Raw genomic sequence first — 57,671 nt, forward strand, 5'->3', positions numbered from 1 at the left:
GCCGGCGGGCGGCCCGCCGATGGGGGCGGGCCGGGGGCCGCGGGGGCCGGTGCCCGATCCGGCGCCGCGGCCCGGCATACGCCCCGGATGTGGGCGCAGACATCGGCAGTCGATCGGGCGACTTGAGGAGTTCGGCCGCATATCCGTGCCCGCCCGGGGTAGATCAGCGGCATGACCGATACACGGATGCGGCTGGACGGGTCCGCCGAGGCGTCGACCGCGGACCTGGTCAGCCGGATGAGCGAGCAGGTCTCCACCCTCGTGCGCGAGGAGCTGGCGCTGGCTCGTACCGAAATGGTGGAGAAGGGCAAACGGGCCGGGACCGGCGCCGGCCTGCTGGGCGGAGCGGGCGCCCTCGCCCTGTACGGGGTCTCCGCGCTCCTGCTGACCATCGGCGCGCTGCTGGCGCTGGTCTGGCCGGCGTGGGTGGCCGCGCTTGTGGTCACGGTGGCCGTCCTCGCGGTGGCGGGTGTCGCCGCGCTGATGGGCAAGAAACAGGTCGAGCAGGCGGTTCCGCCGGCGCCGACCGCGGCCGTCGACAGCACCGAACGGGACGTGAACACCGTCAAGGCGGCAGTGCGGGAGGGCCGGAATTGACCTACGTCGCCGCGATGGACCGCTACAGCGGTGGAATGCAGTACCGCCGCACCGGGCGCTCGGGCCTCGATCTGCCCGTGCTGTCGCTCGGTTTCTGGCACAACTTCGGCGACGACAAGCCGTTCGAGCAGCAGCGGGCCATCGCCTGCCGGGCCTTCGACCTCGGCGTCACGCATTTCGACCTGGCGAACAACTACGGGCCGCCGTACGGGGCTGCCGAGATCACCTTCGGGCGGCTGGTGCGTGAGGATCTGCGGGCGTACCGCGATGAGATCGTGGTGTCGACCAAGGCCGGGTGGGACATGTGGCCCGGGCCGTACGGGCAGGGCGGCGGCGGGCGCAAGTACGTGCTCGCCAGCCTGGACCAGTCGCTGAGCCGGATGGGCCTCGACTACGTCGACATCTTCTATTCGCACCGCTACGACCCGGCCACGCCGCTGGAGGAGACCGCCGCCGCGCTGGACGCCGCCGTGCGTGCGGGCAAGGCGCTCTACGTCGGCATCTCGTCCTACGACGCCGAGCACACCCGCGCGATGGCGGGGCTGCTGCGCGACCTCGGTACGCCGCTGCTGATCCACCAGCCGTCGTACTCGATGCTGAACCGCTGGATCGAGACCGAGGGCCTGCTGGACGCCGCCGAGGAGGTCGGCGCCGGGGTCATCGGCTTCACCGCGCTGGCTCAGGGCCTGCTCACGGGCAAGTACCTCGACGGCATCCCGGAGGGCTCGCGGGCCACCCAGGGCAAGTCGCTCGACCCGGAGTCGATCAACGAGTCCATGGTCTCGCGGCTCAACGCCCTCAACGACGTCGCGCAGGCCCGCGGGCAGAGCCTCGCCCAGCTGGCGCTGGCCTGGGCGCTGCGGGACCCGCGGGTGACGTCGCTGGTGATCGGGGCCAGCAGCGTGCATCAGCTCGAGCAGAACGTGGCCGCGCTGGACAACCTCGCGTTCTCCGCGGAGCAGCTCACCACCATCGACAAGATCCTCGAGGCCGGTACGGCGTCGGTGGATCTGTGGAAGGACGCCCGCCAGGGCACGCTCTGACGGGCTCCCTCGTTCAGTTCTCCGGCTCGATCCAGATGCTGCGATACTGGACCTTGTTCCCGTGGTCCTGGAGGCGGATCGATCCGGTGGCCGGGCCCTCGGCGATGCTGCCGCCCGTCGGCCCGGTGATGTCGACGTCGTCGTGGACCGTCACGCCGTTCCACACCACCGTGATCCGGGCGTCGGCGGTCTTCGTCCCGGCGGCGTCGTAGCGGGCCGCCCGGAAGTCGATGTCGTAGGTCTGCCACGTCTCCGGTGCCGTCGCGGCGTTCACGTCCGGGGCCTTCTGCAGATAGATGGCGCCGGCCTCGTTGGTGTCGAGCGTGCTGTCGCCGTACGAGTCGAGGATCTGGACCTCGTAGCGTTCCTGCTGGTAGACGCCGCTGTTGCCCCGGTTCTGGCCGGTCACGTCCGGGGGCAGCAGCGGCACCTTGAACTCGACGTGCAGGTGATAGTCGCCGAACGCCTGCCGGGTGCGCAGGTCGCCGCAGCACACCTCCATCGCGCCGCCGGGTACGCGGGGCCAGCTCGCCGTGCGCCCGTCGGTGTGCTGCCACTCGGTCAGGTTCGTGCCGTCGAAGAGGGTGATGCGCTCCCCCGGCCGGCGGACGGTGATCAGGTCGAGGTTGACGTTCCCGGTGTCGGCCACGTCGACCCTGTACTCGATCGTGTTGTCACCCCGGCGCAGGGTCACCCGCTCCGTCTTGGTGGCCCAGTCGTCCCACGTGACCGTGGTGGGCAGCACCGTCTGGCGGATCTTGCGGCCGTTGACGTACACGCTGATGGTCTTGTCGCCCTGGAAGGGGTCGGGGCCGTTCGAGTAGCGCAGCCCGACCTCGTACTCCCCCGCCCGGCTGACGTCGGCGTGCAGGGTGGTGGAGGCGTTGAGGGTGCCGAACTTGTCGACGAAGCCGATGCCCGAGTAGCCCCGGTGGTCGGTGTTCAGCCCCGCTCCGCCCTGGCGGCGGCCCTCCTCGGCCTCGTAGAACACCTGGTCGGGCTGCGGGCCGGGAACGGCGTTGAGCGTGTACCACGCCTCGGTGCTCCACAGCTGTTCGCCGTTCGCCGCGCTGAACGGCCGCGGTGAGCGCAGGTGGACGACCCGGTCCCGCTGGAGGCCGTCGATCGTCAGGGTGACCTTGCGCCGGTCGGCGGAGACCTTTGCGGCGGTCACCGTCAGTTTCTGCTCGTCCACCTTGGGACCGCCGTACGCCGGAGTCGGCGCGTACCGCCACTGCTCGACCTGGTAGGCGGCGGCGAGGTTCCCGATCGTCTCGTCGGACAGCGGCTTCGTGTACTCGACCACGAAGCCCGTGCGGGTGGCGCTCACCGACTGCATGTCGAACGCGGTGGTGCCGTTGGGGGTGAGCTTCTGCAGCCCGTACCGGAGCTTGCCGGGTTGTCCCCAGTTTCCTTCGGCGCCGATGCCGCCGACGTAGATCGCCCCGTCCGGCCCGATGGTCGTGCGGTTGACGCCGGACTCCAGGCCCTGGGTGTGCCGGAACACCGCGCCCTGGTACTCGCCGTGAACCTTCTCCAGGTAGGCCCGCTGGAGGCCGCCGTAGGTGACGTCGCCGAAGAGCATCTGACCCTTGAAGGGCCCCTGCTTCAGCAGGACGGGGGTGCTGGGCGAGTTCGCGATCTCGTTCTGCGGCAGCCACAGCACCGGCTTGGTGACCGGGTTCGCGTCGAACGGGCCGGCCGGGTTGGTGTAGTGGTTGAAGAACCGGTCCTGCTTGATCTGCACCAGCTTGGACGCCGGCAGCCAGCCGCCCTGGTTGTCCGCGACGAACAGGCCGCCGTCCGGGCCCCGGCCGAGGCCGTTCGGGGTCCGCAGGCCTCCGGCGACGTAACTGACCTTGCCGGTGCGGCGGTTGACCCGGATGCTCGTGCCCCGGTTCGCGGCCGGCTGCGGGTTCGTGGTCGCCCCGCCGTAGTCGATGGCGACGGACAGGTTCAGGTAGAAGTCGCCGCCCTGGTAGAGCAGGCCGAACGCGAACTCGTGGAAGTTGCCGCCGAACGGCCACGTCGCCACCGTCCGCCGCTGGTCGGCGACGTCGTCGCCGTCGACGTCCCGCAGCTCGGTGAGCTCGTGCTTCTGCGAGACGTAGATCAGGCCGTCGACGACGGCGACGCCCATCGGCTCCTTGAGACCACCGGCGATCTTCGTGTACGTGACCCGGCTCGGATCGGTCTGCCCGGTCACGTGGTCCACGAAGTAGGCCGCGCCGTCGGTGGTGTCGCTGCCTCCCCACGTGGTGATGACCAGTCGCCCGTCGGCGGTCCAGGCCATCGCCGACACCTGGGGCTGGAACCCCTCGGGTCGCAGGTTCGTGAGGGTGTAGCCGGGGTTGACCGCGTCGAGCGGGAGCCCGTCGCCCGGGGTGTCGGTCTCGCCCTCGCACTGTTTCTGCCCGGGAGCGGTGACCCGGACGACCCCGGCATCGGTGCTGAGCACGGACGACGGCACGACCGCGAAGTCGCCGGCGCCGGGCGGCCGCCAGGAGAACGTCAGCTCCTGCCCGCCGCCGGCCTCGAAGTACTCGATGAACACGGAGTGGTGCCCGGCGGTCAGCGCGACCGTTCCGTCCTTCGACTCGACGCCGTGCAGCCCGTCGTTGTCGACCACCGCCGTGCCGTCGACCGTCAGCCGGGAACCGTCGTCGCTGGTGAGCCGGAAGGTGTACGACCCGTCGGCGGGAACGGTGAGGTTGCCGAGCACGTGGGCGACGAAGTTGTCCTCGAGGCCGAAGTCGGCGGCGGTCCGCAGGTCGACGGCCGGCAGCAGCTTGTCGACGTTGGGCGTCTGGCCCGGCTTCAGCGTGCAGATCTCGCTGAGCGGGACGCGGGTGTCGTACGTGCGCAGGGTGACGCCGGGCTCCTGCGGCGGCAGGTCGTCGGCGTGCGCGGCGGCCGGGTGGGCGGCGGCGGCCGCGCACGCGGCGAGCAGGGAGAGGGCGAGCAATCGGACCATGTTGCTCCTTCGAGGGTGGACCAGTCCTATTCACGGATGTGAATATCTTGGTCCACCGTCGACGGCCGCACCAGAACTTTCTCTATCCCATGTCGAACTTTTGTTCCTCAGGGGAAAAGTCGAGAAGGGGCAGCACCACCTTGGAGACGCCCAGGCGGACGCCGACCTCGGTGCCGGCCGGGTAGCGCAGCGTGTGGTCGCGGTCGGTCGAGATCAGCACCAGCCCGATCCGGTGCCCGGCGGCGAACACGTGGTCCTCGGTCTGCAGGTTCCAGCGGAACGTGTACGTCCTGCCGGCCTCGATCGGCGTGGTCCGCGAGGGCGAGATCCGGTTGCGGGCGTCGAGCCAGCCCCGGCTGACGATCTCCAGCGGCGTGGACTGCGTCGTGTGCTCGCGCCGGCTGAAACAGCCCGGGTCCTCGGGGATGCCGGGGCCGATGCAGTCCTGGCCCGGCACCGTGCGCATCCCCGAGTACCGGTCGGCGGTGCCGTAGTCGACCAGCAGAGCGGTCAGGTACGGCGACTTGCCGTCGAGGCCGGCGCGGACGGCGATCTCCGGCGTGCCGGACAGCCGGGCCTCCTTCCCGAGCGGCGCGGACAGGTAGGCCAGCCGGTTCGGGTCGGCGCCCAGCTCGCCGGCGACGAGGTCCTCGGCCGTGCGCGACGGGTCGTCCACGAAGCTCTGCCGCGCGCCGGGCCGGGCCGGCCACGGCTTCAGGGTGCCGGGGCGGCCGTCGGCGGCGGGTCCGCCGAGGGCCAGCGCGGTGCGCCGGGCGCCGGGCACGGGCCAGGTCGCGGCGGTACGCCACTGGCCGGGCGCCACCTCGACGTCGGCCATCGGCTCCCGCATGATCCCGGTGTCGATGCGGTAGAGCCACTGGTCGAACCAGCGGTGCAGGGTGTCCAGCCAGGCGTCGCGCCGGACGTTGAAGGGGTCGGTGTGCCCGGCCTGATGCAGCCAGATCTTGCGCGGCACGCCGCGGCGGGCCAGCGCGTCCCACCACTGCCCCGCCTGCCGGGTCCGTACGTTGTCGTCGTGCAGGCCGTGCACCAGCAGCACGCTCGCGCGGACCTTGCCGGCGTCGCGTACATAGTCCCGCTCGGCCCAGTAGGCGCTGTAGTCGCCGGTCTCCCGGTCCTGATCGCGCTCGAGCCGGGCCATCACGTCCGCGCAGACCTCGGGGTTCTCGCGGGTGAGCACCGCCTTGGCCAGGACGTCCGTGTCCTCGCCCTGGAAGCCGCCGGGCGCGACCACCCCGCCGTTGGCTCGGTAGTAGTCGTACCAGCTGGAGATGCCGGCGATCGGCACGATGGTCTCGAGGCCGCGCACGCCGGTAGCGGCCACGGCGTTGGGCAGGGTGGCGTTGTACGAGACGCCGATCATGCCGGTGCGGCCGGTGGACCACGAGGCGCGGACGGGGGCGCCGGCCGCGTCGACGGCCCGGGCGCGGCCGTTGAGCCAGTCGACGACCGCCTTCATGCCGAGCGTCTCGTTGCGCCCGCCCGACGTGGGGCAGCCGGTCGACCCGCCGGTGCCGAGGCTGTCGGCGAAGACGACCGCGTATCCGCGGGGCACGAAGTAGTTGTCGAGGTAGCCCGAGAAGACGATGGTCTCGGCGGCACGGTCGGTGCGGGGAGACGCGCTGCGCCGGGCGGCGGCGCCGTCGCGGTCGATGTCGTCATGATTCGGTACGTCGTTGAGCCCCGCGTAGTACGGACTGGGCTGGAAGATCACCGGCACCTTGCGGCCGTCCGGGGTCCGGGGCCGGATGATGCGTACCGCCACCCGGTCGGGCCGGCCGTCCGCGTCGCTGTCGACCGGCGCCTGCACCCAGACCTGTTCGCGGACGGCCTGGGTGTAGTCGTACACGGGCTCGGTGCCGCGGGCTCCCGCGACCGGTGTGGCAGGTCCGGCGGTCGCAGCCGCCGGAGTGAACAGGGTGAGGGCGGCACAGGCGGCGGCCAGCAGCCGCACCCCGCCCCGGACGGATGGCATCGTCGACAGACCTCCGGCGCTCGGATCTCGGGCCACACCCTATCGCCCGCCGTCGATGCATGGGCGCCCGATCCCTGCCTGCCGTCCCCCGGACGAGATCGACAGGGCTGATCCGAATCGGTCACGAGTCCTGAACTCGGTGTCGTGAACAATCTTCCGGCAGGTGGCGCCCCGGCGACGGCGTACCGGGCACTCGATCGCTTGCCGGGCCCTTACCTGCGGGAACTACGGTTCCCCCGCCGGGACGAGCAGGGAAAATTGTCATTTCAGGACACGTTGACCTTGGCATAAATCACGCCTTGTAATCTGCCAAACACGCTCCGTACGCTGAGGTCGGAAAAGCCCATCGATCGGCTTGAGTGCCAGAACATCGGGTGGCCTCGACCATCAGCACCTCGGGGAGGATCGCATGGTCATCAAGGTTGTCGAGCAGATCAACGACGACGAGCTCATCGAAACCGCGTGGAAGATGTACGAGGAGTCCTTCCGCGACCTGAACGCGCTCGCGGTGCAACGTCATCTCATGTTCCGCCACGAGTTCGAGGACGTGATGCGGGACGGCCGGGTGCAGAAGTACCTGAGCCTCGACGACACGGGCACGTTGTGCGGCCTGTCCACGTACACCAATGATCTGGACGCCATGCCTTTGATCTCACCGCAGTATTTCGAGCGGCGCTGGCCGGAGCTCTACGCCCAGCACAAGATCTGGTATTGCGGATTCGTCGCCGTGTTGCCGTCCGGGCGCGCCATCTCGTCGTTCTCCGACCTGGTCGAGGCGATGTACCTGTTCGCGGCGGCGCAGAACGGCATCATCGGGCTCGACTTCTGCCAGCACAACGACGATCGGCGCAAGATGGGCCGGGTCATCAGGCTGATGCTCCAGCGTTTCTCCGGCAACTGCGAGGCCGAGATGATGGACGCCCAACAGTTCTGGATCTACCAGTTCCCGCAGGCCGCCTGAAGGCGCCGCCACCGCCCGCCGTCCGGTGCGGATCCGCGCTCTTGGGGGGCTGACGGATCGCGGTCGGTACGGGTCCTCCTTCCTCGGTCTCGGCGGGCGGTCCGGCGCGTTACCCGGTGCGGCTGTGTCAGGGCCATCGGGTCGGCTCGGGTGGCGGGCTCTCCCAGGACGGTGGTCCGGGCGGAGGTTCCCGCAGGTCTCGCAGGGTCGGCGGGTCGGCCGCCGAGGACATGTCGTTGCCGCCCGGGGTCTCGCGCGCGGCCGCGAGAATCGCCCGGGCGCTGATCGGCTCGGTGTGGGAGCCCTTGAGCCGCGGGGCGTCCGCGACGAAGCCCCCGTCCGCGCCGCGGCCGATCGCCGCGTACACCTCGGGCCGCGCCGCGCGCATGACGACCGCCCAGATGAAGCCGACGACGGCGAAGACCGCGTAACCGGTCGGGAAGAGCCAGTGGAACATCGAGCCCGGCTCCACCTGCAGCAGGTCGCCGAGGCCGTAGACCGTCGCCGCGAGGATGATGCTGAGCAGCACGAAGGCGATGATCGGCGCGACCTTCGCGCGCCAGACGTTCTCCTGGTGCGGATGACGGACGAAGAACGCGATCACGGCGGCGGAGGCGCTCCACATGAGAATCAGCACGCCCAGGCCGCCGACCACGGTCAGCCACGCGAACAGGTAGACCAGCGGGTCGGCACCGGTGATCCGGTAGACGACCAGCACGCCGATCGCGAGCAGGCTCTGGGTCAGCGAGCCCACCATCGGCGCGCCCGTGCGGGGATGGGTGTAACCCCAGGCCCGCGGGAGCACACCCTCGCGTCCCAGCGCGAACTGGTACCGCGCCACCGCGGCGTGGAACGCCAGCAGCGCCGCGAAGATGCTGGTCATGAACAGCACGTAGCCGAGGTTGATGAGCGCTTCCGGCACGTGCGGGCCGACCAGGGTGAAGACCAGGTCGGTCTGCTCGGCCTTCGCCGCCGCCACGATGTTGCCGGGGCCGGCGCCCACCGACATCGCCCACGCCGACAGCCCGCACAGCAGACCGGCGAGGATGACGGCCCAGTGGGTGGCCCGCGCGATCGTCTTCTTCGGGTCCTTCGCCTCCTCGGAGAGCACCACGGTCGCCTCGAAGCCGACGAAGCCGGCGATCGCGAGCACCATCATGGCCGCGACCTCGGGCGTGAAGACCCGGGCCGGCGACAACGTGGCGAACGAGACCGAGCCGTCCGCGGGGTTGGCGACCATCACGAGGTCGTACACGAGCACGATGACGATCTCGGCAACCAGCAGCACGGCGAGCACCTTGCCGCTGAGGTCGACCCAGAGCATCCCGAGCACGGCGACGAAGGCCCAGGCGGTGAGCGCGCACTCGAACCAGCCGACCTGGAAACCGAGCCCGTCCAGCACCCCCGAGGCGACCACGCCGAAGAGGCCGAAGAGCCCGGTCTGCATCATCGCGTACGCCGGCAGCGCCACGAACGCCGCGCCGACGCCGGGGATCCGCCCGAGCCCGTGACTGATGTACGAGTAGAACGCCCCGCTGTTGACGATGTGCCGGCTCATGGCGACGAAGCCGACGGTGAAGATCGACAGGATGCCCGCCACGACCAGGTAGACGACAGGCACCGCGGTGTTGCCGACCACCGCGTAGATCGTCGTGATGGCGCCGATGACGACGGTGAGCGGGGCCGCGCCGGCGACGCCGAAGAAGACCACCGACGGGACGCCGAGCCGATTCCGCGCCAGTGCGGTGGACACGATATCGGGTTCGGACACGTCCTTGCTCGCCATCAAGAGCCTCCCAGCCCATTGATCGATGTTGTCCCGCCGGCGGTGGTGTCGGCCGACGGCACTCACCGCCGGCCGACGGCGAGCACCGAGCCCACGGACGCCTCGGTGTGCTCGATCAACTGCCGGAAGTCCTCGGGCAGCGTCCCGATGGCGGTGGGAAGCTGCGTCAGGGCGTGCCGGTGCACCTCGAAGTCCCACAGGACGTGCCGGGTCAGACCGGTCGCCACGACCAGCCCGGCGAGCAGCCGGTCGCTGGTGGACATCTCGAGGCCGCGGACCATGATGTTCGCGAGCCGCATGGGTGCCCAGGCGGCCGCGTTGCGCTGCGCCTCGTTGTTGGGCATGTAGAAGGTCTGGGTGCTCAGCATCCGGCGGCGGGTCACCGACTCCACCGCGCCCAGGCGCAGCAGCCGCTCCCCCACACGGTCGGCGGCGTCCTGCGACAGATACGCGAGCCACGTGCGTACCTCGCGATGCTGCGGCTGGGCGATGAGCAATTCCAGCACGGAATGCGAGAGCGAGTCCCGCGGCGGCTGACGGCTCTCGATGTAGAGGTCACCGTCGAATATCCGGAGCCGCCCCTCGAGCATGAGCTCGCCCAGGAGGGCGGCGGCCAGGCCCAGGCCGGTGGCCCGGGGGTGCAGACGTGACCGCCCCGTCCGGTCCTCGTGCGCGATCAGGAAGAACTGGTCAGCCAGCACGACGCGACTCCTTAGACATCGACCCGGAAAGCCCGCGGGCAACTACCCGTATACGAGGCAATAACTCGCTGTCCGTCGCATCATGTACCTCGCTCCGAGGTCAATGCAAGAAGTACTAGACTCGGGACTTCTGTGATGCTGTCTACGATGGATCGGGCCGGCATCGACCGGCGGTTCCGACACCGCAAGATCGAGGGAGTCAGGGTGTCCACAGACGAAGGTCCCACGCTGCGCCGCCGCCGTCTGGGCACCGAACTCAAACGCTGCCGCGAGCGCGCCGGATTGACCCAGGAGAATGTCTCGCGGCATTTCGAATGGCATGCCGCCAAGGTCACCCGGATCGAGACGGCCCGGGTCGCGGTCACTCCGCGCGACGTCCGCGATCTGCTCAGCCTCTACGGCGTCGAGGACGAGCAGTACCGCGAGGCCCTGATGGAGCTGGCCCGCTCGTCGCGCCAGAAGACCTGGTGGACCGACTACCGGGACATCATGCGGCCGGGCAACTTCGTGGGCCTCGAGGCGGAGGCGGCGTCCCTGCGCGCGTGGGAGCCGATCATCGTGCCGGGCCTGCTGCAGACCGAGGCCTACATCCGCGCGCTCATGCGCACCGGCCGGGCCACCGACTCGCCGCAGCACATCGACCGGCGGGTCGCCCTGCGGCTCAAGCGGCAGGACCGGCTCACCGGAACGAACCCGCTGGAGCTCCTCGCGATCATCGACGAGTCGGTCGTCCGACGCTCCGTAGGCGGCCCCGACGTCATGGACGAACAGCTCCGTCATCTCATCGACATCGCTAAATTACCGAACGTGACGCTGCAGATCTTGCCGTTCGATGCCGGCGAACATCCGTTCCTCGGGGGTTCAGCAGCGCTTTTGGAGTTCCGCGAGACCACTCATTTGGATGTAGTTTACCTAGAGGGTCTTGCGGGCGACCTCTACGAAGAGCAACATTCAGAGGTCGCGCGCTACCGTGCGGAGTTCGAGCGGTTGAGCGCAAGGGCATTGGTCCCCCGCCTGAGCCTCAAGATGATCGAGAGTCTCCCGCGCGCGTAGGGGACGTGCACGCACAATCGCATATCGAAGGGGGGTGCATGGGCATGCCAGCGCACCATCTCAACGCTGCCGTTTGGAAAAAGAGCAGTCGCAGCAACGGAAACGGCGGCAACAACTGTGTCGAGGTCGCAGTCCTCGACACAGCCGTTGCCGTACGCGACAGCAAGAACCCTTCCGGTCCCGCTCTCGTCTTCGACCCGGCGAACTGGACCGAGTTTCTGAACTCGGTGCAGGACGGCGAGTTCGATATCAACCGCTGAGAGAGATTACCGATCTGTACTCACAGATGGGAAGTGGATACTCAAAGTCAACTTCCCGGAGGCGCAAGATCTAATTCAAGATGGTGAAAGAGCCCACGTCAGGGGCTCCTCACGCAGCATTCGGGGCGCCCCGCGGGGCGCCCCGAATTGCATCACCGCAGCTCATACGGCCTTTGTGGACGCATTGATCTCCATCGCCGCCGGTCGTCGACCTTTCCGCAGTACCGGTGCATACTGAGTAGTGCACCCTCCGCATTGATGAGACTACTTAGCGTAAGGGGCTTCCCGTTGCGCCAGTCATCCCCTCGCCTCGTCACAGTCGCACCGATCACCCGCACCCGTCACGGGCCGGTGCTCGAGATGCGGGCGGACCGCATCGTCGCCGCCCTCGCCGCGTTCCGGGCCGCGTTCCCCGGCGTACGGCCGTTCTACGCCACCAAGTGCAACACCCACCCCGGCGTCCTGCGCACGCTGCACGAGGCGGGCTGCGACTTCGAGATCGCGTCCGTGCAGGAGATGGAGACGCTGGCCGCCACCGGCGTACGAGCCGGCGACCTGATCTTCAGCAACCCGGTCCGGGCCCGGGAGCAGACCGCGCGGGCGGCGGCCGCCGGCGTCCACCGGTTCAGCGTGGACTCCGCCGAGGAGCTGCACCGGGTCGCCGAGGAGGCCCCGGGCAGCCGCGTGTACGCGCGCCTGGCCACCTTCGGCGACGACAGCGTCGTACCCAGCGAGGGCAAGTTCGGCGTGGACGTCACCGGTGCCGTACGACTGCTGCTGGAGGCGCGCGAGCTCGGGCTCGTCCCGTACGGGATCACCTTTCACATGGGGTCGCAGTCGCTGCGGCCCGCCGCCCTGCTGCAACCGCTGCGCGACGTGGCGCACGCGATGGACCGGCTGTCGCGCGCGGGCGTCCGGCTCGAGATGGTCGACATCGGCGGCGGCTTCCCCGCCGCCTACGACGAGCCCGTGCCCGCGCTGGCCGACTTCGGGCAGGCGGCCGCCGCGGGCCTCGCCCGGCTCCCGTACCCGGTGGAGGTGTTCGCCGAGCCCGGCCGGTGCCTGGTCGCCGAGGCCGGGACGTTCCGCTGCCGGGTGATCGGCGTCGCGGAACGCCCCTCCGGCTGGTGGGCGCACACCGACCTCGGGGTCTTCCACGGGCTGATGGAGGTCCTCGAGTCCGGCGGCCAGCTGCACTACCCGATCCACGACGCCCGGGGCACCCGGCTGCGCCGCTGCTACCACCTGACCGGGCCCACCTGTGACAGCCAGGACACGTTCGCGCGCGACGTCCTGCTCTCGGCGGACCTGCGCGAGGGCGACGAGCTGCTGATCGGCTCGGCGGGCGCGTACACCAGCGTCTACGCGTCCCGGTTCAACGGCTTCACGCCGCCCCGCGTGGTGCTGATCTGACCCGATCGCGCCGGGAAAGCAACGGCGGAAGTCCTCAGGTGCCCCCGGACCCGGCCGATCACCAGGTCCATGACGGCCCAACGAGCACGAGCGCGACGGTACGTGGCGGCGGTAGCGGTTACCGCCGCGGCCACGGTCGCGACCACCCTGACGGGGACGGCGCCGGCGCAGGCCGCGTCCGCCGACTACAGCTTCAACGCCGCGGGGGCCAGCCTCACCGACGTCCGCCGCATCACCCGCGCGGACGTCGCGGCGGAGCGTGGCTACACCGGCAAGGGCATCGGCATCGCCCTGATCGACACCGGCGTGGCGCCCGTGGAGGGCCTCACCTCCGGCAACGTGTCGAACGGGCCGGACCTGTCGTTCGAGAGCCAGGTGGCGAACCTGCGCTGGCGCGACACGTACGGCCACGGCACCCACATGGCGGGCATCATCGCCGGCCGGGACAGCGCCCGCTCCGGCTTCAAGGGCATGGCGCCCGACGCCAAGCTGCTCTCGCTCAAGGTCGGCGCAGCCACCGGCGCGGTCGACGTGACCCAGGTGATGGCCGCCGTCGACTGGGTGGTCGAGCACCGCAACGACGACCCCCGCAACCCGATCCGCGTGCTCAACCTCTCGTACGGCACCGACGGCGTGACCAGCTGGACGAAGAACCCGCTGTCGCACGCGGTGCAGAACGCGTACCGGGCCGGCATCGCGGTCGTGGTGTCGTCCGGCAACACCGGCGGCGCCATCACCAACCCGGCCTTCGACCCGTACGTGATCACGGTCGGCGCCACCGACATGCGCGGGACCACGGCGTACGCCGACGACCAGGTGGCGTCGTTCACCAGCGTCGGGGCGGCGCCGCGGGTGCCGGACCTGTTCACGCCGGGCCGCTCGATCGTGTCGCTGCGGGTGCCGGGGTCGATGGCCGACGCCGGGTACCCGTCCGCCCGGGTCGGTGACCGCTACTTCGTCGGCAGCGGAACCTCGCAGGCCACGGCGGTCGCGACCGGTGCCGCGGCGGTGCTGCTGCAGCGGTACCCGTGGCTGACGCCGGACTCACTGAAGTGCTCGCTGCGCGAGTCGGGCCCGTACGTCGGGGGCGCCACCTCCGGCGGCCGGATGATCGACCTGGACCGCGCGACGACCAAGCTCCCCACCCTCTGCCGACTGGTCGGCCCCCAGTCGACCGGCACGGGCAGCATCCAGGAGGCCCGGGGCACCTCGATCGTCACGCTGGACGGCGTGCCGCTGGTCGGCGAGCGGGACATCTTCGGCCCGCTGCGGTCGGCCACCTGGGCGGGGGCGAGCACGGCGCAGCGCGCCTGGCAGGGCGGCGAGTGGATGGGCCGGCCGATGACCGGTACGGGCTGGGCGGGCGCCCAGTACGGCCAGGCGAACTGGGCCGCGCGGTCGTGGTCCGGGAAGAACTGGGCGGGCCGGTCGTGGTCCGACATCGACTGGGACGGCGCCACCTGGACCAGCCGGGGGTGGTCGAACACCCTGGTGGACGGCGTCCCGTGGTCCAACCGCTCCTGGTCCGGCGTGTCCTGGCAGCACGGTGCCGACGGCGCCTGGATGAAGTGACCCGTACGGACGACCGACGAAGGCCGCGCCTGATGGCGCGGCCTTCGCGCGTCGGTAGGGTCTTGGGCGTGCCTCGACTGATCGCGCCCACCGTCCGCCTGCACGACGCCTGGCTCGAGGCCCATGCGGAGTGGGGTCCGGGCCTGCACGAGGACGGCTTCGGGTTGAGCGCCTCGGACGAGGTGGACTCGCCGGCCGGCTTCGCCGCCTGGGTGGCACGGCTGGCCGGCCAGTCCGACCCGGCGTGCACGATCGACGCCGGCCGGCACCGGTGCACGTACCGGTGGATCGTCGAGGACGAACGGGTGCTCGGCGGCATCGCGTTGCGCGACGGGGACGACGCCTACGTGCGGTGGGCGGGACACATCGGCTACGGCATCCGGCCGTCCGCGCGGCGGGGTGGGCTCGGCGCGTGGGCTCTCGGCAGCATCCTCGGCGAGGCACGCGAGCTCGGCATGAACCGGCTACTGGCCGTCTGTGCGGTCGGCAACGCCGCCTCGGTGCGCACGATCGAGCGGTGCGGGGGCGTCTTCGAACGGATCGAGGAGACCGGCTCCGGCCCCCTGCGGCGCTACTGGTTCTCGCTGTAGCTCACGGTCTCAGCGGACGACGCGGTCGCGACCGGTGCGCTTGGCCGAGTACAGGTGGCGGTCGGCCTCCGCGAGCAGTGCCGCCTGTTCCTCGCCCGGTGCCGGGATACCGGCCACCGCGCCGATGCTCACCGTCACCGGCAGCTCCCCGGTGACCGGCGACCAGGGGTACTCGCGGATGGAGAGGCGCAGGCGATCGAGCCATGCGTCGGCGTCGGCGTCGCCGAGGTTGGAGACCACCATGAGGAACTCCTCGCCACCCATGCGGGCGGCGAAGCTCTCGGAATCCCGGTCGTCCAGCGCGCCGGCGAGCAGGTCGGCCACGGCGACCAGCACCCGGTCGCCGACGTCGTGCGAGAGGGTGTCGTTGATGCGCTTGAAGTGGTCGAGGTCGACGAGGGCGACGGTCAGCGGCGTGCCGCCCGCGACGGCGGCCGTGATGAGCTGCGGCAGCCGCTCGTCGATGAACCGCCGGTTGTACAGGCCGGTGAGCGGGTCCCTGCGGGCCTGCTCCCGGTAGCGCTCCGCCTCACGCCGCGCTTCGGCGGTCTCGAACAGCGCCTGCCGGGTGCGCGCCCGCGCCTCCTGCTGCTGCGACCGCAGCTCCTCGGCGGCCGCGTGGAACCGCTTGTACTCCTCGAACGCGGCGGCGTACTTGCCGGCCGCCGCAAAGAGCTCGGCCTGCTCGGCCATGGCCCGGACCCGGACCGAACCCAGGCTGACGCCCCGGCAGCGGGCGCGGCAGCGGTCGAGGCTGGACTGCGCGCGCTCCAGCGCGCCCAGCCGGCGCTGCGCGGTGGCGAGCGTCAGCCGGGCCTCGGCCACGTCGTGGGCCTCGAACCAGCGCGGGGTGTCGTGCACGCCGGCGGCCAGGATCTCCTCGGCGCCGGCGAAATCGCCCGCGCTGATCCGCACGTTGGCGATGGTGTCCCGCTCGCTGACAAGGAAGTCGCGACCCAGGGCGCGGGCCGTCGCGTGCATGCGCTCGGTGATGGCCTGGGCGACGCTGGTCCGGCCCGCCTCGATCTCGGTGTACGCGAGGTTGTTGAGCACGAGCATCCGGCGGGTGAGGTCGCCCGTGTGGGTCGCGATCCGTTCCGCCTGGGCGTACCGTTCGCGCGCCGCGCCGACCGAGCCGGACTCGGCGAGGGAGTTCGCCAGCCGGATGAGGTAGATGATCCGCAGCCCGGCCGGGGCGGTGTCCTCGAGCAGCTCTACCGACGCGAGCGCGTGCTCGAGGCTTGCGGCGTGGTCACCGAGGTAGTGATAGGTGAGGGTGAGGTGGAAGTGGCTGCGGGCGAGCAGTGGCGGGCTGTCGTGCTGCTGTGCCCAGGTCTGGATCGCCAGGAAGATCCGGGCGGCCTCGCCGACGCTGCCGTTGCGCTGGCGCATGTCGGCCTGCACGAGCTGGGCGCGGCGCAGCAGGAACGAGTCGCCGAGGGCCTCCGCCGTCCAGGCGACCTCCGCGGCCCGCACCAGGATGGCGTCGACGTCGTGACCCTGATGGTTCTCGAGGTCGTTGAGCTCGGCCGCCAGCCGCGCGGCGACGCCCGGAGGCTCCGCGACGGCTTTCGGCGACCTGATGCTCACGAGTCTCCCGATCGGCCGACGGAGCCGAAATCGGAGCGTTAGTGACCTCGCCGGCCCCGGTCTTTCGGCGTTTCCCCGGGGCCCGGGTCGCCGGCCCGGCGCTCGGGCCGGGCGGCGGTCCGGCGATTCCCTCTCCGAGGCGGCACCGGGCATCGGATTACGTCGCCGGAGGGCCGGAAAGCATCTGAATCCGTTTCGTGCACGAAAAATACTTCGGATTCCCTTGTCCTGGCGGTCTCGCATGTGTCAAGGTCTCGCCACGTCGACCTGGGGAGGTCCGGATACGTGAGTGCCCCGCTGCCCGTCCTGCGGAACTTCGTCGGCGGGTCGTACGCCGACCCGGCCGACGGGCGGACGTCACCCGTCGTCGACCCGTGCACCGGCGAAGCGTACGCGGCCGCCCCCGTCTCCTCCGCGGCGGACGTGGCGGACGCGATGGCGGCGGCGGTCACCGGCTTCGAGACCTGGCGGGACACCACCCCGGCCGAGCGGCAGCGGGCGCTGCTGCGGATCGCCGGCGCTGTGGAGGCCCGCGCCGACGAGATCATCGCGGCCGAGTGCCGGAACACCGGTAAGCCGGTCGCGTCCACCCGGCAGGAGGAGATGGGCCCCCTCCTCGACGAGCTGCGCTTCTTCGCCGGCGCGGCCCGCATGCTCGAGGGCCGCGCCGCGGGCGAATACCTGCGCGACCACACCTCGTACGTGCGGCGTGAGCCGGTCGGCGTCTGTGCGCAGGTGACGCCCTGGAACTACCCCATGGTCATGGCGGTGTGGAAGTTCGCGCCGGCGATCGCCGCCGGCAACGCCGTGGTGCTCAAACCGTCGGACACCACCCCGGTCACCACCCTGCTGCTCGCCGAGATCGCCGCGGAGTTCCTGCCGCCCGGCGTCCTCAACGTCGTCTGCGGCGACCGGGACACCGGCCGCGCCCTGGTGACCCACCCGGCGCCGCGGCTCGTGTCGATCACCGGCTCCACCCGGGCGGGCATGGAGGTCGCCGCCGCCGCGGCCGCCGACCTCAAGAAGGTGCATCTCGAGCTCGGCGGCAAGGCGCCGGTCGTGGTCTTCGACGACGTCGACGTCGCCGCGGTGGCCGAGGCGGTCGCCGGGGCCGGCTACTTCAACGCCGGGCAGGACTGCACCGCCGCGGCCCGGGTGCTGGTGCACACCCGCGTCGCCGCCGACTTCACCGCCGCACTCGCCGCCACCGCGAAGAACACCGCCGTGGGGGGCCCGGACGACCCAGCGGCGTACTACGGGCCGCTCAACAACGCGGATCAGCTCGGCCGGGTCCTCGGTTTTCTGGGCCGGGCGCCGGGGCACGCCGAGATCGTCACCGGCGGCCGGCGCATCGGCGAGCGCGGCTACTTCGTCGAGCCCACCGTCGTGGCCGGCCTGCACCAGCGTGACGAGATGATCCAGGACGAGATCTTCGGGCCGGTCATCACCGTGCAGCCCTTCGACGACGAGGACGCGGCCGTACGGGCGGCCAACGACTCGCGCTTCGGGCTCAGCGCCAGCGTCTGGACCCGCGACCACGGCCGCGCCCTGCGGGTCTCGCGCCGGCTCGACGCCGGCGCCGTCTGGATCAACACGCACCTGCCGTTCGTGTCGGAGATGCCGCACGGCGGGTTCGGCCACTCCGGGTACGGCAAGGACCTGTCCGGCTACGGCCTGGAGGAATACACCCGCATCAAACACGTGATGAGTCGGCTCGGCTGAAGAGGTACGCAGATGAACGACGCCGCCATCGAGCTCGTGGGCGTGTACAAGGACTTCCTGTCCCACGGCGAGACGGTACGGGCCGTGCGCCCGCTGGACCTGGCCGTGGGGCCGGGCGAGTTCTTCTCCCTGCTGGGCCCGTCCGGCTGCGGGAAGACCACGACCATGCGGATGATCGCCGGCTTCGAGGAGCCCACCGGGGGCGCGGTGTTCCTCGACGGCCGGGACGTCACCCAGGTGGCGCCGCACAAACGGGACGTCAACATGGTGTTCCAGTCGTACGCGCTGTTCCCGCACCTGACGACGTACCAGAATGTGGCCTTCGGTCTGGAGCGCAGGAAGGTCGCCAAGGACGAGGTCCGCCGCCGGGTCGGCGAGATCCTGGAGATCGTCTCGCTGACCGGCATGGAGAAGCGCTCCCCGCGCGAGATGTCCGGCGGCCAGCAGCAGCGGGTCGCGCTCGCCCGGGCACTCGTCAACGGGCCGCGGGCCCTGCTGCTGGACGAGCCGCTCGGCGCGCTCGACCTCAAGCTGCGCCAGCAGATGCAGATCGAGCTCAAGCGCATCCAGCGCGAGGTCGGCATCACCTTCGTCTACGTCACCCACGACCAGGGCGAGGCGCTCACCATGTCCGACCGGATCGCGGTGATGCAGGCCGGCACCATCGAGCAGCTCGGCTCGCCCCGGGAGATCTACGAACGGCCGGCGACCCGCTTCGTCGCGGGCTTCATCGGTACGTCCAACCTCCTCGACGGGCCCGCGGAGACCGTCGGCGACGGGATCGCCGTGCTGGCGTACGGCCCGGACGAGCGGGTGCTCGTGCCGGTGCCCGCGAGCGTGCGCGCCGGCGACGCCCTCGAGGTGTCCGTACGCCCGGAGAAGATCGACCTGAGCCGCGACGCGCCCGTCGGCGACGGGGGCAGCGTCCTGACCGGCGTGGTGACCGACGTGGTCTACCACGGCACCTCCACCAACTACACGGTGAAGACGGCAGCGGGCGCGGACCTCGTGGTGTTCGACCAGAACGCGTTCTCGGCCGAGGATCTGGCGGCACCCGGCGACCGCGTCCACCTGACCTGGAGTCCGCAGCACTCGTACCCGATCGGAGTCCGATGAGCCAGCCCCCCACCCCCCATCCGGCCCTGCTCCGCGGCCTGACCCAGCGGCGCTTCGACCGCCGCGACGCCCTCAAACTGTCCGGCCTGGCGGCCCTCGGCACGGCCCTGACCGCCTGCGGCGTCAAGGGCAAGGGCTCGCCCGGCGCGAGCGCACCCGCCGCGGACGCCGTGGCGAAGTACTGGTCCGGCAGGACGAGCAACGGCAAGGTCAACTTCGCCAACTGGCCGCTCTACATGGACCCCGCGCACCCCGAGCTGAAGAAGTTCACCGCGGCGACCGGCGTGCAGGTCGGCTACCAGGAGGTCATCCAGGAGATGGGCCCCTGGTTCGCCAAGGTGCAGCCGCAGCTCAAGGCCGGCCAGGACATCGGCTTCGACCTCATGGTCATCACCAACGGCGTCCAGTTCAAGCAGTTCGTCGACGCCGGCTTCCTCGCCCCGCTCGACCACACCAAGCTGCCGAACTACGCCGCCAACGCCGACCCGGCGTACCGGAACGAGGCGTTCGACCGGGGCAACGTCTACACCGTCCCGTGGACGTCGGGCATGACCGGGATCGCGTACGACCCGAAGAAGATCACCCGGCCGATCACCAAGCTCGCCGACCTGTGGGATCCCGCCTTCAAGGGCAAGGTCGGCATGTTCTCCGACACCCAGGAGCTGGGCAACTTCGGCATGCTCGCGCTCGGCATCGACCCGGCGAAGTCCACGCCCGACGACTGGAAGAAGGCGGCCGCCAAGCTCAAGGAGCAGAAGAGCGCCGGCATCATCCGCAACTACTACGACCAGAGCTACGTCGACGCGCTCGGCAAGGGCGAGGTCTGGATCACCCAGGCCTGGTCCGGCGACATCTTCCAGAAGAACGTCTCCGACGGCACGGACCTCAAGTTCGTGATCCCCGAGGAGGGCGGCAGCATCTGGACCGACAACTTCGCCATCCCGGTCACCGCGAGGAACCCGCTCGACGCGATCAAGCTGATCGACTTCTTCTACCAGGTCGACACCGCCGCCTCGCTGGCCGAGTACATCAACTACGTCTGCCCGGTGCCGGCCGCCAAGGAACAGATCCAGAAGGACGCGGCGGCCAAGTCCGGCGACGACAAGGCGTCCCTGGAGGCGGTCGCGAACAGCCCGCTGGTGTTCCCCGCCGCCGGCGACTACGCCAAGCTGCACTACTTCCGCGACTTCGCCACCCCGGCCGAACAGCAGGAGTACCAGGGCATCTTCGAACCCATCGTGCTGGGCTGAGCCGTGCTGCGCCGCAGGGTCGCCCCGTACCTGCTCGTCCTGCCCGGCGGGCTCTGGCTGCTGCTGTTCTTCGTCGTGCCGATGGTCACCATGCTGTCGCTGTCGCTGCAGGAGGGCGACGTCGTCAACGGCTACGTGCTCACCGGGCACTGGCAGACCTACGTGGACGCCGTGGTCAACTACGAGGCCCAGCTCGTCAGGTCGCTGATCTACGGCGCGATCACCACGCTGATCCTGATCGTGCTGGCGTTCCCGGTCGCGTACTGGATCGCGTTCTACGGCGGGCGGCGCAAACCGACGTACCTGTTCCTGCTGCTCCTGCCGTTCTTCGTGTCCTTCGTCCTGCGCACGATCTCCTGGCGGATGATCCTCACCGACGAGGGCATGCTGCTCGGCCCGCTCAAGGACGCCGGCCTGCTGCCCGCGGAGTTCCACATCCTCGGCACCCCGGTCGCCGTGATCGGCGGGCTGGTCTACAACTTCCTGCCGTTCATGGTGCTGCCGGTCTACGTGGCGCTGGAACGCATCGACCCGCGGGTGGTCGAGGCGGCCCGCGACCTGTACGCCGACCCGGCCACCGCCTTCCGCAAGGTCATCTTCCCGCTGGCGCTGCCCGGCGTCTTCGCGGGCGTGCTCATGACGTTCGTGCCGGCCAGCTCCGACTACGTGAACTCGGCGGTGCTGGGCAGCTCCTCCACCACGATGATCGGCCAGGTCATCCAGTCGCAGTACCTGACCAGCTCCAACTACCCGACCGCCTCGGCGCTGTCCTTCACGCTGATGGCGGTGCTGCTCATCGGCGTGTTCACGTACGCGCGGGCGCTCGGCACCGAGGACGTGATGAAGGTGGCGGCACGATGACCGGCCGGCGGGTGCTGTACGCGTACACGTGGCTGGTGATCCTCTGGCTCACGCTGCCGGTGCTCATCATGATCCTCTTCGGCTTCAACGACACACCGGGCCGCTACAACCAGACCTGGGACGGCTTCACGGTCAAGTGGTACGGCCGCGTCTTCGAGCTGGACGAACTCACCCGCGCGCTGGTCACCTCCCTGGTCGTCGCGGTCGTGACGATGCTCCTCGCCGGCGCGCTCGGCACCGGCGTCGGCTACGCGCTGGGCCGCTTCCGCTTCCGCGGCTCCGGCACGGTCAACCTCGTCATGTTCGCCGCCATCTCCTCCCCCGAACTCGTCATGGGCGCCTCGCTGCTCACCCTCTTCGTGTCGCTGGGCGTCGGGCCGGGCGTCGTGACGATCACCATCGCGCACGTCATGTTCTGCATCTCGTTCGTCGCCGTGGTGGTGCGGGCCCGGGTGCTCACCCTCGACCGCTCCCTCGAGGAGGCGGCCGCCGACCTCGGCGCGACCCCCTGGACGACGTTCTGGCGGGTGACCTTCCCGATCATCCTGCCGGCGGTCATGTCCGGCATGCTGCTGGCCTTCGCGCTGAGCATCGACGACTTCGTGGTCACCAACTTCACCGCCGGCACCGCCACCACGTTCCCGCTGTGGATCTGGGGCTCCACCCGGGTCGGCCTGCCGCCGCAGGTCAACGTCATGGGCACGCTGATCTTCATGGTCGGGGTGCTGATCGCGGTGATCACCAGCATCCGCTCCCGGCCGCAGCGGCGCGGCTGACCCGTGCGCACCCTCGCCGACGCCGCACCGGAGCCGTACTGGCTGCGGCAGCCCGGCGCGCCCCCGGCCGCGGACCCGCTGGCGGCCGCCGAGACGGCCGACCTCGCCGTCATCGGCGCCGGCTACAGCGGACTGTGGACGGCCCTGCTCGCCAAGGAACGCGACCCGAGCCGCGACGTGGTCGTCGTCGAGGCCGGCACCGCCGGGTGGGCGGCCTCAGGACGCAACGGCGGCTTCTGCGCCGCGAGCCTCACCCACGGCTTCGACAACGGGCTCAGCCGCTTCCCCGGCGAGATGGACACCCTGGAACGGCTCGGCCGGCGCAACCTCGCCGAGATCGAAGAAACGGTACGGCGCCACGACATCGACTGCGGCTTCGAGCGTACGGGCGAACTGCTCGTCGCGACCGCGCCCTGGCAGCTGCGCGAACTTCTTTGTAGTCAGTCGGCGGCCGCCGCACGCGGCCTCGACGTCCTGGTGCTCGACCGCGACGCCGTACGGGCGGAGGTCGACTCCCCCACGTACCTGGGCGGGGCCTGGGACCGCGACGGCTGCGCGATGGTCGACCCGGCCCGCCTGGTCTGGGGCCTGCGCCGGGCCTGCCTCGACCTCGGCGTCCGCCTCTACGAGAACACCCGCGTCGACCGCATCGAGCCGATCCGGGACGGCCTGCGACTCCAGACGCTCCGCGGCCGCGTCGACGCCCGCCACGTCGCGCTGGCCACCGGCGCGCACGGCAGCCTGCTGCGCCGGCTGCGCCACTACGTGATCCCGGTGTACGACTACGCCCTCATGACCGAGCCGCTCACCGACGCCCAGCTGGCCACGATCGGCTGGCGCCACCGTCAGGGCATCGGCGACTCCGGCAACCAGTTCCACTACTACCGCCTCAGCGCCGACAACCGCATCCTGTGGGGCGGCTACGACGCCGTCTACTACCGCGGCGGCCGCATCACCACCGACCACGACCAGCGCGAGGAGACCTTCCGCGTCCTGGCCCGCCACTTCGCGGACACCTTCCCCCCGCTCGCCGACGTGCGCTTCACCCACAAATGGGGCGGCGTCATCGACGCGTGCAGCCGGTTCAGCGGATTCTTCGGTACGGCACACAGCGGGCGGCTCGCCTACGCGGCGGGGTACACAGGCCTGGGCGTGGGTGCGACCCGCTTCGGCGCGAACGTGATGCTCGACCTGCTCTCGGGGCGGCGTACGGAGTTGACCGAGCTGAAGCTGGTGCGGACGAAGCCGGTGCCGTTCCCGCCGGAGCCCGTACGCACGGGGGTGATCCAGCTGACGCGGTGGTCGATCGCGCAGGCCGACCGCCACGAGGGGCGGCGCAACCTGTGGCTGCGGGCGCTGGACCGGGTGGGGCTCGGCTTCGACTCCTGACGCCGGCCGCTTCGATCCGGCGCTCGGTGGTCGCCCTCACCGAATAGCCCAACGCGGTGTCTCCAACCCACTCCAACCACCCTCCGAAGGTGCAGATGAGTGATCTCGGACGGACACCGAGAGAAGCTCGCGAGCAGGCGGGGATCTCGTTGTCGGGGATCGCGCACGACATCCACAGCGGCCGGACAGGTCTGCTGACCGGCGTGCAGACCTCCCACGCCACGGATCGGGCGGTGGCGGCGCTCGTCGCCCGGGAGGTCGGATCGCTCGCGTCGTTGGCCCGATGGGCGTCCCGGGGTAAGGCGGTGCTGCGGGTGAACGCGGCGGGGATTCTGGCGAAGGTACGTAGCCCGACTGCGGAGAGCGAGGCTGTAGGGGTGCTGCGCACTGATCCCGAGGTGCGCGAGCTGTACCTGACCGCAGTGGCGTACCGGGTACTCGGGCTCGGATGGGATCGTGCCGCCGATCTGATCCGTCAACCGACGGAGCTGGATCCCGCCCACGTCGAACGCATCGCCGCTGAGGTGACCAACCCGAACGACGCGGGCGCGCGGTGGTGCTCTGTGGTGCTCTTGTCCCGATGCCGGCCCGAACTGGTCTCCAACATCCTCGTGACCGCGCTCGCTGCGGAGCAGAGCCGCGAGAACCTTCGGGCCATCGGCGCCGTCCTCGCCGGAGTCGACCCCCTTTCGATCTGATCAAGGAGAATCGTTGTCCTCGTTCGTCGTGCAAGTAGACAAAGGGCAAGAGGTACTGACGACCATTCAGGCGGAGGTCACCTCGCGGGGGACCTCGTACGCCTCGATCGTGCTCATCGGCGCCGTGCAGGAGGCCACGGTGTCAGTAATGCCGAAGGGCGATCCGCTCGGTGACATCCTGACCGACTACGTCGCGCCCTTCGAGATCACCGGAACCGGCGAGGTGACCCAGGGAAAGGTCCATCTGCACGTCGCCATGGGCGGGGAGGGCGTGACCGTCGTCGGTCACCTTCATCGCGCTGTGGTGGCGGACTGGTTCGTCCGAGCGTATGTGTCGCCGGTGGGCTGAGCGGGTGCTCCCGGAGGACACGACCGGCGTGTTCACACCGCGCAGGACTTAGTGACGTAAGCGGGCGTTGAGGCGGGCGGCCTGGCGGGTCAGGTGGTCGCGTTCGGCGAGGTTGGGGGCTTTTCGGGCCGCCTCGGCGTACAGGCGTGCCGCCGTCACCGGGTCGCCGTCGCGTTCGTGGAGGTAGGCCGCCACCGCCGTGTGGCGGGGCAGGGTGTCGTCGAGGGCCGCGAGGGCCGCCAGGCCGGCGCGGGGGCCGTCGGCCTCGCCGACCGCCACCGCCCGGTTGAGCCGGACCACCGGGCTGTCGGTCAGGCGGGTGAGTTCGTCGTACCACTCGACGATCTGCACCCAGTCGGTCTCGCCGGCGGTGGGGGCGTCGGCGTGAAGTGCCGCGATGGCGGCCTGGGCCTGGAACTCGCCCAAGCGGTCGCGGGCGAGGGCCGCCTGGAGGATCTCGACGCCCTCGGCGATCAATGCGACGTCCCACCGGCCTCGGTCCTGCTCGGCGAGCGGCACCAGGCTGCCGTCGGGGGCCGTCCGGGTGGCACGCCGGGCGTGGTGGAGCAGCATGAGGGCGAGCAGGCCCGCCACCTCGGGGTGGTCGATCGCAGCCGTGAGGCGGCGGGTGAGGCGGATGGCTTCGGCGGCGAGGTCGACGTCGCCGGAGTAGCCCTCGTTGAAGACCAGGTAGAGGACGCGCAGCACGGTCGCGACGTCGCCGGGCTGGTCGAACCGTACGCCGGAGACGGTGCGCTTGGCGCGGCTGATGCGCTGGGCCATGGTCGCCTCGGGCACCAGGTAGGCCTCGGCGATCTGGCGGGTCGTGAGGCCGCCGACGGCGCGCAGGGTGAGCGCGACCGCGGACGACGGCGTCAGGGACGGGTGGGCGCACAGGAAGTAGAGCTGGAGCGTGTCGTCCGCGGCGGGGGCGGGTCCGGGTGCCGGTTCCTCGTCGGCCAGGTCCTCGCGGCGGCGGCGGGCGGCGTCCGCCCGGGTCGCGTCGAGGAACCGGCGCCAGGCCACGGCGATCAGCCAGCCCTTGGGGTCCCGCGGCGGGTCGGCCTGCCAGGTGCGTACCGCCTCGACCAGGGCGTCCTGCACGGCGTCCTCGGCCGCCGCGAAGTCGGCTCCGCGGCGGACGAGGATGCCCAGGACGCCCGGCGTGAGGCTCCGGAGGAGGGCCTCGTCGATCAAGGGGTCACTCCGTGATGGTGGGCGGCGCGGACAGGAACGGGCGCAGCTCGAGCCACTCGTGGATCGGCTTGCCGCCGGCCCCCGGTGCGGCCGACAGCTCCCCGGCCAGCTCGACGGCGCGCTCGTAGCTGTCCACGTCGATCACCATCCAGCCGGCGATGAGGTCCTTGGTCTCGGCGAACGGGCCGTCGGTGACCGGCGGGCGGCCCTCACCGTCGTACCTGACCCAGGTCCCCTCGGGGGCGACCGCCTGGCCGTCGACGAACTCGCCGGTCGTCTCCAGCCGGGCTGCGAAGTCGTGCATGTACTGCATGTGCGCCGAGATCTCCTCCGGCGTCCACTGGTCCATGCAGACGTCGTTGACCGGAGCCGGGGCGCCACGGTAGTGCTTCAGCAGCAGGTACTTGGCCATGGTGGTTCTCCTCGGTGCTGGTGCGACCCGTTGTGGTCACGTCCACCGCGGGGACGGAGCCGGTCGGGGGTTCTCGACATCGCCGGCCGAATTTTCTCACCCGATCTTCCCGGAGGAGAACTCCTGCGGTGAGCGCGGGCGCACCGCAGCTGGCGCATCCTAGGAGGCTGGGTTACTAGCTGAGAGCAAAGGGAAGGGCCCGGCCTCCGTGGCGGAAGCCGGGCCCCGAGGAGCGGGATGCGTCAGAGGGTGACGCGGGCGACCGGAGAGTTGTCGCCGGTCACGGCGTACGAGACCACGTCGTAGCGGCCCGCGGTGCCCGCCGGGTCGGCCCACTGTTCGGTCACCGAGCCGGTGACCAGGCCCATGCGGTCGATCAGGTGGGCCTCACCCACGGCGGCGCCCTCGACCATGAGGAACGCCTGGACCGTGACCGACCCGGCCGGCGCGGCGGCCGAGTAGGAGCTGGTCAGCCAGCCGGTGGTGGAGTCGACCGTGGCCGTGTTGTTGCTGCCGAGGCGGGTGATCTTGCCGGCGGCGTCGACGTACGCCAGGCCGGCCCGGACGCGGCGGGCGGTGGTGCCGGCCTGGAAGGAGGCGACCGCCGTGTACGTGGTGCCCGCGGTGACCGGGACCTTGCGGCCGTACGCGCTGATCTGGCCGGCCGTGGTGGCCTTGACCTGCAGCGACGCCCCGCCGAGGGCACCGGCGGTGTCGACGCGCGTCACCGTCGTGCCGCCGCCGGCGGTCCAGCCGGCCAGGCCCGCCGTGACGGACTCCATGCTCGCCTCGTCGGCGGTGTACAGGTTGCCCGGCACCTCGGCGCTGCCCACCGGCAGGTCGGCGAGGAGGGTCCCGTCGCGGTACACGCGGTAGCCGGCGATCGGGTTGGTCGTGGCGTACGACTCGCTCCAGGTGAGACCCGACGCGGTGGCCGTGAGGCCGGCCGGAGCCTCCGGGGCGAGCATGCCGTAGCGCACCGGCGACGCGACGATGCCCGTGGTGGTGTTGGTCTCGCCGTTCGGGCCGGTGAGCACCGTGCCGGTCGGGACCGAGGTGCCCTTGCGGGCGCCGATCTGCACGCCGTACCAGGTGGTCGGGCGGGCCTGGTCGTCGACGATCTCGTTGCCGTAGATCATGTCGCCGGTGCCGGCGGAGACGCCGATGCCCGCGGTCTCGAAGTAGCCGACGCCGGTGTTGTAGGTCAGCGAGCCGGCGACGCCCGAGTCGACGACCCGGTTGCCGACGATGGTGTCCGGGCTGTTCTTCACGGCGGCGTTGCCGTAGACGAGGATGCCGCTCTCCCGCGAACGCTCGATGACGTTGTCGCGGACGATGTTGTTGCCGCCGAGGCGCACGTAGTGGTCGACAGAGCCGACGGCGCTCTCCAGCATCAGGGTGTCGGGCGTGCCGCCGGTGTTGTCGCTGTCGAGGTAGTCCTCGTAGCCGATGGCCACGCCGGCCGTCGCGGAGTCCATGATGTGGTTGCTCGCCACCAGGATGTCGCGGGGCTGGTTGATGTCCTTGTTCGGGGCGACGTGCGAGTAGCGCGCGTTGGACTGCAGCACGATGTGCGAGCCCTCCAGCACGTTGCCGGTCACGGTGCCGCCCATGACGCCCTCGAAGTAGAGGTTGCCGTACTCGGTGACCTTGCGGGCCGCCGCCACCGTGCGGTTGGTGTGCACGATGTTGTTGCGAACCGTCGTGTTGACCGCGTTGGTGAAGTCGAAGAAGTTCCCGCGCGCGGTGACGTCGTACTGGTTGTACTCGATGACCGTGTTCTCGTTCAGGCCACCACCGCCGATGTTGTCCTCACCGTCGGACTCGGCACCGCCCCAGTTGTCGAAGCGGTTGTCGATGATGTGCGCGTCCTTGGTGCCGTTCACCCACAGCTTGAAGTACTCGAAGTTGGTGAACCGGACCTGGCGCACGGTCCAGCGGTCGCCGACCTTGATGCCGCCGCCGGTGTTACCGGTGGCGCCGGTCGGGGCGAGGAAGTCGCAGGCGTCGCCCGGACGGCCCGGCAGGGCGGACGGCGTGGGGGCGCCCGCGTCGGTGCGGCAGTTGCCGTTGACCGTCAGGTCGGAGACCAGGTTCGTGCTGCCGGCCTGGTCGACGCCGTTCGGCAGGACCAGGTAGCTGTAGCTGAAGTTCCGCCAGTTCACCGTCGGGTCCATGAGCAGGGTGGTGACGCCGATCCCGGCGCCCTGCAGGTTGACGTTCGGGGGCAGCTTGAGGCCCTTGGTGATCCGGTACGTGCCGCTGCGCAGCAGCACCGTGGCCGTGACGGCCGGGGTGGCGACGGTGCCGTCCGCCGACATGACCGCCGGGACGGTCCGCGACGCCGCCGTCGTGATGGCCGCGTTGATCACCGCGTAGTCGTCCAGCGTGCCGCCGCGCGGGGCCGCGACGACGATGCAGGTGGGGTCCGTGCACTCGGCGGCCGCCAGGGGCGCCGGGCTCACGGTGGAGGCCAGCGAGTACGCCGGGGCGGCGGGGTCGGCGGCCTGGACCGGGCCGGCGACGCTGATGAGCGCGGCCGGCACGGTGAGAGCGATCGCTGCCGCGGTACGGCGGGCGGTCGGCGTGGAACGCATCGGTACTCCGGGGGGATGAGGGAGGGAGCGAATCGGTTGCAACCGTACGATCCCGGTCCCGCCCCGGTCCTCGACCGAAGGGCCGAGGGCCGCCTGTCCGATCAGCGTTCTACGCGGGGAAACGCGAGCTTTGTGACATGAATCATCGCCGTTCCCAGGCGTCGCGCAGGGCCGTGACGTGCAGGGCGGCGTTGATGCCCAGCCAGCGCAGCGGTTCCGGTTCCCAGCGGCGCGAGCGGTGGCCCACCCACGGCAGCGTCGTGCGTTCGGTGAGGTCGCCGAGGATCAGGTCGGCGAGCGTACGCCCGGCAAGATTGGCCGCCGCCACGCCGTCGCCGACGTAGCCACCGGCCCAGGCGATGCCCTCGTGCAGGCCCACCGACGGCATCCAGTCCCGCGGGATGCCCAGCGGTCCACCCCACCGCGCGGCGATCGGCGGGTCGATGCCGAACATCTCGGTGAGCGTGGCCCGCAAGGCCTCGAACACCCCCGGCACCCGGTCGTACGCCGGCCGCACCCGGGAACCGAAGTGGTACGGCGCGCCCCGGCCCCCGAAGGCGAGGCGGTCGTCGGCGGTGCGCTGGCCGTACACGACGAGGTGCCGTTCGTCGCTGAAGGTCTCGCGCCGCGCCAGGCCGATCCGCTCCCAGGTCGCGGGGTCCAGGGGCGCGGTCGCGATCATCAGCGAGTAGACCGGCGCGAGGTCCCGGCGATGCCCGGGCAGCCCGGCGGTGTAGCCCTCGAGCGCCCGCACGATCATCGGGGCGCGCACGGTGCCGCGATCGGTCTCCACCGCACTGCGCCGCAGCCCGAGCACGCGGGTGTCCTCGTGCACCGTGACCCCGCGCCGCTCGACGGCCTCGGCGAGCCCGCGGACGAGCCGCGCCGGGTGCAAAGCCGCGCAGTCCGGGCTGTACGTGCCCCCGAGCACGTCCGTGGCTCCGCAGATCTTGGCCGCGGTGTCCGCGTCGATGAAGTCCGGCGACGCCTCCGCCCGGCGCAACTGGGCGCGGGAGCGCGCCAGCGTCACCGTCCCGCCCTTGGCGTAGTGGCAGTCGATGCCCTCCGCCGCCGCGACCCGGCCGACCTCGTCGACGGTGTCCACGAGGTGGCGGTGGAGGGCCTCGGCCGGCCCCGCGCCGTACCGGCGGGCGAGCCGGTCGGAGCCGACCGGGAAGAGGCCGGAGCACCAGCCGCCGTTGCGCCCGGACGCGCCGAAGCCGCAGTACTCGGCCTCCAGCACGACGATGCGCAGGTGCGGCGCGGCGACGGCGAGGTAGTACGCGGTCCACAGCCCGGTGTAGCCCCCGCCGACGATCGCGACGTCGGCAGTGGTGTCGCCGGGCAGCGGTGCGCGGCGGGTGAGCGGGCCGAGCGAGCCGAGCCAGAAGGAGGGGCTCAGAGCCGGGTCCATGCCTCGCTCAGCACCGTCCGCAGGATCTGCTCGATCTCGGCGAAGTGCGGTTCCTCGCAGATCAGCGGCGGCGCGAGCTGCACCACCGGGTCGCCGCGGTCGTCGGCGCGGCAGTAGAGCCCGGCGTCGAACAACGCCTGGGAGAGGAAGCCGCGCAACAGCCTGTCCGACTCGTCGTCGTCGAAGGTGGTCTTGGTCGCCTTGTCCTTCACCAGCTCGATGCCGAAGAAGTAGCCGTCGCCGCGGACGTCGCCGACGATCGGCAGGTCGCGCAGCCGCTCGAGGTACGAGCGGAACAGCCCGGTCTGCGCGCGGACGTGGCCGTTGAGGTCCTCGCGCTCGAAGATGTCCAGGTTGGTCAGCGCCACGGCTGAGGCGACCGGGTGACCGCCGAAGGTGATGCCGTGCGCGAACGACGCGTCGCCGGTGAGGAACGGCTCGACCAGGCGCTCCGAGGCGATCATCGCGCCCTGCGGGACGTAGCCGGAGGTGAGCCCCTTGGCGCAGGTGATGATGTCCGGGGTGTAGCCGTAGCGCTGGGAGCCGAAGTACTCCCCCAGCCGGCCGAACGCGCAGATCACCTCGTCCGACACGAGCAGCACGTCGTAGCGATCGCAGATCTCGCGGACCCGCTGGAAGTAGCCGGGCGGCGGCGGGAAGCAGCCGCCGGCATTCTGCACCGGCTCGAGGTAGACGCAGGCGACCGTGTCCGGCCCCTCGAACTCGATGGCCTCGGCGATCCGGTCGGCCGCCCAGATGCCGAACTGCTCCTCGGTCATGGACTCGTCGGGGCGCCGGTAGTAGTTGGTGTTCGGCACCCGGATCGTGCTCGGCACCAGCGGCTCGTACTGCTGCTTGAGCAGCGGCAGGCCGGTGATCGACAGGGCGCCCATGGTGGTGCCGTGGTAGGCGACGTTGCGGGAGATCGCCTTGGTCTTCATCGGCTTGCCGGTCAGCTTGAAGTAGTTGCGGGCCAGCTTCCAGGCACTCTCCACGGCTTCGGAGCCGCCGGTGGTGAAGAAGACCCGGTTCAGGTCGCCGGGGGCCAGCGCGGCGAGACGCTCGGCCAGCTCGACCGCGGTGGGGTGGGCGTACGACCAGACCGGGAAGTAGGCCAGCTCGGCGGCCTGCTTGGCCGCGGCCTCGGCGAGCTCGGTGCGGCCGTGCCCGGCCTGCACCACGAAGAGGCCGGACAGCCCGTCCAGGTAACGCTTGCCGTGCTGGTCATAGATGTACGGACCGGAGCCGCGCACGATGACCGGCACCTCGCCGGCGTCCGCACCGGTGTACGCCGAGAGCCGGGTGAAGTGCATCCAGAGGTGGTCACGGGCAGCGGCTGACAGGTCCTGGCTCATCTCGTTCCCCACGCGTAGGTCTGTTTCGCGAGCTTCAGATACATGAAGGTCTCCGTCGCGGACACGCCCTCGATCGCCCGGATCTTGTCGTTCAACAGCTCCAGCAGGTGCTCGTCGTCGGTGCATACCAGCTCGACGAGCATGTCGTAGCCACCGGCGCAGATCACCACGTAGTCGACCTCCGGGATGGCGGCGATCTCGTCGGCGACGCGGCGCATGTCGCCGAGCACCTTCACGCCGACCATCGCCTGGCGGGCGAAGCCGAGCGTCAGTGGGTCGGTGACCGCGACGATCTGCATGAGGCCGTGGTCCAGGAGGCGTTGCACGCGTTGGCGCACGGCGGCCTCCGAGAGCCCGATGGTCTTGGCGAGCGTCGCGTACGACATCCGTCCGTCGCGCTGCAGGTGCTCGATGATCTGCTTGTTGATGCTGTCCAGTGCCTGGTCCGTCACGCCGCGATTGTTCCCCGGCGCCCCGGCTTCGGCAATGGAATCGGTGGTTCTCTTCCGTGTACTCGAGGGAATCCGTGGCGGGATTTCATGTACATACGTTTATCGCAGCTTCCGGCGCTCTTGACAAGTGTTTCCGTGGCCACAACGCTCTGCGGACAAGGTTTCAGTTGGCGAAAGGCGCTCCCCTCATGCGCATCCTTCTCGTCGGAGCCGGTGGCGTCGGCACCGCGGCCACCGGCATCGCCGCCCGTCGTGACTTCTATGACCGATTTGTCGTGGCCGACTACGACCTCGCCCGCGCCCGGCGGGCGGTTTCGTCCCTCTCGGACAGCCGCTTCACCGCCGCGCGGGTGGACGCCTCGTGCGCCGAGGCCGTCGCGGCGCTGTGCCGCGAGCACGGCATCACCCATGTCCTGAACGCCGTCGACCCGCGGTTCGTGATGCCGGTCTTCGAAGGTGCCCTCGCGGCCGGCGCCGACTACCTCGACATGGCCATGTCGCTGTCGCACCCGCACCCGGAGCAGCCGTTCGAGCGGACCGGCGTCAAACTCGGCGACGAGCAGTTCGCCGCCGCCGGCCGGTGGCAGGACGCGGGCCGGTTGGCCCTGGTCGGCATGGGCGTCGAGCCGGGGCTTTCCGACGTCTTCGCCCGGTACGCCGCCGATCATCTCTTCTCGCGCATCGACGAGATCGGCGTGCGCGACGGCGGCAACCTCGTGGTCGAGGGCTACGAGTTCGCGCCGTCCTTCTCGGTGTGGACGACGATCGAGGAGTGCCTCAACCCGCCGGTCGTCTACGAGCGCGGCCGGGGCTGGTTCACCACCGAGCCGCTGTCCGAGCCGGAGACCTTCGACTTCCCCGGCGGCATCGGGCCGGTCGAGTGCGTCCACGTCGAGCACGAGGAGGTGCTGCTCATCCCCCGCTGGGTCGACGCCGGCCGGGTCACCTTCAAGTACGGGCTCGGCAAGGAGTTCATCGACGTGCTCAAGACCCTGCACAAGCTCGGCCTCGACCGGACCCACCCGGTGCGGGTCGGCGGCGTCTCGGTGTCGCCGCGGGACGTGGTCGCGGCGGTCCTGCCCGACCCGTCGACGCTGGGCGATCGGATGACCGGAGCCACCTGCGCGGGCACGCTGGTGACCGGGCTCGACAAGGAGGGCGCCCCGAGCACCGTGTACCTCTACCACGTCGTCGACAACCAGTGGTCCATGCGCGAGTACGGCTCGCAGGCGGTGGTCTGGCAGACCGCCGTCAACCCCGTGGTCGCGCTGGAGCTGCTCGCCACCGGGACGTGGTCGGGCGCCGGCGTGCTCGGCCCGGAGGCCTTCGACGCCGTGCCCTTCCTGGATCTGCTCACCGCCTACGGCTCCCCCTGGGCGCTACGCACCCAGTAGGGCCGCCCGCAGGATCTCCAGGCCGCGGTCCATCTCCCGCTCGCCGATCACCAGCGGCGGGAGGAGACGCAGGACGTTCCCGTACGTCCCGCAGGTGAGCACCAGCAGTCCGGCGGCGTGGCAGGCCTTGGCGACCATCGCCGTACGCGCCGCGTCGGGCTCCACGCCTCCCGGCTTCACCAGCTCGACCGCCAGCATGGCTCCGCGACCGCGCGCCTCACCGATGCCCGGGTCCCGTTCCGCCAGCTCGCGCAGGACCGGCAGCATCCGGGCCTCGATCGCGCGCGCGGCGGCCGCCAGGTCCAGCTCCCGCATCGTGTCGATGGCGGCCAGGGCGGCGGCGCAGGCGACGGGGTTGCCGCCGTACGTGCCGCCCAGGCCGCCCGCGTGCACCGCGTCCATCAGCTCGGCACGCCCCACCACGCCCGCGATCGGCAGGCCGCCGCCCATGCCCTTCGCCGTGGTCACCAGGTCGGGGTCGACGCCCTCGTGCTCGCTGGCGAACCAGGCGCCCGTACGGCAGAACCCGGTCTGGATCTCGTCGGCGACGAACACCGCGCCGGCACCCTTGGCCCAGGCGGAGATCGCGGGCAGGAAGCCCGGCGCCGGGACGACGAAGCCGCCCTCGCCCTGGATCGGCTCGATGAGCACCGCGGCGACGTTGGCGCCGCCCACCTGCTTCTCGATGACGTCGAGGGCTCGGATGGCGGCGTCCGGCCCGGACAGGCCGCCGTCGCGCAGCGGATAGGACATCGGAACCCGGTAGACCTCCGGCGCGAACGGCCCGAACCGGTGCTTGTACGGCATCACCTTCGCGGTCAGCGCCATCGTGAGGTTCGTCCGGCCGTGGTACGCGTGGTCGAAGACGACGACGGCCGGGCGCCCCGTGGCGTGCCGGGCGATCTTCACCGCGTTCTCGACGGCCTCGGCGCCGGAGTTGAACAGCGCCGCCCGCTTGTCGAACTCCCCCGGCGTCAGCGCGATCAGCCGCTCGCAGACCGCCACGTACGACTCGTACGGCGCGACCATGAAACAGGTATGGGTGAAGCGCTCGACCTGCTCGCGTACTGCCGCGACGACCGCGGGCGCGCTGTTGCCCACGTTGGTGACCGCGATGCCGGAGGCGAAGTCGATCCACTCCCGCCCGTCGACGTCGCGGAGCGTGCCACCGCCGGCGCTCTCCACGTAGGACGCGATCACGGAGCCGACGCCGCGGGCCACGGCGGCCGTCCGGCGTTTGTGCAGGTCCTCGGACGACGGCACGGCTCACTCCCCCGTGTAGTGCATGACGTGCTTGATGCGGGTGTAGTCCTCCAGGCCGTACACGGAGAGGTCCTTGCCGTGACCGGAGTGCTTGAACCCGCCGTGCGGCATCTCCGCGACCAGCGGGATGTGGCAGTTGACCCAGACGCAGCCGAAGTCCAGCCGCCGGGTCATCCGCATGGCGCGGCCGTGGTCCCTGGTCCAGACCGAGGAGGCCAGGCCGTACTCGACGCCGTTGGCCCAGCGGACCGCCTCGTCCTCGTCGGTGAACTGCTGCACGGTGATGACCGGGCCGAACACCTCGTCCTGGATGATCTCGTCGGTCTGGCGCAGGCCGGAGACGACCGTCGGGGTGTAGAAGTAGCCGCGGTCGCCCTGCCGTGCGCCGCCCGCCTCGAGCGTGGCGTGGTCCGGCAGCCGGTCGAGGAAGCCGCTGACCCGGTCCAGCTGGCGGGCGTTGTTCAGCGGGCCGTAGAGCACGTCCTCGTCGTCCGGGGCGCCGGTCCGGGTCCCGCGGGCCTGCTCCGCGAGGGCGGCGACGAAGTCGCTGTAGACGCCGGGGGCGGCCAGCACCCGGGTGGCGGCGGTGCAGTCCTGTCCCGCGTTGAAGTAGCCGGCCTCGGCGATCGCGGCGGAGGCCGCCGCGATGTCGGCGTCGTCGAACACGACGACCGGGGCCTTGCCGCCGAGCTCCAGGTGGGTGCGCTTGAGGTCGGCGGCCGCCGACCCGGCGACCTCCATGCCGGCCCGCACGGACCCCGTGATGGAGACCATCTGCGGTACGGGGTGACCGACGAGCTCCCGGCCGGTGTCCCGGTCGCCGGTGACGACGTTGAGCACGCCGGGCGGCAGGAACTCGGCGGCGATCTCGGCGAGCATGACCGTGGTGACCGGGGTCGTGTCGGAGGGCTTGAGCACGACCGTGTTCCCCGCGGCCAGCGCCGGGGCGAGCTTCCAGACCGCCATCATCAGCGGGTAGTTCCACGGGGTGACCTGGGCGCAGACGCCGACCGGCTCGCGCCGCACGTAGCTCTCGTAGCCGGCCAGGTACTGCCCCGCGGAGCGCCCCTCGAGCAGGCGGGCGGCGCCGGCGAAGAACCGGATCTGGTCGACCGCGGGCGGAAGCTCCTCGCTCGCGGTGAGCCCGAGCGGCTTGCCGGTGTTGCGCGACTCGGCAGCGACGAGCTCGTCGGCGCGGGCCTCCACGGCGTCGGCGAACTTCAGCAGCGCGAGCTGCCGCTCGGCGGGGGTGGTGTCGCGCCAGCCCTCGAACGCGGTGGCGGCGGCGCGTACCGCTCGGTCGACGTCCTCCTTGCCGGAGACGGGGGCGGTGGCGAACACCTCGCCGGTGGCCGGATCGACCAGGTCTGCGTACCGGCCGTCGGCGGGCGCGGCCGGGGCCCCGGCGATGAAGTTGTGCAGGACGGTCTTGGCGGTCATCCGGCCTCCAGCGGTGCGGTATCAGGACTCGCAGCCCCATCCTTCCACCGAATCCGCAGCTGACAAGCCCCCAGAACCGTTCGTTCCGTTGGTCAGCCCGGCAGGATGGCGCCGTGCACGCGAGGGAATCCGAGCTCGCGGACGTCCGGCCGCAGCAGGTCGTGCGTGGACACCGCGATGACGGCGCCCGCACTGGGTTCATAGAAGGAGGCGTCCGTCCCGTTCTGCCCCAGCAGCAGCACGTAATGGCGCGGGATCAGATCCCCGATCAGCACGGGTACGGGATAACCCTGCGCGGCCGCCGCCAGGGCCCGGCGCAGCACCGCACCGGCGAGCGCGGGCACGAAGGGCACCACCGGCACCCAGTGGTACCGGGCGCCGAGGCCGGCGGGGTCCCGGTCGAGCAGGTCACTGACGCCCCAGGGCGGGGTGCCGAGGGACTGCGGCCAGAGCGTGTCCGTGCCGTCGTGCACCCCCTGCTGCTCGGCCCGCAGCCGGCGAGCGAAACGCTCGTCGGTCTCCTCGGGCGAGTCCGGCCGGCCACCGGTCGTCAGCCGCCAGGCGTAGAGCGGATCCACCGCGGCCCGGGCGGCGACGATGGCGGCGGACCCGCACGTCGTGCCGTCGAACTGGCGCATCCGGGTGCCCAGGAACCGCACCGGGCCGGGGTGGGCCGGATCCAGCGGCGCCAACCGGCCGGCCAGCCAGCCGGCGTCGTGCCCGGTGATCACCGCACCGAACGCTGCCAGCTCGGCCACCGAGTGGCCGGCGGCGAACGCCTGCGCGAGATAGCCCTGCACCGCGGGCGCCGCCTCGGCGAGCGTCCGGTCCAGCCGGGCCACCTCACCGGCGGGCAGCAGCCCGCGGAGCGCGACGGCCCGGGCGAGCTGCGCGGAGGTCAGGGAGCGCGGCCGGCCGGCGATGACGCCCAGGGGCCCGGCGGCACCCGCGGCCGCCGCCAGGTCCTTCGGCGAGGGGAACGGAACGGGCGCTGCCGGTGGCCCCGCGGTGAACGGTGCCGCGGCCCCGGTCAACGCGGTGGCCAGAAGCAGGAGAAGCGCGGCCGTGTGCCGGTGGGCCGCGGCCGCGGTGCGAACGGCCACCTTCCGGCAGAGACGGGTCTGCTCGAGGACTCGCATCGGCTCCTCCGCAGGGATGGGAGGGGCGGCGGATCCGCGCTGAGCGCCGAAAGGTGCCCTAAGTCTACCGCCGCGAGCATTGACGCGGAACGGCGCCTTTGTGCCGAATCACAAGGCATTGCAGGTGCGCCGCTCGCCCCGTACCGTGTTATGCAATGCAGTTGTATTGCGAAACGGAGGCCGGGAGATGCGCGTGGTGGCGTTGTCCGGGACGACCGCCGGGATGGCCGAACTGGTCGGTGGGAAGGCGGCCGGGCTCGCGAGCTGATCCGGCCGTCCGGTCGAGCGCCACCGCCGAGGATCAGCCGGACGCCAGCTTCGCCGGGCAGCACGACACCGTCCTCGGTGTCGAGGGGATCGACGGGATCCTCGCGGCCGTCGCGAAGTGCTGGGACTCGCTGCACAACGCGCGCGCCGTCGCCTACCGCGAGGCGCACGACATCGACCCCGCGGACGTGCGGATGGCCGTCATCGTGCAGCGCATGGTCGATCCGGCGCTGGCCGGGGTGCTCTTCACCGCCAACCCGCTGACCGGTTGCCGCACGGAGATGCTGGTCGACGCCGCCCCGGGGCTCGGCACCGCCGTCGTCGACGGCTCGGCCGGAGCCGACCACTACGTCCTCGGCAAATCCGTGCCCCCGCACCTCACCGAGCTGCGCGAGGCGGGTGAGCGGCTGCAGGACCACTTCGGCTGCCCGCAGGACGTGGAGTGGGCGATCGACCGGGACGGCATGCTGTGGCTGCTCCAGTCGCGCCCCATCACCACGCTGTTCCCCCTGCCGCCGGCGACGGAGAAGCCGCTGCCGCGGGTGTACGTCGAGTTCGGCAACGTGCAGGGCATGCTCCAGCCGGTGACGCCGATGGGCATGGCGACCCTGCGGGCGCAGATCGCGGGGATGCTGGCGGCGCTGGGCGTACGGGCTGAGATCGTCGACATCGGCGGCCGGCTGTACGGCGACCTGACCGACCTCGCGCGCAGCCGGACCGCCCGCAAGCGGCTCGTCAAGCTGCTGGCCGTGGACTTCGGCCCACGCGCCCAGGCGGCGATGGAGCACGTGCTCGCCGACCCCCGGTTCGCCCCCGTCGCGGAGACGAGCCGGGCGGCGAACTCTGCGGCGCTCGGGACCGCCGTCCGGGCAGTGAAGGGGATCCTGCGGTCGCTGGCGCGTCCCGAGGCGGCACGGCTGCTCGGCACCCCGCCCGCGGAGCTGGCCGCCCGTTACCGGCACGGCTCGCTGCCCGAGCTGGGTCTGGGCGCCTTCCTGGAGGCGTACGGCCACCGCGGCACCGCCGAGGTCGACCTCGGCGTGCCCCGCTGGGCGGAGGACCCGACGCCGCTGTTCGCGACGATCGCCAACTACCTGCGGGTCACCGACCCGGAGCAGGCGCCCGACCGCCGGTTCGCCGCGGCGGCCGCAACGGCCGAGGCGACCCTGCGGGAGATCGCCCGGCGCGCCCGCCGCCGGCCGGTGCGGGGCGGGATCGCGGTCTTCCTGCTGCGCCGGGCCCGCGCGCTGGCCGGGCTGCGCGAGGCGGGCAAGTTCGCCGGCCTGTACCGGCTCCGGGCGATGCGGCACGAACTGCTGCTCATCGGCGCCGAGCTGGCCGCGGCGGGGCGGATCGAGCAGCCGGGCGACATCATGTTCCTCACCCTCGAGGAGGTCCGCACCGCCGTGCACGACGGCGGCGACCCGCGACCGGCCGTGGCCGCCCGCAAGGCCGTGCACCGGCGGGAGATGCGCCGCCGGACCGTACCGGTCGCCCTGCTGTCCGACGGTACGGACGTGGAGACGGTCCTGCCCGCCGCGCCCGCCACCGCAGGGGTGCTGACGGGCGTGGGAGCAGCCGCCGGGCGGGTCACCGGGCCCGCGCGGGTCGTCACCGATCCGGCCACCGCCCGGGTGGAACCCGGGGAGATCCTGGTCGCCCCCACCACCGACCCGGGGTGGACGCCGCTGTTCCTCACCGCCGGGGCCCTGGTCACCGAGACCGGGGCGATCATGGCCCACGGCCCCACCGTGGCCCGCGAGTACGGCATCCCGGCCGTGATCAGCGTCCCGGACGCGACCCGCCGGATCGCCACCGGGCAGGTCGTCACGGTGGACGGCGCGGCCGGAACCGTGACGATCGGTACGCCCGCCCTGTGAAACGATCGCGGCCATGCCCAAGAAGGTGGACGCCCTCGAGCGGCGCACCCGGATCGCCGACGCGCTGATGCGCGTCGCCGCGGAGCAGGGGCTGGAGGCGGTGAGCCTGCGTCACGTCGCCGCGGCTGCCGGCGTCTCGGCCGGGATGGTGCAGCACTATTTCCGCACCAAGGACGAGATGATGGCGTTCGCGCTCGGCGTCGTCCGCGACCGCGCCCAGGCCCGGGTCGCGGCGGCGGTCGCGCGGCTCGGGGACGCCCCGCCCCCACGGCTGCTGCTGCGCACGATCATCACCGCCGTCCTGCCCTTGGACACCGAGAGCAGCGCCGACGGCCGGGTGGCGCTGGCGTTCCTGGCGTACACGGCCGTACGGCCGGCGGCCGCGTCCACGCTGCGGGACGACACGGCACAGATGACCGGTTTCTTCGCCGGACTGCTGCCCGGGCCGGGCGCCGAGGAGGCGGCCGCGGGCCTGCTGGCGCTCATGGAGGGGCTCGGGGTCTACCTGCTCGGCGGGCACTATGGGCGGGAGCAGGCCCTGGCCGCCCTGGACGCCCACCTCGGGCTGCTGTTCGCCGGTTCGCCCGGTATTCCTTCATCGGAGCGCTGATCCGCCGATCAGGGCAGCGTGCGGCTGCGGAGGAAAGCTGGTGCGAGGGGCGGGTCACGACTGTTCGTGGCGTACGCCGCTGCCAGCCTCGTGCCCGTCGCCGTGCTCGGCGCCGTGCTGCTCAACGGCTACCGCGCCGACGCCGCCCGGCAGGGCGAGGAGCAGGGGCGAGCGCAGGCCGTGGTCATCGAGGAGATGGCCGTCGCGCCCGCGCTGGAGGACGCCGACCTCACCTCCGGGCTGACCGCGGCGCAGCGCGACCGGCTGCAGGCCGCCACCGACTTCGCGATCTTCCACGGCTCGGTCATCCGGATGCGGCTGCGCAGTTTCAGCGGCCGGGTCGTCTTCTCGGACGACGGTTCCACCGCCGGCGGCATCGCGGTGTCCGACCCGGCCTTCAAGACCGCCGCGGTGGGCGACACCGACGTGGCGGTCGTGCCCGACCCCGAGCGGGCCACCGGCGAGGTCATCCGGGTGCTCCAGCCGGTGGTCGCCAGCGCGTCCGGCCAGGCCATCGGGGTGTTGGAGCTGTACCTGCCGTACGAGAGCATCGCCGCGCGCCTGGAACAGCAGATGCGGGTCACGTACTGGCGGCTCGCCGCCGGCCTCGTCGGCCTCTACCTGGTTCTGGCCCTGATCTCCTGGTCCACCACGCGCTCCCTGCGCCGCTACGCTGCCCGCCAGGAGCACGAGGCCCTGCACGACGGGCTCACCGGCCTGCCCAACCGGGCCGGGTTCCAGCTGCGGGCCAAGGCGGCGCTGGAGGCGGCTCCGCGCCGCGGCGCCATGGTGCTCGTCGACCTCAACCACTTCAAGGAGGTCAACGACACCCTCGGCCACCACGCGGGCGACGAGCTGCTGAAGGTGGTCGCCGAGCGGCTCGTGGCGGCGCTGCGCCCGGAGGACACCGTCACCCGGCTCGGCGGCGACGAGTTCGGGGTCATCCTGCCCGGCGCCGGCCCGGACGAGGCCATGGCGCTGCTCACGGCGTCCCGCGCCCGGCTCACCGAGGAGATCGTGCTCGACGGCATCCCGCTGACCATCGAGGCGAGCTTCGGCGTCGCCCTCTACCCGGAGCACGGCGCCGGCGTGGAGGAGCTGCTGAAGTCCGCCGACGCGGCCATGTACCAGGGCAAGCGCGGCACCGCCGGCATCGTGCTGTACGCCGGCGGCGGCGTCGCGCACGCCACCCAGTGGCTCGTCGTGCAGGCCGAACTGCGGCACGCCCTCGAACGCGACGAGCTGGTGCTGCACTACCAGCCCAAGATCCGCCTGGCCGACGGCCAGATCTGCGGCGCGGAGGCGCTGGTCCGCTGGCAGCACCCGATGCGCGGGCTGCTGGCACCCGCCGAGTTCCTGCCCGCCGCCGAGCAGTCGGGCCTCATCGAGCCGCTGACCGCCTGGGTGCTGCGCCGCGCCCTGGCCGACCAGCGGGACTGGACGGCCGCCGGGCGCGACTGGCCGGTGTCGGTCAACGTCTCCGCGCGCAACCTCGACGCCCCCGGCTTCACCGGATTCGTCACCGGGCTGCTCGCCGAGACGGGGACCCCGGCCGACCGGCTCATGGTGGAGGTCACCGAGACGGCGCTGGCCGGCGACACCGCCAACGCCACCCGCACCGTGGTCGAGCTCGTCGGCCTCGGCATCGGCGTGGCCGTCGACGACTTCGGCGTCGGCTACACCTCGCTGTCGCAGCTGCGCAACATCCCCGTCTCGGAGATCAAGATCGATCAGCTCTTCGTGAACGGCGTCGGCCGCAACCCGCAGAGCGAGGCGATCGTGCGCTCGATCGTCGAGCTGGCGCACGGACTCGGCTGCTGGGTCACCGCCGAGGGCGTGGAGAGCGCCGAGGCGCGGAGCTGGCTCGAGGAGGCCGGCTGCGACGCCGTACAGGGCCTGCTGCTGGCCCCTCCCCTGACCTGGAACGAATTGATCGAGACCACCTCCGGCGACCACACCCGGCGGGACGTACCCGCCGGCGCCGGCTCCTGACGAGAGGCCCTTGACGATGAAGACCCTGACGAGGACCGGGCTCGCGGTGACCGGTGCCCTGCTCGCGCTGACCGCCGCCGGCTGCGGCGGCACCAGCAAGGACACCGGGCAGGCCGCCGGTTCCCGGGACGTCCAGATGGACCAGGCCCTGCACGACAAGCTGCCCCAGGGGATCCGGGACAAAGGCGTGATCAGGTTCGCGACAGACGCGAGCTACGCGCCGATGGAGTCGTACGGCACCGACGGACGCACCATCGTCGGCTTCGAGCCGGACCTGGCCGCCGCCCTCGGCGGGGTCCTCGGGGTCCGGGTCGAGATGATCGCCGCCGACTTCAGCAGCGCGCTCGACGAGGCGAACAAGGGCACGTACGACGGGGTGCTCTCGTCGATGACCGACACCGCCGAGCGGGAGGCGAAGGCGGACTTCCTCAACTACTTCTCCGCGGGTACTTCGATCGTCGTGCAGCGGGGCAACCCGAGCGGCGTCAGCGACCTCAAGGACCTCTGCGGCCAGGTCGTCGCCGTCGAGCGGAGCACGGTCCAGGAGGACCTGCTCGAGCGCTCGCAGCGGGCTTGCGGCACGCGGCGGATCAAGGTCGGCACGTTCAAGACGAACGCAGACGCCCTGCTGCAGCTGCGCACGGGCCGGGCCGTGGCCGTCCTCAACGACTACCCGCCGGCCGCGCACCTCACCACCGACCAGCGCACCCGCGCGTACTACCAGCTCGCCTCCACCGTCCAGTACGAGCCGGGCCTCTACGGGCTCGCGGTGCCGAAGGACCACACCGCGCTGCGCGACAGCCTGCGGGACGCGCTGGACCGGCTGATCCGCTCGGGCACGTACGACGAGCTGCTGAACCGCTGGGGGCTGGGCGCCGGGGCGCTGAGCGCGTCCTCGATCAACGCGGCGGGCGGGAACTCCACGACGGACTGACGCGGTGCGGACGGGACCGCGGGGCATGCCTACACTCGGCGGGTGTCGCCCCCGGTCCCGCTGCTGCTCGTCCTCGACGGGAACAGTCTGCTGCACCGCGCGTACCACGCCGGTGCCGGCGACGGCTTCCTCGACGGGGACGGCCGGCCGGTGTGGGCGCTGCGGGGGCTCGTCGGCTACATCGCGCGGGCGGCGGCGTACCTGCGGCCCGACGCGCTGGTCGTCGGCTTCGACTGTCCGGAGGACTCCGCGCGCCGGACCGACTACCCCGGGTACAAGGCGCACCGGCCGGAGAAGCCCGCCGACCTCACCGAGCAGATCGCCGGGGCGCCGCCGATGCTGACCGAGGCCGGGGTGCGCATCGTGTGTCCCCCGGCGTACGAGGCGGACGACGTGCTGGCCAGCGGGGCCGCACACGCGCGGCGCCACGGCTGGCGCTCGGTCCTGATGACCAGCGACCGGGACGCGTTTGCCCTCATCGACGACACCACCTCGGTGCTGCGGGTCCGCAACGGCGGCTTCGACGAGGCCGTCCTGGTCGACGCCGCCGGGCTGCCCGAGCTGTGCGGCGTGGAGCCGTGGCAGTACCGCGACTTCGCCGCCCTGCGCGGCGACCCCTCCGACAACCTGCCGGGCGTGCGCGGCTTCGGGTCCGCCACCGCCGCCAAGCTGCTGGCGGCGTTCGGCACGGTCGACGGGGCGTGGGCGGCGCTGGACACAGGGGCGGCCCACCTCGTGCGGGAGGCCGTCGGCGACAAGGCCGCGGAGCAGCTCGCAGCGCCCGGGGTACGCGACGTGGTCGACCGCAACCGCCGGCTGATGCGGATGCGGAGTGACCTGGAGCTGCCGGACCTCGACAGCACCCGGCTGCCGATCAGCCTGGTGGACTTCCGACGGGCGCTGCGGGCCCGGGGTATCAACCTCGGTCCGTCGCTGTGGGCGCTCACCGGCGGCGTACCGCCCCAGCGCGAGCCGCGCGACGAGGACCCCATCCCGGAGCTGCGGCCCTGGGTGATCCGCCGCGGCATGAGCGGGCGCCGGGATCCCACGCCCGGTCAGCTCTCCCTGTTCTAGGGAACGGTGCGCAGGTCCAGGGAGTGCCGGACGAAGGATTCCTGGTTTCCGGTGGTCCACCACAGGACCCCGTTGCGGTACGTGACGTTGCCGGCGTCCGGGCTGATCTCCACGGTGCGCCGGGTGGCCGTCTCGTGGACGAGCAGCTGCGCACTGCCGGTCAGCTCGGCGTTCCGCCCGATCCGGACGAACACCTCGAAGCGGCCCAGTGGCGCCACGTCGACGATCTCGGTCGCCGCCGTGCCGCCCGCGATCTCGTGGCGCTCGCCGCCGTCCGGGCGCATCAGCTCGATCCGGCTGAAGCCGTCGTCGTCCAGCGACACGATCCGGCACCACGCCTCGCTGCAGTCGGTGGCGCCCTTGCGGGGCCGGGCGATCGTGGTGTCCCGGCCGGTCGTGAGGTTGTGCAGGGTTCGCGCTCCCCGGGTGTCAGCGACGCCGTCGACCATCCACGGCCAGCTCAGCAGGCGCCACGTGCCGGGCACGGCGCGTACGTCAACCGGGCCGCCGCCGAGCGCGACAGACCGTACCTCCGTGGCACCCGCCGGGCCGGAGGCAACCCAGTGCAGCCGGTCCTCCGCGACGACCAGGTCGTCGTCCGAGCGGTAGAAGCGGGCCTGGCCGGTATCGGCGGTGACCCGGTGCGCGGGGCGGCCGGCGCGGAGATCCGCGGCCCACAGCTCCAGGCCGGCGTCGGTGCGCTCGAACCAGAACAGCTGATCACCGCCGACGGTGAGGCTCTGGAACGACGGGTTTCGCGCCGACGGCAGCGTGCGCAGCTGCCGCACCGAGCCGTCCGCGGCGCGTACGACCAGCCGCAACGCCTTGCCGTCCCGGCTGGGCGCGGTGCCGGCCGACGTGCGCGCGTCCGCGAACACCCCCGGCTCGTACGCGGTGCCGTCCGGCAGAGCGGCCGGAAGGGTCGCCTTCTGGACGGCCGGCCAGGCGAGGGCGGCGGGCGCCGGACCGGCCGGGCGGCCCACCGCGGCCGGTGGTAGCGCCAGCAGCAGCCCGCTCGCGGCCAGCGCGGCGACGAGCCCCACGCCCGGCCGGATGCGGCGGTGCAGCAACACGTCATACCTCCAGGCGCGGGTCCGACGATGGTACTGCGGCGACACGGAGTCACCGTGAGCAGCGATATGGTGACCGGGACCTGGCCTTCGGTACTGTGAATCGGTGGGCGGCATGGATGCGCCGGGCGCGACGTATACGGACAGGGCGGCGGAATTGGACGAGCGGGAGCGCCGGCTCGGCGAGCGCGAACGCGCCGCTGACGTGCGCGACGAGCGCGCCGACGCCCGGGAACGGCTGGCGGACCGCCGCGAGCTGGAGGCCGACGCCCGCGAGGCCGCCGCCGACGAGCGGGAGCGCCGGCTCGACGAGGAGGCCGAGCACCGGCCCGACCCCATCGAGCGCTTCCGCGGTGCCGTCGCCCGTACCTCCGCGAAGACCGAACGCAGCAACGAATTCCTGCTGCGGTCCCGCGAGGCCGTGCAGCGCGGCGTCGACCGCATCGACCGGCTCCGGCGCGAGAGCACCGGCCCGGCCCACCGGGCCGAACCCGGCGAGGACGGTCGCACCGCCGAGTGAACCCCGGGTGATCCCGCTCGCAGGGGTATGGCTGGCACTACCCCGGAACGGGTGCTGGCCCGACTGACATGGTCCCCGGCGCTCGCCAGACTCGGCTCCATGATGGATTTCCGGTGGAAGAGACGGTCCGCGATGACGGCCGTGATGGGCGCCGCGCTCCTGACGGGGCCGGCCGCGTTGCCGGCGCACGCCGCGGCCGCGGCGGACGGGCTGTGGCAGATGGACGGTTACGGGGTCGCGGTGGCGGTGCACGAGGGCCGGCTGCGGACGTACGAGACGACCCGGATCAGTTGCCGGCCGTGGTTCACCGCGACCCGGGCGGGCGGTGGCTCCCACGGCAGCGTGCGGTTCACCGGCGACGGGATCCCGGAGCTCACCCTCCGCGCGACCGGGGGCGGCCGAGCCCGCCTGACCGTGGCGGGGTCCACCGGCTTCCGGGAGCTGAAGCCCATCGGGCGGCTCCCCGAAACGTGTGGGAGGACGACTCCCCCGGACCCGCTCACGACCTTCGACGTGTTCTGGCAGACCTTCGCCGAGAACTATCCGTTCTTCCGGCAGCACGGCGTCGACTGGGAAGCCGTGCGCGAGTCCCACCGTCGGCTGGTGCGGCCCGACTCGAGCGACGACGAACTGTTCGGGGTGCTGCGGTCGATGATCGAGCCCCTGCACGACGCGCACACGGCAGTCGTGGCCGACGACACCCACCGCTACTTCGGCAAGCGCGCCGGGACGCCGGACCGGGCGGCCGTCGAGGAGCGGGCGCTCGCGGTCACCGATGCCCGGCTCCCGGAACCGCCGCGCACCTGGGCGCGGGGCGCGATCGCCTATGCCGACCTGCCCGAGCGCATCGGCTACCTGCGGATCAACCGCTTCGCCGGGTACGCCGACGAGGACGACTTCGCGCAGGACAGCGCGGCGCTGGACGAGGCCCTGGACGAGATTCTGACGCCCGCGCTGAGGGGACTGATCCTCGACGTGCGCCTCAATCGCGGTGGCTCCGATGCGCTCGGCCTCCAGCTCGCGGCGCGGCTCACCGATCGGGCGTACCTCGCGTACCGCAAGCGCGCCCGCAACGATCCGGACGACCCCCGCGGCCGGACCCGTCCGGTGCCCGTCCAGGTCCGTCCCGGTCAAGGCCCTCGCTACACCGGTCCGATCGCCGTGCTGACCGGCAGCCTCACCGTCAGCGCCGGCGAGACGTTCACCCAGGCACTGCTCGGTCGCCGGCCGGCACCGGTCCGCGTCGGACAGCCCACCCAGGGCGTCTTCTCCGACATCATGCCGCGGACCCTGCCCAACGGCTGGGAGTTCGCGCTGCCCAACGAGGAGTTCACCACCGCGGCCGGGCGTACGTTCGACATCACCGGCATACCGCCGGCGATCGCGTGCCCGGTCTTCACCCCGGAGGACCTCGACAACGGCGCCGACACCGCGCTGCGGATCGCCGAAGACCTGCTGACCCGCAGCAGGCCGGGACAACGCGCGGACTCCCGCACCGGCGCCTCGCGGAGGTAGCGTCGCGCGAGGTCAGGCATGGATCGCGGGCGGCGCCGGGATGGTCTCCGGCCCGCCACCACGAGATCTTCGACGTGGCCCTGGCCGGGCTGCGACCGTGATCGTTGCGTTCACGCGCACGGGGGGCGCTCCGTACGCCGGTTGCGCCGCGTGTCCGGGTGAACCACATTGGGCAGGTGGCACGTGACGGGTCGGTCTCCTGGGACTTCTTCATCGCCCACCCGTCGGCCGACGCCGACCTGGCCCAGCGCCTCGCCGCAGACCTGCGGAGCTCCGGGACCGTGTTCGAGGACTCGATGTTGCCCGCCGGTGCCGCGTGGGACGAGGCACTGGACGCCGCGCTGCGGGCCTCGCGGATCATCGTCGCCCTCATCACGCAGCACACCGCGGACAGCTACTACCAGCGTCAGGAGATCGCACTGGCGGTGGAGACGGTGCGGCGCGAACCGGCCCGGCACCGGGTCGTCCCGGTTTACGTCGGCGCCCACGACGCGCTGAGCTCGTACTACAGCCTCGCGACCATGACCGCGATCCGGCTGCCCGACCCGCACGATCTCGCCGCCGTGGTGGTCGCCCTCCGGCACTCGCTGGCCGACCTCGTGGGGGCCGTACCCGGTCCGGAGGAGGTGGCCGCCGAGATGCTCACCGTGTTGACCGCCCTCGACGCGGTGGCCCGGGGAGCCCGGCCGCCGTGTGACCCGGCGACCGCGGACACCCTTTCGAGGTACCTGCACGTGGCGATCATGAGTGCCGCCGAGTCGGCACCCGACCCGCGCGGCTGCGCGGAGTGGTTCCTCGCCCACGCGCGCAGCCGCGGTCTGGACCTACGCGTGCTCGCCCCCCGCGTGCGGGATCACGAGGAGGCGGTGCGGCAGTGGTGCGAGGCCCTGACCGCCGCCCATCCGGACTGGGACGTGCCGTCGATGCTGTCCGACGTCGCCACCACGCTCGCTCAGCTGCTGCGCCGCAAGCCTCCGGAGCTCCTGTCGGTCGAGGGCTGCAATCTCGCCGCACGGCTGCTGACCGGGCACGAGCACCCGTCCGGGTCGTGGGAGCTGCCGGGTGCCCTCCGCCGCCGGCTGCCGTCCGCTCCCCTGCCGTCGCGGGAGGTCCAACCGTACGGCGACGACCTCTCCCCCGTGCCGGCCGACGACGGCATGGTCCGTTCCGCCGCCGGGTCCCCGCTCGCCCGGCGCGAGCTCGCGGCCGGAATGTGCCGGCTGCCTCCCGCTGATCCGCTTTTCAGCGGCCGCGACGCCGTCCTCACCGACCTGCGCTCGGAGATCTCCCGGGCGCTCCACCGGGACGGGTCGGTGGTCGCGGTGTTGTCCGGACAGCCCGGGGCCGGCACCTCCACGGTGGCCTGCGAGGCAGTACGCCCCATGACCGACGTCTTCCCCGGCGGCGTCCTGTACGTCGACCTGCACGGGCTGGACCCGGCCGCGCGGCGCGACGCGCGTACCGTTGCCCGCCTCGTCTGCGAGGCCGCCGGCATCGACGTAGGGCCCGAGGCGCTGGACGATGCCGGGCTGCTGGCTTCGTACCGGTCCGGGCTCGCGGGACGCGGGATCCTGGTGGTGCTCGACAACGCCCGGGACAGCGGGCACGTGCGCGAGCTGGTCGTTCGCGCGCCGACCTGCGGGTTCGTCGTGACCTCCCGCGACCGCATCCACGACTACGCGCCCGGACTGAGCGTGCACGTCGAGCCGCTCTCGCGCGCGGACGCTGTCGACCTGCTGCGCAAGGCCACGGCGGGCCGGGCCATCGACCCGGAGCACCTGTCCCGCATGGCCGCCCTGGCCGGCGACCTCCCGATGGCCGTCCGGCTCATCGGCGCCCGCCTGTCGGCCGTGCGCGAGTTCGACGCCGAGTACTTCCTGCAGCTCCTGGAGCGGGAGCTCACGCGCCTGGACTACCTGGCCGTCGGCGATCGTGCGATGCGAGCGGTGATCAAGCTGAGCTACGACGCGCTGGATCCGGAGTCGGCCCGCGCGCTCCGCCTCTTCTCCGGGCTGGTCGGGAACGAGGCGGACGCCGAGGAACTGGCCGCATGCACGTCGCAGGCGCCCGCGTCGGCCGAGCTACGCCTCACCAGGCTGGTGGACCGCAGCCTCGCGAGCCTCGGGTACAGGCGCGACGCATCGGGACGCAAGACGGCGGTGTTCGGCCTCCCGGAGCTGGTGCGCATCTTCGCCCGGGAGCGACTCGCCGAGGAGGAGGAGCCGGCGACCTCGGTCTCGGTCACCCGGCGCAGCGTGCAACGGATCGCCGCCCGCCTGCACGAACTGCTCGAGCGCCTCAGGGAGGCCGGGGCCGAGTACGAGCTGGATCCGACCCGGCCGCTGGCGGCGCTGACGATCGCCGCCGGCTCCGGCTGGCCGGAGGCCGTCCCCCTCGCGGAGGACCTCGGGGCTCTTTTCGAGTCCCAGCGGGACCTGGAACGGCTGGCGGCGGTTCACGAGTACCTGGTGGACGCCTACCTCTCCGCCGATCGCACCGAGGATGCGATCGAGGCGGACCTCCGGCGCGCCGAAGTGCTGACGATCTTCGGGGAGGACACCGAGGACATCGAGGCCGCCATGGCGCTCATCCGCCGTGCGCGGGGTCGTGCGCGCCGGCCGGAGCTGGTGAAGCGGGTCGCCGATGCCGCTCTCAGGCTGAGCCTCCGCGCCGCCGACCGGGAGGATTGGGAGCCGGCCCGTACCATCGCCGAGTTCACCGCCGAGACGCTGCTGACCGGCGGTCTGCGGACGGTGGCCGGTCCAGCTGCCAGCAACTGCTGCCGCATCGCGCGCGAGGCCGGGTTCACGGACGAGGAGTTGCGCTGGGCCCGGATCGCCCACCAGCTCGCTACCGAGTCCGGCGACCTCGGGCAACGCGCCTCCTGCCTGCACGATCTGGCCCAGGCCGAGGACACCGCCGGCCTCGCCGCTGCCGTCGCCCACTTCGCCGAGGCCGCACGCCTGTGGTCGTCGGTGCAGGAGCACACGAACGCTGGAGTGGCGAACGCGAACGCGGCCGCCACCGTCGACTCCGGTCCCTCGGCGCCCTCCGACCGGCGGCGGTACCTGGAACTCGCGTACGCGTCATGGACTGAGAGCGGCGACAACCGCCGCACCGCCCATGCCGGTATCGAGCTGAGCGCGTGTCAGGCCGCGGAGGGCCGGCTCCCGGCGGCCGAGGTCACCCTGCGGGAGGTGGCTGCATGCCTGCCCCGCCCGGAGCCGGCGACGGACCTGCGGGCGTGGGGCGAGCGCGACGATGAGGACGAAGAGGAGGACGACACCGCGCTGCTGAGGTTCGAGACAGAGGTTCGCCTGGCCGCGCTGCGGCTGCTCGACGGCGAGGGAACCCCGGAGCTGGACGAGGCGCCGGAGGGCTGTGCACAGCTTCTCCTCGAGGCCGCGCAGTGGGTACGCGCCGGCAAGACCGGCTGGAGGATTCGCAACGCCCTGACCGACCTGGTCCGGCGCCGCACCCTGCACCCTCCCCCGCCGTTCGACTTCTGGCTCTTCCGCGAGACGCCGGACCTCGCCGCGCGGGAGCAGATCGGCGACGCCGGCCTGCTTCAGCTGGGTGATTGATCGCGCCGCGGTGCACTAGGACGGGGCAGCGTGACGGTCACCGTCAGACCACCGTTCGGGCCGGGCTCCGCGGTCACCTCGCCGCCGTGCGCCCGGCTCACCGACCGTACGATGGACAGCCCCAGCCCCGTGCCGTGCGCCGATCCGACCCGGCCGGCGAGCCGCTGGAACGGTTCGAACAGCCGCGGCAGCTCGTACGCGGCGATCACGGGCCCGGTGTTGACGACCGTCAGCCGCCCGAATTCGCAGGTGACCTCGACGCTGCCCACGCGCACGTTGTAGGCGATCGCGTTCTGCACGAGGTTCTGGACCAGGCGCTCCAGCAGGACCGGGTCACCGCGTACGGGCGACGGCCGGGTGACCGCCGTCAGCTCGACCCCGGCGGTGGCCGCGGCGGGCCGGGCGGCCTCGGTCACCCGGGCCGTGATCTCGGCCAGGTCGACCGGCACCGGGTCGGGCACCTCCTGGTCGGAGCGGGCCAGCAGCAGCAGGCCGTCGATGAGCTTCTCGTGCCGGGCGTTGACCGCGAGCATCGTCTCGCCGAGCTGGCGGATCTCGGCGGACGGGTGCGGCCGGCTGAGCGCCACCTCGATGAGCGTGCGGTTGATCGCCAGCGGCGTTCGCAGTTCGTGCGAGGCGTTCGCGGCGAAGCGTCGCTGGGCGGCGAAGGCGGCGTCGAGGCGGGCGAGCATGTCGTCGAACGTGTCGGCCAGCCGGCGCAGCTCGTCGCGGGGGCCGGTCAGCCCGATGCGCTCGTGCAGGGTACGGTCGGCGACCCGGCGTGCCGTCGCGGTGATCTGCTGCAACGGCCGGAGCGTGCGGCGCGCGGCCAGCCAGCTGAGCCACACCCCCACCAGGCTCACACAGGCGAGCGCGATGCCCCCGCGTTGCAGCAGCGAGGTCAGCGTGCGCGTACGGAAGTCCTCCTGCAGGTCCTCGGCGAGTTGCAACCGGCTCTCCGCCTCGGCCTCTTGCGCGGGCGTCAGGCCGGCGGGCAGCGCGGTGCCCTCCACAGTGGGCGTGGTCAGCTCCACGGCCGCCGGCATCGCGGGTGCGGCGAACACCCGGGTCCGGTCGACCGTCTGGTCGTGCAGCGCCTGGGCGAGCAGGAAGTAGGTGATGGCCAGCAGGGTGGCGCCGGCGAGCAGGACCAGCGTGCCGTGCAGCGCGGTCAGCTTGGCGCGTACGGTCCAGCGGTGCGTCATGGGATCTGGTACCCCACTCCCGTGACCGTGGCGATGACCGCGGGCGGCCCGAGCTTGCGGCGCAGCGTCATCACGGTGGTGCGGATGACGTTGGTGAACGGGTCGGTGTGCTCGTCCCAGGCCCGTTCCAGCAGTTCCTCCGTGCTCACCACCGCACCGTCCGCGCGCAGCAGCTCCTCGAGCACGGCGAACTCCTTGCGGGACACCGCCACGTGGTGTCCGTCGCGGAAGACCTCGCGCCGGGAGGTGTCGAGGCGGATGCCCGCCCGTTCCAGCACCGGCGGCGCCGCCGGGCGGGCGCGGCGGCCCAGGGCCCGCACCCGCGCCACGAGCTCGGCGAAGGCGAACGGTTTCGGCAGGTAGTCGTCGGCGCCGAGGGCCAGCCCGTCGACCCGGTCGGCCAGCTCGCCGGCGGCGGTGAGCATCAGGACCCGTACCGTGCCGCCCGCGGCGACGACCGCCCGGCACACGTCGTCGCCGTGCACGACCGGCAGGTCCCGGTCGAGCACCAGCACGTCGTAGTCGTTGACCGCCAGCCGCTGCAGGGCGGCGTCGCCGTCGTGGACCGTGTCCACGGCCAGCGACTGCAGCCGCAGGCCCTCCGCTATGGCGTCCGCCATCACGACCTCGTCCTCCGCGATCAGTACCCGCATCCGGACATGGTGACCGGCCCGGCCATAAAGATGCTGTGAGCGCCGGCGCTGACACCCCGCTTATGGGCGCTGCGGTCTGCTTCCGCCGACCGGAAGGAGCCGTGATGACACACGGACACAAGATCATGCTGGCCCTTATCGCTGCCCTCGCGCTGGGCGGCTGCGGCACCGGCGGCGGCGAGCCGAAGGTTGCGTCGGCGGGCGGGGGAAGCTCCAGCTCGGCACCGGCCGTGGACGAGGCCGGGCAGCGGCGCCAGTTCACCCAGTGCATGCGCGCCGAGGGCGTCGACCTACCCGATCCGAAAGGCGACGGGATGATCGCCATACCCGCGGAGGAGGCGGGCAAGGGTGACACCGCGGAGAGCCGCAAGATGCAGGCCGCGATGGAGAAGTGCCGCACGCTGCTGCCGAACGGCGGCGAGCCGCCGAAGATGACGCCCGAGGACGTGGCGAAGCTGCGGGAGCTCGCGAAGTGCATGCGCGACAACGGCGTACCGGACTTCCCGGATCCGGATCCCGTCACCGGCGCGCTGGAGATGAAGACGGGCAACGACTCCGCGCTCCGCAAGGCCACGGAGAAGTGCCAGGGCGTCGGCCCGGACCGCATCGGCGCCGTCACGGTGACCGGATGACGCGGCGCACGCGCACGGTGGTCGTGGCCGCCGCAGCCGCCACGGTCCTGGCCGGAGCCGGTGCCGCCGCCCTCGGCCTGGACGACCGGTCCGGCGCGGCGCCGGCTCCGGACCGGCCGCCGGCCACCACACAGGTACGCCGGGAGACGCTGGCCAGTTCGGTGGAGATCGACGGTGAGCTCGGGTACGGCGACCCCGTGCCGCTCACCTCGAGGGCGGCCGGGACGCTCACGTGGCTGCCACCGGCCGGCCGGATCGTGCGGCGCGGCGGCACGATGCTGCGCGCCGACAACCGGCCCCTGGTGCTGCTCTACGGCGTCCTGCCGATCTACCGGTCCCTGTCCCCCGGCGCCGAGGGGCCGGACGTCGCCCAGCTCGAACGCAACCTGCGCGACCTCGGGTACGACGGCTTCACGGTCGACGACGAGTACACCGGCCGCACGGCGGAGGCGGTCCGGCGCTGGCAGGACGACCTCGACCTGCCGGAGACCGGGGTGGTGGACGCCACCTGGGCGACCGTCGCCGACGGTCCCGTACGGATCGCGGAACTTCGGGCCCGGCCCGGCGCGGCGGCCTCCGGCGAGGTGCTCACGTACACCGGGGCGGCCACCGTCGTAACCGCCGACGTGGACGCGGACGCGGCCGGCTGGGCGGCGAGCGGCGTCAAGGTCCGCGTCACCCTGCCGGACGGCAAGAAGGTCTCCGGGAGCGTCGTCCACGTCGGCACGCGGGCGAAGGCGAAGGAGGGCGGCGGCACCCCGACCGTACCGGTGACCATGTCGTTGGCCGGCTCCCCGGGCCGGTTGAAGGAGGGGCCCGTCGAAGTGACGTACCGGGGTGAGGAGCGCAAGAACGTCCTCACCGTCCCGGTCGCCGCGCTGCTGGCGCTCGCCGAGGGCGGATACGGCCTGGAGGTCGTCGACGCGGGCGGCACCCGGTACCTGCCCGTGCAGGTGGGCATGTTCGCGGGCGGCCGGGCCGAGGTCCGGGGGCCCGGGCTCAGCGAAGGCCTGACCGTGGGGATGCCGGCATGATCGAGATGACGGCGGTCCGCAAGGAGTACCCCGGGGTGACGGCCCTCGACGGGGTGACGCTGACGATCGGGGCCGGCGAGTTCGTGGCCGTGTCCGGCCCGTCGGGCTCGGGCAAGTCGACGATGCTGCACCTGCTGGGCGCCCTGGACCGGCCCTCGGCGGGGACCGTACGCATCGCCGGGCACGACGTCGGCGCCCTCGCCGACCGCAACCTGGCGGCGCTGCGGGCCCGGGCGATCGGCTTCGTGTTCCAGCAGTTCCACCTGGCCCCGGGCGTGACGGGCCTCGGCAACGTCGCCGACGGGCTGCTCTACAGCGGCGTGCGGCGGCGTGAGCGGCTCCGCCGCGCCGCTCGCGCCCTGGAACGGGTGGGACTGGGACAGCGGGCCCACCACCGGCCGCACGAGCTCTCCGGTGGCGAGCGCCAGCGGGTGGCGATCGCCCGCGCCGTGGTCGCGGAGCCGGAGGTACTGCTGGCCGACGAGCCGACGGGCAACCTCGACTCGGCCGCCGGTGCCGGCGTGATGGAGCTGCTGCACGATCTGCACGCGACGGGCACCACCCTGGTGGTGATCACGCACGACCGGGACATCGCGGCCTCGCTGCCACGCCTGGTACGGCTGCGCGACGGCCGGCTGGTGGGGTCGTGAGCGCGCCTCGCCCGGCCCGGCTCGCGGCCGCGGACGTCGTCCGGCTGGGCGCCTCCGGGCTGCGCGCCCGCCCGCTGCGCATGGTGTTGTCGGCGGCCGGCATAGCCATCGGCATCGCGGCCATGCTGGCGGTGGTGGGCATCTCGGCGTCCAGCCGTGCCGGGCTCGACCGCACCCTGTCCGCCCTGGGCACCAACCTGCTCACCGCGGCGCCGGGCCAGACGTTCGGCGGCGAGGACGCAAAGCTGCCGCCGGAGTCGCTCGCCATGGTGCGGCGCATCGGGCCGGTCAGCGCGGTCAGCGCCACCGGTGTCCTGGCCGCGAAGGTCTACCGCAACGAGCACATCCCGGTGGGCGAGAACGGCAGCATCGCCGTGCTCGCCGCCCGGCAGGACCTCGCCACGACGCTGCGGGCCGCGCTCACCAGGGGCCGCTGGCTGACCGGTACGGCCCCGGGCGCCCCCGCCGTGGTGCTCGGCGCCGCCGCTGCCCAGCGCCTCGGCATCCGGGCGCCCGGGCCCCGGGTGTGGCTGGGCGGCCAGTGGTTCGCGGTCGTCGGCATCCTGGCCCCGGTGCCGCTGGCCCGCGAGCTCGACTCGGCCGCGCTCGTGGACTGGTCCACGGCCCAGCGGCTGCTCGGCTTCGACGGCTCTCCCACCACGGTGTACACGCGGTCGCTGGAGGCGGCGGTCGAGCAGGTCCGCGCGGTCCTGGCGGCAACGGTCAACCCGGCGGCGCCGAACGAGGTCCAGGTGTCCCGGCCCTCGGACGCGCTCGCCGCGGCGCGCGCCACCGACGCCGCCCTGCAGGGGCTGATGCTCGGCCTGGGCGCGGTGGCACTGCTCGTCGGCGGGGTCGGCGTGGCCAACACCATGCTGATCTCGGTGCTGGAGCGCAGGGCCGAGATCGGGCTGCGCCGGGCCCTGGGCGCCACCCGCGGGCAGGTCTGCGGGCAGTTCCTCATGGAATCGCTGCTGCTCTCCACGGCGGGCGGCGCTGCGGGGGTGCTGGCCGGTGCCGCGATCACGGCGGCGTGGTCGTGGTGGCGGGCGTGGCCGGTCGCCGTACCGCTGTGGGCCCTTGCCGGAGGGCTGACCGCGACCCTCGCAGTCGGCGCGGCGGCCGGGCTCTACCCGGCCCTACGGGCTTCGCGGCTCACGCCCACCGAGGCGCTGGCGGCGTAGGCCGGTGGCGGGCCGGCTCCCCCGCCGACCGGCCCGTCACCGGCGTTTTCCGCCACTTCGGGCGATGAGTACGGATAGCGTGGGTCTGCTGGCTGGGTGATTGGGGCGACGATGACGGTCTCGGGTACACGTCCGCGGATCCTGCTCGTGGACGACGAGGCGAACCTCCTCGACGGGCTGCGGCGTCAGCTCCGCCGCGAGTTCGACGTCGAGACCGCCGTCGGCGCGGCGAAGGGCCTCTTCGCTCTGCGGCAGCCGGAGCCGTTCGAGGTGATCGTCTCGGACTTCCTGATGCCGGGCATCAACGGGGCCGAGTTCCTCGCGGCCGCCCGCAAGGTGGCGCCCGACACCACCCGCATGTTGCTCACCGGGCACACCGACCTGGAGGACGCCGCGAAGACGGTGAACCAGGGCCAGGTCTTCCGGATGCTCCTCAAGCCGGTCGATCCGGAGACGATGAGCGCCGCCCTGCGCGACTGCGTGGCCCAGCACCGGCTGGTGGTGGCGGAGCGGGAGCTGCTGGAACGGACCCTCAACGGCAGCGTCATGGCCCTCAACGACGTGCTTTCCCTGTCCAACCCGGATGCGTTCGGAAAGGCCAACCGGCTGTCGCGGCGCGCCGCCCAGATCCTCGACGCCTACCCCGACGAGGTCGAGGACCGCTGGGCCGCCGAACTCGCGGTCATGCTGTCCCAGATCGGGATCGTCTCCCTGCCGCCCGTGGTAGCGGAGAAGCTCGCCCTGGGCGCCGAGCTGACCCGCGCCGAGCAGGCGATGGCCGACGACCTCCCGGAGGTGGCGGTCCACATCATCTCCCCGATCCCCCGCCTGGAGAACGTGGCCGAGGCCATCCGGTACTCCCGGAAGAATTTCGACGGTTCGGGAGCTCCGCTGGACCACGTGGAGGGCGAGCGGATCCCGTTCGGCGGGCGGCTGATCCACATCGTCCAGGACTACGACGAGCTGATCTCGCACGGGTCGAGCCCGGCCGTCGCCGCGGCGACCCTCGGCGGGCGGGCAGGCTACTACGACCCGGTGCTGCTGGAGGCGCTGGACGCGGCCACGGCGATCTCCGACGGCGAGACGGTGCGGTCGGTGACACTTGACGAACTGCGGTCCGGGATGGTGCTCGCAGGCCCGGTGACCAGCAAGAGCAATGTCCGGCTGGTCAGCGCGGGCCAGGAGGTCTCGGTCAGCCTGATCACGCGCCTGCGCAACTTCGCCGCGCTCGAGGACGGGGTCGCCGAGCCGCTGCTGATCGTCAGCCCGGCCTAGGCGACCGTTCCCGCCGCCACCGGGCGACCGCTTCGCGTACCGGCTCGCTGAGCGCCTCGTCGTCGAGGGCCGCCGCCTCACCGCGCGCTCCGCAGACGGGTTCGAGCTCCGCCTCGACGACCCGGTGCGCGAGGGCGACAGCCGACGCGGGGTCGGTGGCGTCCCCGGCCAGGGGCGGCTCGTGATGGGCCGAGGCGGCCTCGATCACCGGTTCGGGCAGCGACCAGAGCCG

General features: G+C 72.1%; 48 protein-coding genes (1 of these 48 running past the window's edge). 30 read left to right on the forward strand and 18 right to left on the reverse strand.

Features of this window, described 5'->3' with window-relative positions:
- Nucleotides 1-171: 171 nt before the first annotated feature.
- Nucleotides 172-597, forward strand: coding sequence for a phage holin family protein (locus tag AB0368_RS26575; RefSeq protein ID WP_366156686.1), 426 nt, complete (start codon nucleotides 172-174; stop codon nucleotides 595-597).
- A complete protein-coding gene (mgrA, locus tag AB0368_RS26580) occupies nucleotides 594-1,640 on the forward strand; it encodes an L-glyceraldehyde 3-phosphate reductase (RefSeq protein ID WP_366156687.1) in 1,047 nt (348 codons plus the stop codon). The genes AB0368_RS26575 and mgrA overlap by 4 nt, the downstream gene beginning before the upstream one ends.
- 13 nt (nucleotides 1,641-1,653) lie before the next feature.
- Here mgrA and AB0368_RS26585 read toward each other — a convergent pair whose 3' ends face one another.
- Together AB0368_RS26585 and AB0368_RS26590 are read right to left on the reverse strand one after the other, a co-directional pair.
- Nucleotides 1,654-4,614, reverse strand: coding sequence for a family 16 glycoside hydrolase (locus AB0368_RS26585; protein ID WP_366156688.1), 2,961 nt, complete (start codon nucleotides 4,612-4,614; stop codon nucleotides 1,654-1,656).
- Between the two features lie 82 nt (nucleotides 4,615-4,696).
- Nucleotides 4,697-6,610, reverse strand: coding sequence for a Xaa-Pro dipeptidyl-peptidase (locus AB0368_RS26590; RefSeq protein WP_366156689.1), 1,914 nt, complete (start codon nucleotides 6,608-6,610; stop codon nucleotides 4,697-4,699).
- Nucleotides 6,611-7,019: 409 nt separating this feature from the next.
- Here AB0368_RS26590 and AB0368_RS26595 point away from each other — a divergent pair, with 409 nt between their 5' ends.
- Nucleotides 7,020-7,571, forward strand: coding sequence for a hypothetical protein (locus AB0368_RS26595; RefSeq protein WP_366156690.1), 552 nt, complete (start codon nucleotides 7,020-7,022; stop codon nucleotides 7,569-7,571).
- 127 nt (nucleotides 7,572-7,698) lie between these two features.
- Here AB0368_RS26595 and AB0368_RS26600 read toward each other — a convergent pair whose 3' ends face one another.
- Together AB0368_RS26600 and AB0368_RS26605 are read right to left on the reverse strand one after the other, a co-directional pair.
- The gene (locus AB0368_RS26600; protein WP_366156691.1) at nucleotides 7,699-9,357 is read right to left on the reverse strand and encodes an APC family permease; all 1,659 of its coding nucleotides are present in this window, start codon (nucleotides 9,355-9,357) and stop codon (nucleotides 7,699-7,701) included.
- 62 nt (nucleotides 9,358-9,419) lie between these two features.
- The gene (locus tag AB0368_RS26605; RefSeq protein ID WP_366156692.1) at nucleotides 9,420-10,058 is read right to left on the reverse strand and encodes a GPP34 family phosphoprotein; all 639 of its coding nucleotides are present in this window, start codon (nucleotides 10,056-10,058) and stop codon (nucleotides 9,420-9,422) included.
- A 147-nt stretch (nucleotides 10,059-10,205) separates the two neighbouring features.
- On the opposite strand from AB0368_RS26605, the gene AB0368_RS26610 reads away from it, so the two are divergent.
- From AB0368_RS26610 to AB0368_RS26630, 5 genes are all read left to right on the forward strand, one after another.
- The gene (locus AB0368_RS26610; RefSeq protein ID WP_366156693.1) at nucleotides 10,206-11,111 is read left to right on the forward strand and encodes a helix-turn-helix transcriptional regulator; all 906 of its coding nucleotides are present in this window, start codon (nucleotides 10,206-10,208) and stop codon (nucleotides 11,109-11,111) included.
- Between the two features lie 44 nt (nucleotides 11,112-11,155).
- Entirely contained in the window at nucleotides 11,156-11,371 is a 216-nt protein-coding gene (locus tag AB0368_RS26615) for a DUF397 domain-containing protein (RefSeq protein ID WP_366156926.1), read from the forward strand.
- A 360-nt stretch (nucleotides 11,372-11,731) separates the two neighbouring features.
- On the forward strand, nucleotides 11,732-12,784 hold the full coding sequence (locus AB0368_RS26620; protein ID WP_366156694.1) for a type III PLP-dependent enzyme: 1,053 nt from the start codon (nucleotides 11,732-11,734) through the stop codon (nucleotides 12,782-12,784).
- A gap of 69 nt (nucleotides 12,785-12,853) precedes the next feature.
- Nucleotides 12,854-14,356 carry a S8 family serine peptidase gene (locus tag AB0368_RS26625; RefSeq protein WP_366156695.1) on the forward strand — a complete coding sequence of 501 codons (1,503 nt, stop codon included), beginning with the start codon at nucleotides 12,854-12,856 and terminating at the stop codon, nucleotides 14,354-14,356.
- 68 nt (nucleotides 14,357-14,424) lie between these two features.
- A complete protein-coding gene (locus AB0368_RS26630) occupies nucleotides 14,425-14,946 on the forward strand; it encodes a GNAT family N-acetyltransferase (protein WP_366156696.1) in 522 nt (173 codons plus the stop codon).
- Between the two features lie 9 nt (nucleotides 14,947-14,955).
- Here the strand turns inward: AB0368_RS26630 and AB0368_RS26635 are convergent, their stop codons facing one another.
- Nucleotides 14,956-16,536, reverse strand: coding sequence for a GGDEF domain-containing protein (locus AB0368_RS26635; RefSeq protein WP_366156697.1), 1,581 nt, complete (start codon nucleotides 16,534-16,536; stop codon nucleotides 14,956-14,958).
- A 285-nt stretch (nucleotides 16,537-16,821) separates the two neighbouring features.
- On the opposite strand from AB0368_RS26635, the gene AB0368_RS26640 reads away from it, so the two are divergent.
- From AB0368_RS26640 to AB0368_RS26675, 8 genes are all read left to right on the forward strand, one after another.
- Complete coding sequence (locus AB0368_RS26640; RefSeq protein ID WP_366156698.1) at nucleotides 16,822-18,258, forward strand: aminobutyraldehyde dehydrogenase; 1,437 nt, start codon at nucleotides 16,822-16,824, stop codon at nucleotides 18,256-18,258.
- A 12-nt stretch (nucleotides 18,259-18,270) separates the two neighbouring features.
- Entirely contained in the window at nucleotides 18,271-19,374 is a 1,104-nt protein-coding gene (locus tag AB0368_RS26645) for an ABC transporter ATP-binding protein (protein ID WP_366156699.1), read from the forward strand.
- Complete coding sequence (locus AB0368_RS26650) at nucleotides 19,371-20,624, forward strand: spermidine/putrescine ABC transporter substrate-binding protein (RefSeq protein WP_366156700.1); 1,254 nt, start codon at nucleotides 19,371-19,373, stop codon at nucleotides 20,622-20,624. Before AB0368_RS26645 ends, AB0368_RS26650 begins: the two co-directional genes overlap by 4 nt.
- Before the next feature lie 3 nt (nucleotides 20,625-20,627).
- Nucleotides 20,628-21,485 (forward strand): ABC transporter permease, encoded by an 858-nt coding sequence (locus tag AB0368_RS26655; protein ID WP_366156701.1) that lies wholly within the window; start codon nucleotides 20,628-20,630, stop codon nucleotides 21,483-21,485.
- Nucleotides 21,482-22,261 (forward strand): ABC transporter permease, encoded by a 780-nt coding sequence (locus tag AB0368_RS26660; RefSeq protein WP_366156702.1) that lies wholly within the window; start codon nucleotides 21,482-21,484, stop codon nucleotides 22,259-22,261. Before AB0368_RS26655 ends, AB0368_RS26660 begins: the two co-directional genes overlap by 4 nt.
- A 3-nt stretch (nucleotides 22,262-22,264) precedes the next feature.
- Nucleotides 22,265-23,650 (forward strand): FAD-dependent oxidoreductase, encoded by a 1,386-nt coding sequence (locus AB0368_RS26665; RefSeq protein ID WP_366156703.1) that lies wholly within the window; start codon nucleotides 22,265-22,267, stop codon nucleotides 23,648-23,650.
- Between the two features lie 233 nt (nucleotides 23,651-23,883).
- A complete protein-coding gene (locus AB0368_RS26670) occupies nucleotides 23,884-24,348 on the forward strand; it encodes a hypothetical protein (protein ID WP_366156704.1) in 465 nt (154 codons plus the stop codon).
- A 13-nt stretch (nucleotides 24,349-24,361) separates the two neighbouring features.
- Nucleotides 24,362-24,697 (forward strand): DUF296 domain-containing protein, encoded by a 336-nt coding sequence (locus AB0368_RS26675; protein ID WP_366156705.1) that lies wholly within the window; start codon nucleotides 24,362-24,364, stop codon nucleotides 24,695-24,697.
- A gap of 48 nt (nucleotides 24,698-24,745) precedes the next feature.
- Here the strand turns inward: AB0368_RS26675 and AB0368_RS26680 are convergent, their stop codons facing one another.
- The 6 genes from AB0368_RS26680 to AB0368_RS26705 form a co-directional block, all read right to left on the reverse strand.
- A complete protein-coding gene (locus AB0368_RS26680; RefSeq protein WP_366156927.1) occupies nucleotides 24,746-25,891 on the reverse strand; it encodes a DUF6596 domain-containing protein in 1,146 nt (381 codons plus the stop codon).
- 7 nt (nucleotides 25,892-25,898) lie between these two features.
- Nucleotides 25,899-26,306, reverse strand: coding sequence for a YciI family protein (locus AB0368_RS26685; protein ID WP_366156706.1), 408 nt, complete (start codon nucleotides 26,304-26,306; stop codon nucleotides 25,899-25,901).
- A gap of 242 nt (nucleotides 26,307-26,548) precedes the next feature.
- Nucleotides 26,549-28,903: a glycosyl hydrolase family 28-related protein gene (locus AB0368_RS26690; RefSeq protein WP_366156707.1), complete on the reverse strand. Its 2,355-nt coding sequence runs from the start codon at nucleotides 28,901-28,903 to the stop codon at nucleotides 26,549-26,551.
- Nucleotides 28,904-29,045: 142 nt separating this feature from the next.
- Nucleotides 29,046-30,317, reverse strand: a complete 1,272-nt coding sequence (locus AB0368_RS26695) for an FAD-binding oxidoreductase (RefSeq protein ID WP_366156708.1) — start codon at nucleotides 30,315-30,317, stop codon at nucleotides 29,046-29,048.
- Nucleotides 30,302-31,672: an aspartate aminotransferase family protein gene (locus tag AB0368_RS26700; protein ID WP_366156709.1), complete on the reverse strand. Its 1,371-nt coding sequence runs from the start codon at nucleotides 31,670-31,672 to the stop codon at nucleotides 30,302-30,304. The genes AB0368_RS26695 and AB0368_RS26700 overlap by 16 nt, the downstream gene beginning before the upstream one ends.
- Complete coding sequence (locus tag AB0368_RS26705; RefSeq protein WP_366156710.1) at nucleotides 31,669-32,124, reverse strand: Lrp/AsnC family transcriptional regulator; 456 nt, start codon at nucleotides 32,122-32,124, stop codon at nucleotides 31,669-31,671. The genes AB0368_RS26700 and AB0368_RS26705 overlap by 4 nt, the downstream gene beginning before the upstream one ends.
- A gap of 188 nt (nucleotides 32,125-32,312) precedes the next feature.
- Between AB0368_RS26705 and AB0368_RS26710 the strand changes: the two genes are divergently transcribed.
- Entirely contained in the window at nucleotides 32,313-33,518 is a 1,206-nt protein-coding gene (locus tag AB0368_RS26710; protein ID WP_366156711.1) for a saccharopine dehydrogenase C-terminal domain-containing protein, read from the forward strand.
- On the opposite strand, the gene gabT is transcribed toward AB0368_RS26710, so the two are convergent.
- From gabT to AB0368_RS26725, 3 genes are all read right to left on the reverse strand, one after another.
- Nucleotides 33,504-34,781, reverse strand: a complete 1,278-nt coding sequence (gene gabT, locus AB0368_RS26715) for a 4-aminobutyrate--2-oxoglutarate transaminase (RefSeq protein WP_366156712.1) — start codon at nucleotides 34,779-34,781, stop codon at nucleotides 33,504-33,506. The two genes, AB0368_RS26710 and gabT, sit on opposite strands and share 15 nt — an antisense overlap.
- 3 nt (nucleotides 34,782-34,784) lie before the next feature.
- Nucleotides 34,785-36,221 carry a gamma-aminobutyraldehyde dehydrogenase gene (locus AB0368_RS26720; protein WP_366156713.1) on the reverse strand — a complete coding sequence of 479 codons (1,437 nt, stop codon included), beginning with the start codon at nucleotides 36,219-36,221 and terminating at the stop codon, nucleotides 34,785-34,787.
- Nucleotides 36,222-36,313: 92 nt separating this feature from the next.
- On the reverse strand, nucleotides 36,314-37,360 hold the full coding sequence (locus tag AB0368_RS26725) for a hypothetical protein (protein WP_366156714.1): 1,047 nt from the start codon (nucleotides 37,358-37,360) through the stop codon (nucleotides 36,314-36,316).
- Nucleotides 37,361-37,599: 239 nt separating this feature from the next.
- On the opposite strand from AB0368_RS26725, the gene AB0368_RS26730 reads away from it, so the two are divergent.
- The 5 genes from AB0368_RS26730 (at nucleotide 37,600) to AB0368_RS26750 (ending at nucleotide 44,117) form a co-directional block, all read left to right on the forward strand.
- Entirely contained in the window at nucleotides 37,600-39,507 is a 1,908-nt protein-coding gene (locus AB0368_RS26730) for a PEP/pyruvate-binding domain-containing protein (RefSeq protein ID WP_366156715.1), read from the forward strand.
- Between the two features lie 13 nt (nucleotides 39,508-39,520).
- Complete coding sequence (locus AB0368_RS26735; protein ID WP_366156716.1) at nucleotides 39,521-40,117, forward strand: TetR family transcriptional regulator C-terminal domain-containing protein; 597 nt, start codon at nucleotides 39,521-39,523, stop codon at nucleotides 40,115-40,117.
- A gap of 66 nt (nucleotides 40,118-40,183) precedes the next feature.
- On the forward strand, nucleotides 40,184-42,109 hold the full coding sequence (locus AB0368_RS26740; protein WP_366156717.1) for a bifunctional diguanylate cyclase/phosphodiesterase: 1,926 nt from the start codon (nucleotides 40,184-40,186) through the stop codon (nucleotides 42,107-42,109).
- Between the two features lie 16 nt (nucleotides 42,110-42,125).
- On the forward strand, nucleotides 42,126-43,043 hold the full coding sequence (locus tag AB0368_RS26745; RefSeq protein ID WP_366156928.1) for an ABC transporter substrate-binding protein: 918 nt from the start codon (nucleotides 42,126-42,128) through the stop codon (nucleotides 43,041-43,043).
- A gap of 42 nt (nucleotides 43,044-43,085) precedes the next feature.
- On the forward strand, nucleotides 43,086-44,117 hold the full coding sequence (locus AB0368_RS26750) for a 5'-3' exonuclease H3TH domain-containing protein (RefSeq protein WP_366156718.1): 1,032 nt from the start codon (nucleotides 43,086-43,088) through the stop codon (nucleotides 44,115-44,117).
- Here the strand turns inward: AB0368_RS26750 and AB0368_RS26755 are convergent.
- On the reverse strand, nucleotides 44,114-45,190 hold the full coding sequence (locus AB0368_RS26755) for a hypothetical protein (protein WP_366156719.1): 1,077 nt from the start codon (nucleotides 45,188-45,190) through the stop codon (nucleotides 44,114-44,116). The two genes, AB0368_RS26750 and AB0368_RS26755, sit on opposite strands and share 4 nt — an antisense overlap.
- Nucleotides 45,191-45,293: 103 nt before the next feature.
- Here AB0368_RS26755 and AB0368_RS26760 point away from each other — a divergent pair, with 103 nt between their 5' ends.
- The 3 genes from AB0368_RS26760 (at nucleotide 45,294) to AB0368_RS26770 (ending at nucleotide 50,806) form a co-directional block, all read left to right on the forward strand.
- On the forward strand, nucleotides 45,294-45,707 hold the full coding sequence (locus AB0368_RS26760; RefSeq protein WP_366156720.1) for a hypothetical protein: 414 nt from the start codon (nucleotides 45,294-45,296) through the stop codon (nucleotides 45,705-45,707).
- A 132-nt stretch (nucleotides 45,708-45,839) separates the two neighbouring features.
- Nucleotides 45,840-47,222 (forward strand): S41 family peptidase, encoded by a 1,383-nt coding sequence (locus AB0368_RS26765; RefSeq protein ID WP_366156721.1) that lies wholly within the window; start codon nucleotides 45,840-45,842, stop codon nucleotides 47,220-47,222.
- A gap of 176 nt (nucleotides 47,223-47,398) precedes the next feature.
- Nucleotides 47,399-50,806: a TIR domain-containing protein gene (locus tag AB0368_RS26770; protein WP_366156722.1), complete on the forward strand. Its 3,408-nt coding sequence runs from the start codon at nucleotides 47,399-47,401 to the stop codon at nucleotides 50,804-50,806.
- Here the strand turns inward: AB0368_RS26770 and AB0368_RS26775 are convergent.
- Both AB0368_RS26775 and AB0368_RS26780 read right to left on the reverse strand, forming a co-directional pair.
- On the reverse strand, nucleotides 50,791-52,011 hold the full coding sequence (locus AB0368_RS26775) for an ATP-binding protein (protein WP_366156723.1): 1,221 nt from the start codon (nucleotides 52,009-52,011) through the stop codon (nucleotides 50,791-50,793). The genes AB0368_RS26770 and AB0368_RS26775 overlap by 16 nt on opposite strands.
- Nucleotides 52,008-52,664 carry a response regulator transcription factor gene (locus AB0368_RS26780; protein WP_366156724.1) on the reverse strand — a complete coding sequence of 219 codons (657 nt, stop codon included), beginning with the start codon at nucleotides 52,662-52,664 and terminating at the stop codon, nucleotides 52,008-52,010. The genes AB0368_RS26775 and AB0368_RS26780 overlap by 4 nt, the downstream gene beginning before the upstream one ends.
- A 104-nt stretch (nucleotides 52,665-52,768) precedes the next feature.
- On the opposite strand from AB0368_RS26780, the gene AB0368_RS26785 reads away from it, so the two are divergent.
- From AB0368_RS26785 to AB0368_RS26805, 5 genes are all read left to right on the forward strand, one after another.
- Complete coding sequence (locus tag AB0368_RS26785) at nucleotides 52,769-53,296, forward strand: hypothetical protein (protein ID WP_366156725.1); 528 nt, start codon at nucleotides 52,769-52,771, stop codon at nucleotides 53,294-53,296.
- Nucleotides 53,293-54,330 carry a peptidoglycan-binding protein gene (locus AB0368_RS26790; RefSeq protein WP_366156726.1) on the forward strand — a complete coding sequence of 346 codons (1,038 nt, stop codon included), beginning with the start codon at nucleotides 53,293-53,295 and terminating at the stop codon, nucleotides 54,328-54,330. Before AB0368_RS26785 ends, AB0368_RS26790 begins: the two co-directional genes overlap by 4 nt.
- The gene (locus AB0368_RS26795) at nucleotides 54,327-54,980 is read left to right on the forward strand and encodes an ABC transporter ATP-binding protein (protein WP_366156727.1); all 654 of its coding nucleotides are present in this window, start codon (nucleotides 54,327-54,329) and stop codon (nucleotides 54,978-54,980) included. Before AB0368_RS26790 ends, AB0368_RS26795 begins: the two co-directional genes overlap by 4 nt.
- Entirely contained in the window at nucleotides 54,977-56,164 is a 1,188-nt protein-coding gene (locus AB0368_RS26800) for an ABC transporter permease (protein ID WP_366156728.1), read from the forward strand. The genes AB0368_RS26795 and AB0368_RS26800 overlap by 4 nt, the downstream gene beginning before the upstream one ends.
- Before the next feature lie 96 nt (nucleotides 56,165-56,260).
- Nucleotides 56,261-57,439, forward strand: coding sequence for an HD domain-containing phosphohydrolase (locus AB0368_RS26805; protein ID WP_366156729.1), 1,179 nt, complete (start codon nucleotides 56,261-56,263; stop codon nucleotides 57,437-57,439).
- Here the strand turns inward: AB0368_RS26805 and AB0368_RS26810 are convergent.
- Nucleotides 57,426-57,671, reverse strand: the final stretch of a protein-coding gene (locus AB0368_RS26810) for a response regulator (RefSeq protein ID WP_366156730.1). It continues 954 nt past the right edge of the window; 246 of the gene's 1,200 nt are visible here — the last part of the coding sequence; its start codon lies off the right edge, out of view; the stop codon is at nucleotides 57,426-57,428. The two genes, AB0368_RS26805 and AB0368_RS26810, sit on opposite strands and share 14 nt — an antisense overlap.

Origin of the sequence: Actinoplanes sp. NPDC051475 (assembly GCF_040689425.1) — a bacterium.
Lineage (GTDB): Bacteria > Actinomycetota > Actinomycetes > Mycobacteriales > Micromonosporaceae > Actinoplanes.

Bases quoted from the DNA above. Each gene is read 5' to 3' on its own strand.
- AB0368_RS26610 (WP_366156693.1), top strand. From the start codon at position 10,206: ATGGATCGGGCCGGCATCGACCGGCGGTTCCGACACCGCAAGATCGAG.
- AB0368_RS26575 (WP_366156686.1), top strand. From the start codon at position 172: ATGACCGATACACGGATGCGGCTGGACGGGTCCGCCGAGGCGTCGACC.
- AB0368_RS26650 (WP_366156700.1), top strand. From the start codon at position 19,371: ATGAGCCAGCCCCCCACCCCCCATCCGGCCCTGCTCCGCGGCCTGACC.
- AB0368_RS26600 (WP_366156691.1), bottom strand. From the start codon at position 9,357: ATGGCGAGCAAGGACGTGTCCGAACCCGATATCGTGTCCACCGCACTG.
- AB0368_RS26725 (WP_366156714.1), bottom strand. From the start codon at position 37,360: ATGCGAGTCCTCGAGCAGACCCGTCTCTGCCGGAAGGTGGCCGTTCGC.
- AB0368_RS26695 (WP_366156708.1), bottom strand. From the start codon at position 30,317: ATGGACCCGGCTCTGAGCCCCTCCTTCTGGCTCGGCTCGCTCGGCCCG.
- AB0368_RS26625 (WP_366156695.1), top strand. From the start codon at position 12,854: ATGACGGCCCAACGAGCACGAGCGCGACGGTACGTGGCGGCGGTAGCG.
- AB0368_RS26780 (WP_366156724.1), bottom strand. From the start codon at position 52,664: ATGCGGGTACTGATCGCGGAGGACGAGGTCGTGATGGCGGACGCCATA.
- AB0368_RS26690 (WP_366156707.1), bottom strand. From the start codon at position 28,903: ATGCGTTCCACGCCGACCGCCCGCCGTACCGCGGCAGCGATCGCTCTC.
- AB0368_RS26620 (WP_366156694.1), top strand. From the start codon at position 11,732: ATGCGGGCGGACCGCATCGTCGCCGCCCTCGCCGCGTTCCGGGCCGCG.
- AB0368_RS26595 (WP_366156690.1), top strand. From the start codon at position 7,020: ATGGTCATCAAGGTTGTCGAGCAGATCAACGACGACGAGCTCATCGAA.
- AB0368_RS26735 (WP_366156716.1), top strand. From the start codon at position 39,521: ATGCCCAAGAAGGTGGACGCCCTCGAGCGGCGCACCCGGATCGCCGAC.
- AB0368_RS26615 (WP_366156926.1), top strand. From the start codon at position 11,156: ATGCCAGCGCACCATCTCAACGCTGCCGTTTGGAAAAAGAGCAGTCGC.
- AB0368_RS26660 (WP_366156702.1), top strand. From the start codon at position 21,482: ATGACCGGCCGGCGGGTGCTGTACGCGTACACGTGGCTGGTGATCCTC.
- AB0368_RS26775 (WP_366156723.1), bottom strand. From the start codon at position 52,011: ATGACGCACCGCTGGACCGTACGCGCCAAGCTGACCGCGCTGCACGGC.
- AB0368_RS26785 (WP_366156725.1), top strand. From the start codon at position 52,769: ATGACACACGGACACAAGATCATGCTGGCCCTTATCGCTGCCCTCGCG.
- AB0368_RS26710 (WP_366156711.1), top strand. From the start codon at position 32,313: ATGCGCATCCTTCTCGTCGGAGCCGGTGGCGTCGGCACCGCGGCCACC.
- AB0368_RS26765 (WP_366156721.1), top strand. From the start codon at position 45,840: ATGACGGCCGTGATGGGCGCCGCGCTCCTGACGGGGCCGGCCGCGTTG.
- AB0368_RS26585 (WP_366156688.1), bottom strand. From the start codon at position 4,614: ATGGTCCGATTGCTCGCCCTCTCCCTGCTCGCCGCGTGCGCGGCCGCC.
- AB0368_RS26795 (WP_366156727.1), top strand. From the start codon at position 54,327: ATGATCGAGATGACGGCGGTCCGCAAGGAGTACCCCGGGGTGACGGCC.
- AB0368_RS26685 (WP_366156706.1), bottom strand. From the start codon at position 26,306: ATGGCCAAGTACCTGCTGCTGAAGCACTACCGTGGCGCCCCGGCTCCG.
- AB0368_RS26745 (WP_366156928.1), top strand. From the start codon at position 42,126: ATGAAGACCCTGACGAGGACCGGGCTCGCGGTGACCGGTGCCCTGCTC.
- AB0368_RS26720 (WP_366156713.1), bottom strand. From the start codon at position 36,221: ATGACCGCCAAGACCGTCCTGCACAACTTCATCGCCGGGGCCCCGGCC.
- AB0368_RS26700 (WP_366156709.1), bottom strand. From the start codon at position 31,672: ATGAGCCAGGACCTGTCAGCCGCTGCCCGTGACCACCTCTGGATGCAC.
- AB0368_RS26645 (WP_366156699.1), top strand. From the start codon at position 18,271: ATGAACGACGCCGCCATCGAGCTCGTGGGCGTGTACAAGGACTTCCTG.
- AB0368_RS26790 (WP_366156726.1), top strand. From the start codon at position 53,293: ATGACGCGGCGCACGCGCACGGTGGTCGTGGCCGCCGCAGCCGCCACG.
- AB0368_RS26590 (WP_366156689.1), bottom strand. From the start codon at position 6,610: ATGCCATCCGTCCGGGGCGGGGTGCGGCTGCTGGCCGCCGCCTGTGCC.